General features: G+C 34.7%; 55 protein-coding genes (1 of these 55 only partly in view). 9 read left to right on the top strand and 46 right to left on the bottom strand.

The genetic code is table 11. The features are described from left to right. Positions 1-2: 2 nt before the first annotated feature. The 39 genes from rimO to DRF61_RS09985 form a co-directional block, all read right to left on the bottom strand. A complete protein-coding gene (gene rimO, locus DRF61_RS10175; RefSeq protein ID WP_111956606.1) occupies positions 3-1,304 on the bottom strand; it encodes a 30S ribosomal protein S12 methylthiotransferase RimO in 1,302 nt (433 codons plus the stop codon). Positions 1,305-1,398: 94 nt separating this feature from the next. Then, positions 1,399-1,944 (bottom strand): dTDP-4-dehydrorhamnose 3,5-epimerase, encoded by a 546-nt coding sequence (rfbC, locus tag DRF61_RS10170; RefSeq protein WP_111956604.1) that lies wholly within the window; start codon positions 1,942-1,944, stop codon positions 1,399-1,401. A gap of 9 nt (positions 1,945-1,953) precedes the next feature. After that, positions 1,954-2,916, bottom strand: a complete 963-nt coding sequence (locus DRF61_RS10165) for an MraY family glycosyltransferase (RefSeq protein ID WP_111956602.1) — start codon at positions 2,914-2,916, stop codon at positions 1,954-1,956. Continuing rightward, positions 2,916-3,812: an NAD-dependent epimerase/dehydratase family protein gene (locus DRF61_RS10160; RefSeq protein WP_111956600.1), complete on the bottom strand. Its 897-nt coding sequence runs from the start codon at positions 3,810-3,812 to the stop codon at positions 2,916-2,918. Before DRF61_RS10160 ends, DRF61_RS10165 begins: the two co-directional genes overlap by 1 nt. Further along, positions 3,809-5,020, bottom strand: coding sequence for a glycosyltransferase family 4 protein (locus DRF61_RS10155; RefSeq protein ID WP_111956598.1), 1,212 nt, complete (start codon positions 5,018-5,020; stop codon positions 3,809-3,811). The genes DRF61_RS10160 and DRF61_RS10155 overlap by 4 nt, the downstream gene beginning before the upstream one ends. Then, positions 5,020-6,156, bottom strand: a complete 1,137-nt coding sequence (wecB, locus tag DRF61_RS10150; RefSeq protein ID WP_111956596.1) for a non-hydrolyzing UDP-N-acetylglucosamine 2-epimerase — start codon at positions 6,154-6,156, stop codon at positions 5,020-5,022. The genes DRF61_RS10155 and wecB overlap by 1 nt, the downstream gene beginning before the upstream one ends. Before the next feature lie 86 nt (positions 6,157-6,242). Beyond that, complete coding sequence (locus DRF61_RS10145; protein WP_111956594.1) at positions 6,243-7,361, bottom strand: polysaccharide biosynthesis C-terminal domain-containing protein; 1,119 nt, start codon at positions 7,359-7,361, stop codon at positions 6,243-6,245. Continuing rightward, a complete protein-coding gene (locus DRF61_RS10140) occupies positions 7,358-7,774 on the bottom strand; it encodes a WxcM-like domain-containing protein (protein ID WP_111956592.1) in 417 nt (138 codons plus the stop codon). Before DRF61_RS10140 ends, DRF61_RS10145 begins: the two co-directional genes overlap by 4 nt. A 40-nt stretch (positions 7,775-7,814) precedes the next feature. Beyond that, positions 7,815-8,849 (bottom strand): polysaccharide biosynthesis protein, encoded by a 1,035-nt coding sequence (locus DRF61_RS10135; protein ID WP_111956590.1) that lies wholly within the window; start codon positions 8,847-8,849, stop codon positions 7,815-7,817. A 2-nt stretch (positions 8,850-8,851) separates the two neighbouring features. Further along, entirely contained in the window at positions 8,852-9,616 is a 765-nt protein-coding gene (locus DRF61_RS10130; RefSeq protein ID WP_111956588.1) for an AglZ/HisF2 family acetamidino modification protein, read from the bottom strand. 5 nt (positions 9,617-9,621) lie between these two features. Further along, positions 9,622-10,236, bottom strand: coding sequence for an imidazole glycerol phosphate synthase subunit HisH (gene hisH / locus DRF61_RS10125; protein WP_111956586.1), 615 nt, complete (start codon positions 10,234-10,236; stop codon positions 9,622-9,624). Then, complete coding sequence (locus DRF61_RS10120; RefSeq protein ID WP_111956584.1) at positions 10,233-11,378, bottom strand: N-acetyl sugar amidotransferase; 1,146 nt, start codon at positions 11,376-11,378, stop codon at positions 10,233-10,235. The genes hisH and DRF61_RS10120 overlap by 4 nt, the downstream gene beginning before the upstream one ends. Positions 11,379-11,401: 23 nt before the next feature. Next, positions 11,402-12,397, bottom strand: coding sequence for a glycosyltransferase family 2 protein (locus tag DRF61_RS10115; RefSeq protein WP_111956582.1), 996 nt, complete (start codon positions 12,395-12,397; stop codon positions 11,402-11,404). Between the two features lie 56 nt (positions 12,398-12,453). After that, positions 12,454-13,593: a right-handed parallel beta-helix repeat-containing protein gene (locus tag DRF61_RS10110; protein ID WP_111956580.1), complete on the bottom strand. Its 1,140-nt coding sequence runs from the start codon at positions 13,591-13,593 to the stop codon at positions 12,454-12,456. A gap of 1 nt (position 13,594) precedes the next feature. Next, positions 13,595-14,710, bottom strand: a complete 1,116-nt coding sequence (locus tag DRF61_RS10105) for a glycosyltransferase family 4 protein (protein WP_111956578.1) — start codon at positions 14,708-14,710, stop codon at positions 13,595-13,597. Next, positions 14,707-15,780 (bottom strand): glycosyltransferase family 4 protein, encoded by a 1,074-nt coding sequence (locus DRF61_RS10100; protein ID WP_157963377.1) that lies wholly within the window; start codon positions 15,778-15,780, stop codon positions 14,707-14,709. Before DRF61_RS10100 ends, DRF61_RS10105 begins: the two co-directional genes overlap by 4 nt. A 77-nt stretch (positions 15,781-15,857) precedes the next feature. After that, entirely contained in the window at positions 15,858-16,913 is a 1,056-nt protein-coding gene (locus DRF61_RS10095) for an EpsG family protein (RefSeq protein WP_111956574.1), read from the bottom strand. Next, positions 16,910-18,166, bottom strand: a complete 1,257-nt coding sequence (locus tag DRF61_RS10090) for an oligosaccharide flippase family protein (protein ID WP_111956572.1) — start codon at positions 18,164-18,166, stop codon at positions 16,910-16,912. Before DRF61_RS10090 ends, DRF61_RS10095 begins: the two co-directional genes overlap by 4 nt. Before the next feature lie 32 nt (positions 18,167-18,198). Continuing rightward, positions 18,199-19,488 (bottom strand): nucleotide sugar dehydrogenase, encoded by a 1,290-nt coding sequence (locus DRF61_RS10085; RefSeq protein WP_111956570.1) that lies wholly within the window; start codon positions 19,486-19,488, stop codon positions 18,199-18,201. Then, positions 19,488-21,329, bottom strand: coding sequence for an acyltransferase family protein (locus DRF61_RS10080; protein ID WP_111956568.1), 1,842 nt, complete (start codon positions 21,327-21,329; stop codon positions 19,488-19,490). Before DRF61_RS10080 ends, DRF61_RS10085 begins: the two co-directional genes overlap by 1 nt. A gap of 6 nt (positions 21,330-21,335) precedes the next feature. Then, the gene (locus DRF61_RS10075; protein WP_111956566.1) at positions 21,336-22,304 is read right to left on the bottom strand and encodes an SDR family oxidoreductase; all 969 of its coding nucleotides are present in this window, start codon (positions 22,302-22,304) and stop codon (positions 21,336-21,338) included. Then, complete coding sequence (locus DRF61_RS10070; protein ID WP_111956564.1) at positions 22,305-24,686, bottom strand: GumC family protein; 2,382 nt, start codon at positions 24,684-24,686, stop codon at positions 22,305-22,307. Positions 24,687-24,693: 7 nt separating this feature from the next. Beyond that, complete coding sequence (locus DRF61_RS10065; RefSeq protein WP_111956562.1) at positions 24,694-25,512, bottom strand: polysaccharide biosynthesis/export family protein; 819 nt, start codon at positions 25,510-25,512, stop codon at positions 24,694-24,696. Positions 25,513-25,548: 36 nt separating this feature from the next. After that, positions 25,549-27,477, bottom strand: a complete 1,929-nt coding sequence (locus tag DRF61_RS10060) for a polysaccharide biosynthesis protein (RefSeq protein WP_111956560.1) — start codon at positions 27,475-27,477, stop codon at positions 25,549-25,551. Positions 27,478-27,595: 118 nt separating this feature from the next. Continuing rightward, positions 27,596-28,687: an aminotransferase class I/II-fold pyridoxal phosphate-dependent enzyme gene (locus DRF61_RS10055; protein WP_111956902.1), complete on the bottom strand. Its 1,092-nt coding sequence runs from the start codon at positions 28,685-28,687 to the stop codon at positions 27,596-27,598. A gap of 44 nt (positions 28,688-28,731) precedes the next feature. After that, positions 28,732-29,196 carry a regulatory protein RecX gene (locus tag DRF61_RS10050; RefSeq protein ID WP_111956558.1) on the bottom strand — a complete coding sequence of 155 codons (465 nt, stop codon included), beginning with the start codon at positions 29,194-29,196 and terminating at the stop codon, positions 28,732-28,734. Positions 29,197-29,256: 60 nt separating this feature from the next. After that, complete coding sequence (gene glyA, locus DRF61_RS10045; protein ID WP_111956556.1) at positions 29,257-30,522, bottom strand: serine hydroxymethyltransferase; 1,266 nt, start codon at positions 30,520-30,522, stop codon at positions 29,257-29,259. Between the two features lie 131 nt (positions 30,523-30,653). Next, positions 30,654-31,688: an ACR3 family arsenite efflux transporter gene (arsB, locus tag DRF61_RS10040; RefSeq protein ID WP_111956554.1), complete on the bottom strand. Its 1,035-nt coding sequence runs from the start codon at positions 31,686-31,688 to the stop codon at positions 30,654-30,656. Positions 31,689-31,690: 2 nt separating this feature from the next. Further along, a complete protein-coding gene (locus tag DRF61_RS10035; RefSeq protein WP_111956900.1) occupies positions 31,691-32,302 on the bottom strand; it encodes an arsenate-mycothiol transferase ArsC in 612 nt (203 codons plus the stop codon). Positions 32,303-32,325: 23 nt separating this feature from the next. Further along, the gene (locus DRF61_RS10030; RefSeq protein WP_111956552.1) at positions 32,326-32,799 is read right to left on the bottom strand and encodes a DUF6428 family protein; all 474 of its coding nucleotides are present in this window, start codon (positions 32,797-32,799) and stop codon (positions 32,326-32,328) included. Between the two features lie 58 nt (positions 32,800-32,857). Continuing rightward, a complete protein-coding gene (locus tag DRF61_RS10025; RefSeq protein ID WP_034729278.1) occupies positions 32,858-33,184 on the bottom strand; it encodes an ArsR/SmtB family transcription factor in 327 nt (108 codons plus the stop codon). 110 nt (positions 33,185-33,294) lie between these two features. Then, the gene (locus tag DRF61_RS10020) at positions 33,295-34,194 is read right to left on the bottom strand and encodes an NAD(P)/FAD-dependent oxidoreductase (RefSeq protein WP_111956550.1); all 900 of its coding nucleotides are present in this window, start codon (positions 34,192-34,194) and stop codon (positions 33,295-33,297) included. A 207-nt stretch (positions 34,195-34,401) separates the two neighbouring features. Continuing rightward, the gene (gene bla / locus DRF61_RS10015; protein ID WP_111956548.1) at positions 34,402-35,154 is read right to left on the bottom strand and encodes a subclass B1 metallo-beta-lactamase; all 753 of its coding nucleotides are present in this window, start codon (positions 35,152-35,154) and stop codon (positions 34,402-34,404) included. A gap of 72 nt (positions 35,155-35,226) precedes the next feature. Then, the gene (locus DRF61_RS10010) at positions 35,227-36,750 is read right to left on the bottom strand and encodes a glycosyltransferase family 39 protein (protein WP_111956546.1); all 1,524 of its coding nucleotides are present in this window, start codon (positions 36,748-36,750) and stop codon (positions 35,227-35,229) included. A 134-nt stretch (positions 36,751-36,884) separates the two neighbouring features. After that, complete coding sequence (locus DRF61_RS10005) at positions 36,885-38,078, bottom strand: efflux RND transporter periplasmic adaptor subunit (protein WP_111956544.1); 1,194 nt, start codon at positions 38,076-38,078, stop codon at positions 36,885-36,887. Positions 38,079-38,197: 119 nt separating this feature from the next. Continuing rightward, positions 38,198-39,469, bottom strand: a complete 1,272-nt coding sequence (locus tag DRF61_RS10000; RefSeq protein WP_111956542.1) for an ABC transporter permease — start codon at positions 39,467-39,469, stop codon at positions 38,198-38,200. A gap of 78 nt (positions 39,470-39,547) precedes the next feature. After that, entirely contained in the window at positions 39,548-40,777 is a 1,230-nt protein-coding gene (locus tag DRF61_RS09995; RefSeq protein WP_111956540.1) for an ABC transporter permease, read from the bottom strand. Between the two features lie 120 nt (positions 40,778-40,897). After that, the gene (locus tag DRF61_RS09990) at positions 40,898-41,254 is read right to left on the bottom strand and encodes a four helix bundle protein (RefSeq protein ID WP_111956538.1); all 357 of its coding nucleotides are present in this window, start codon (positions 41,252-41,254) and stop codon (positions 40,898-40,900) included. A 132-nt stretch (positions 41,255-41,386) separates the two neighbouring features. Next, positions 41,387-42,076 (bottom strand): ABC transporter ATP-binding protein, encoded by a 690-nt coding sequence (locus tag DRF61_RS09985; protein ID WP_111956536.1) that lies wholly within the window; start codon positions 42,074-42,076, stop codon positions 41,387-41,389. 426 nt (positions 42,077-42,502) lie between these two features. On the opposite strand from DRF61_RS09985, the gene DRF61_RS09980 reads away from it, so the two are divergent. The 9 genes from DRF61_RS09980 (at position 42,503) to DRF61_RS09940 (ending at position 52,321) form a co-directional block, all read left to right on the top strand. After that, a complete protein-coding gene (locus DRF61_RS09980) occupies positions 42,503-43,477 on the top strand; it encodes a ribonucleotide-diphosphate reductase subunit beta (protein WP_111956534.1) in 975 nt (324 codons plus the stop codon). 11 nt (positions 43,478-43,488) lie between these two features. After that, positions 43,489-44,148 carry a DUF4145 domain-containing protein gene (locus tag DRF61_RS09975; protein WP_111956532.1) on the top strand — a complete coding sequence of 220 codons (660 nt, stop codon included), beginning with the start codon at positions 43,489-43,491 and terminating at the stop codon, positions 44,146-44,148. 6 nt (positions 44,149-44,154) lie between these two features. Further along, the gene (locus tag DRF61_RS09970; RefSeq protein WP_111956530.1) at positions 44,155-44,442 is read left to right on the top strand and encodes an antibiotic biosynthesis monooxygenase; all 288 of its coding nucleotides are present in this window, start codon (positions 44,155-44,157) and stop codon (positions 44,440-44,442) included. 58 nt (positions 44,443-44,500) lie between these two features. Continuing rightward, positions 44,501-46,159 (top strand): ribonucleoside-diphosphate reductase subunit alpha, encoded by a 1,659-nt coding sequence (locus tag DRF61_RS09965; RefSeq protein ID WP_111956528.1) that lies wholly within the window; start codon positions 44,501-44,503, stop codon positions 46,157-46,159. A 643-nt stretch (positions 46,160-46,802) separates the two neighbouring features. After that, on the top strand, positions 46,803-47,375 hold the full coding sequence (locus tag DRF61_RS09960) for a hypothetical protein (RefSeq protein WP_111956526.1): 573 nt from the start codon (positions 46,803-46,805) through the stop codon (positions 47,373-47,375). 6 nt (positions 47,376-47,381) lie between these two features. Next, positions 47,382-48,950, top strand: coding sequence for a hypothetical protein (locus DRF61_RS09955; RefSeq protein ID WP_111956524.1), 1,569 nt, complete (start codon positions 47,382-47,384; stop codon positions 48,948-48,950). A 585-nt stretch (positions 48,951-49,535) separates the two neighbouring features. Next, complete coding sequence (locus tag DRF61_RS09950; protein ID WP_111956522.1) at positions 49,536-50,942, top strand: hypothetical protein; 1,407 nt, start codon at positions 49,536-49,538, stop codon at positions 50,940-50,942. A 109-nt stretch (positions 50,943-51,051) separates the two neighbouring features. Further along, positions 51,052-51,942, top strand: a complete 891-nt coding sequence (locus tag DRF61_RS09945; RefSeq protein WP_111956520.1) for a DUF72 domain-containing protein — start codon at positions 51,052-51,054, stop codon at positions 51,940-51,942. Positions 51,943-52,090: 148 nt separating this feature from the next. Continuing rightward, positions 52,091-52,321, top strand: a complete 231-nt coding sequence (locus DRF61_RS09940; RefSeq protein WP_111956898.1) for a hypothetical protein — start codon at positions 52,091-52,093, stop codon at positions 52,319-52,321. Between the two features lie 43 nt (positions 52,322-52,364). Here DRF61_RS09940 and DRF61_RS09935 read toward each other — a convergent pair whose 3' ends face one another. The 7 genes from DRF61_RS09935 to DRF61_RS09905 all read right to left on the bottom strand — a co-directional run. Further along, positions 52,365-52,958: a hypothetical protein gene (locus DRF61_RS09935; RefSeq protein ID WP_111956518.1), complete on the bottom strand. Its 594-nt coding sequence runs from the start codon at positions 52,956-52,958 to the stop codon at positions 52,365-52,367. A gap of 38 nt (positions 52,959-52,996) precedes the next feature. Then, positions 52,997-53,641, bottom strand: coding sequence for an HD domain-containing protein (locus DRF61_RS09930; RefSeq protein WP_111956516.1), 645 nt, complete (start codon positions 53,639-53,641; stop codon positions 52,997-52,999). Next, positions 53,638-54,483: an alpha/beta hydrolase family protein gene (locus tag DRF61_RS09925; RefSeq protein WP_111956514.1), complete on the bottom strand. Its 846-nt coding sequence runs from the start codon at positions 54,481-54,483 to the stop codon at positions 53,638-53,640. Before DRF61_RS09925 ends, DRF61_RS09930 begins: the two co-directional genes overlap by 4 nt. 91 nt (positions 54,484-54,574) lie before the next feature. Further along, on the bottom strand, positions 54,575-55,465 hold the full coding sequence (locus tag DRF61_RS09920) for a ribokinase (protein ID WP_111956512.1): 891 nt from the start codon (positions 55,463-55,465) through the stop codon (positions 54,575-54,577). A gap of 65 nt (positions 55,466-55,530) precedes the next feature. Then, positions 55,531-56,166 carry a DUF4241 domain-containing protein gene (locus DRF61_RS09915; RefSeq protein WP_111956510.1) on the bottom strand — a complete coding sequence of 212 codons (636 nt, stop codon included), beginning with the start codon at positions 56,164-56,166 and terminating at the stop codon, positions 55,531-55,533. A gap of 10 nt (positions 56,167-56,176) precedes the next feature. Next, positions 56,177-56,491, bottom strand: coding sequence for a hypothetical protein (locus tag DRF61_RS09910; RefSeq protein WP_111956508.1), 315 nt, complete (start codon positions 56,489-56,491; stop codon positions 56,177-56,179). Continuing rightward, positions 56,491-57,671: the end of a valine--tRNA ligase gene (locus DRF61_RS09905; RefSeq protein WP_111956506.1), read on the bottom strand. It continues 1,435 nt past the right edge of the window; only the last 1,181 of its 2,616 coding nucleotides appear in the window; its start codon lies off the right edge, out of view; the stop codon is at positions 56,491-56,493. Before DRF61_RS09905 ends, DRF61_RS09910 begins: the two co-directional genes overlap by 1 nt.

Below are 57,671 nucleotides of genomic sequence, written 5' to 3'. Positions count from 1 at the left end.
TGTTAAATCAACTCCCCATATAAGTCAAATTCTTCTGCAGAAGTAATTTTCACTTCAGCAAATTCTCCTATAGAAATGTAAGTTTCATCGGCCGAAACCAGAACAGTATTGTCTACGTCAGGTGAATCAAATTCTGTTCTTCCTATAAAATAATTGCCTTCTTTTCGATCAAATATACATCTGAAAGTTTTTCCGATCTTCTCCTGATTCTTCTCCCAAGAAATCTGTGATTGCAGCTCCATAATCTCTTCTACTCTTGCTTCTTTCACTTCCTGTGGAATATCATCCTCTAAGACATAAGCTCCTGTATTTTCTTCATGAGAATAGGTGAAGCAACCCAACCTGTCGAATTTTTGCTCTCTTACCCAGTCTTTCAATTCCTGGAATCTTTCTTCTGTTTCTCCCGGGTAACCTACAATCAAGGTAGTTCTAACAGCCATATCCGGAACCTTTTCTCTAAACTTAGCTAATAATGCATTTGTTTTTTCATGAGTTGTTCCACGTTTCATTGATTTCAACAGATCAGAATTGATATGCTGAAGAGGGATATCAATGTAATTGCAAACTTTAGGCTCTTCGCGGATAATATCAAGAACATCTTCTGGGAAACCACTCGGAAAAGCATAATGAAGGCGGATCCACTCTATCCCCTCAACTTTTACAAGCTCTTTTAAAAGTTCTCCAAGCGCACGTTTTTTATAAAGGTCCAGACCATAATAAGTAAGGTCCTGCGCAATAAGAATAATCTCTTTTGTTCCTTTTTTTGCAAGCTTTTGAGTTTCCAAAACCAATTTTTCGATAGGTGTGGATATATGTCCGCCTCTCATTAAAGGAATCGCACAGAAAGAACAAGGTCGGTCACAACCTTCTGAGATCTTGAGGTACGCATAATGTTTGGGAGTTGTTGTCAGTCTTTCTCCTACCAATTCATGTTTATAATCTGCACCAAGGTGCTTTAGGAGAATGGGCAAATCTCTTGTCCCGAAATACTGATCTACATCAGGAATTTCTTTAATAAGATCCGGTTTGTATCTTTCGGAAAGACAGCCTGTAACAAAAACTTTTTCGACTTCACCTCTGTTTTTTGCGTCTACATAATCAAGAATTGTATTAATTGATTCTTCCTTGGCATTATCAATAAATCCACATGTATTAATTACTACAATATCTCCGCGGCCTTCGTGAACCACTTCCTTTCCATTTGCTTTCAGCTGACTCATTAATACTTCAGAATCATATACATTCTTGGAGCATCCAAGTGTAACCACATTGATTTTCTTCTTCCCTACAGATTTTGTGCGCATCGTTTTGATTTTGAGTGTGCAAAGATACAAAATATAAAAGAGTGAGGTGTAAAAAATAATAACCACTTTAGGAAAGTGGTTATCAATATATTATTTAAAAATTTTTCTCTTTAAAGCTTGGTGCATTTAGATCTTTTTCCGAAAGTAGCATATCTTTTTCATTAATCTTCCAGTCTATGTTAAGATCAGGATCATTGAATTTCACGCTTCCTTCAGATTCTTTATTATAAAAATTATCACATTTATAAGTAAAAACTGCAGTTTCACTTAACACTGAAAATCCGTGTCCGAATCCACGAGGAACGTACATTTGTATTTTATTTTCTGCCGTAAGCTCTATTCCGTACCATTTACCAAAAGTGGGAGAATCTTCTCTGAGGTCAACCGCAACATCCCACACTTTCCCTTCTAAACAGGAAACTAATTTTGCTTGGGCATGGTCTCCTTTCTGCAAGTGAAGCCCTCTAAGTACTCCATATAATGACTTTGAAATGTTATCCTGAACAAAATGTCCATTCAAACCGGTAAGCTCTTCAAATTTTTTTTCATTGAATTTTTCAAAAAAATATCCTCTATCATCTTCGAATATAGTCGGTTCTATAATATAACAGTCCTTAAGTGGAGTTTCTTTTATTTTCATGGTATACTTCTATAAATTATATTTTTTTTTCAAATTCCATTTTAACCCTAAATAAATTCCGCCTGCAGGAATAAATATAATTAAAATAATGATCCAAACAGGAAGTTGTGAATGAATTAAGAATATATTAATTAACAATTGACAAACAGCATAAACTGAACTTATTAGTAAGTGTGAAACTTTTTTCTCGTTGGCCAAAAGTTGGTATAAGTGCCGTCTGTGTGCTTCAAAAATATTCTCTTTTAATAATATTCTTTCAGTAATTGTAAGGACTACTTCCATCCCGTAAATTGAAAGTAACAATATATATTTGTATTCCCCTGTCCTCATGATAAGAAGCGTAATAAGACCTATTACCCAAAAGCCAATCCCCATGCTCCCAACATCTCCGGCAAAACACTTCGCTTTCTTTCTAAAATTAAAAAAGAGAAAGACAAAACACGCTAAAATTGAATACAATATGAAATTCTCATCTGTAAACTGGATAATATTCTTATTAATATATGCTAATGAACTCAGAGTTATAAGACTATAAATGCCTGTCATTCCATTTATTCCATCCATAAAATTATAAGCATTTAGGGTACCAATTATAATTACAAACAATATTGGCCATACCCAGAAAGGCATCAGGGCAAAAGCATCTGTAAAATATAAAAGTAAAACTACTGAAGCCAAATGAACTGAAAGTCTGATTTTATTTGATAAAGTCTTAACATCATCAATAAAACTGATTATACATATGGCTAAAAGTCCTAACCCGAAGGACCAATAATTCTGTATGGCTTCATTAAGATTGAAAAGACAGAAAATAACAAATGCTACTGGAAAAATAATTCCTCCTCCTCTTAATGTAACCTGGGTGTGTGCACTTCTGTGATTGGGTTTATCAATAATACTATATTTATTGGCAATTCTGAAATAAATCAGCATTGCAATAAATAAAACAATTATTATAACTATATATTCCATTATGTGTTTTTGAAGCTTTTTATTGTTTTAAGAAGGCCCTCTTCTGCAGAGACAGGCATATTTTTTATATTTAAAGCTTTTTTAATTTTTTCATTGGAAACTTCATAGCTTTCCGTTAGTTTTTTTAATCTTTCAGAGTTTAAAGGCAACTTTAATGTATCACCTAGTTTTGCAAGTGAAGAAATAATTCCAGAAGGTAGCCTCCACAATATGCTTTTTCTACCTGAAGCTTTTCCTATAATTTCTATCAAATCATTTGTAGAAATACTTTTATCATCCGCAAAATTATAAATTCCGGAAGAAATACTTTTATTCTTAAGCAATTCATATATTAAAAAATTTAAATTATCAATGCTCAGAAATGAACGCTTATTTTCGAAAGCGGCTAATGGCCATGGAATTCGTTTTTCAACAACTTTATATAAAAGATTCAGATTCCCTTTATTTCCGGGACCATGAATCATACAGGGACGGATCACAAATAGCCTTTTACCTTCAGGAAGGTCTTTAGATAGTAAATATTGTTCTGCTAGAAGTTTTGATTTCCCGTAAGGTGTCTTAGGATCTGATAAATGTTCTTCATCCAAAACTCCTTTAATAGTGTCAGCAGTTGCCTTTACACTACTAAAATAAATGAAATCATTAATTTCAGAATTTAAGAAATCATCAAACAATTTTTTTGTAAGTTCAGTATTTATTTTAAAGTATTCTTCTTCGAAAGAAGTATTTGCTGTATCGTGAGCTTTTCCAGCAAGATGAATGATTGCATCTGCGTCTCTTTCTAGTCCCCATTCTTTTCGTAATGAAAGGCTTTGAAGGTTATAACTATTACCTTTTAAAAATTTTGAAAGGTGTTTTCCTACAAACCCTGACGCTCCCGTAATTATAACTTTCATTTTCGTGAGATTATTTTTTCAAGATTTGAGATGCATTCTTCCAGTTTGAAATTCTTTTCATAAAATGACTTGCCGTTTAATCCCATTCTGTTCAGTTCCTCCACATTTTTTTGAGCTGCATCTTTTAGTACCTGGGCAAGTTTTCCGCCGTCTCCGGCAGGAACAACAAATCCACAATCCGCTTCTTTTATATTTTGTGATCCTTCTCCGTTAAGCATAGCCATAATAGGTTTTCCTGAACTCATATATGCTTGAACTTTAGCCGGAACTGTAAGATTAAAAATTGGATCATCTTTAAGACTAACCAGCAGTATATCTGCAGCACTGAAAAAAGAAGCCATGGCTTCAACAGGAAATCTTCCCAATGTATACACAGTTTCCTGAAGATGATGCTCTTTAATAAAATCCTGAACAAATGGCATTTTACGACCGTCCCCTATTAAAATAAATTTAATATTGGAATGCCTATCTTTAAGTTTTAATGCTGCACCCATTATACTTTCCATATCCTGAGCTTCTCCAATATTTCCTGCAAACATTACTTTGAACCCCTCCGGAAGAACTGGTATAGGATAATCAAGATTCCCAGAAGAAATAGTATCTTCTGCCCAATTAGGAAAATACTCAATTTTATGATCATAATCTCCTTTTTCTAATATTGATTTTTTAAAACCTTTGGAAGTAATCAATATCTTTTCAGATTCGTTATAGAATTTCTGAACCATTCTTTTAAAAAAGTTTAATACAAACTTATTCTTTACTCCACCTGCAATTTCTAAACTCTCAGGCCAAAGATCCATCACCCAAAAGTAAACAGGTGTTTTTTGAATTCTTTTAACCATTAAAGCCGGATAAAATTGAGTAATGGGAGAAGGTTCATGAACAATAACAGCATCGAATTTTTTAGTATATGAAAGCCTTATTGATTTTAAAGAAGCAAAAAAGGCCCAGCTAAAATAGTTAAGGAAAAGCCTGATTCCTCCTCCAACTCCTCTGGGTAATAATAATGCCCGTATAATTTCCACCCCATTTATTTTCTGTTTCCTTTTTTTGAAAACACTATATCCATCATAAATTTTTCCTTCAGGATAATTGGGTATACCTGTCAAAACAGTAACGTCGTGTCCTCTTTTCTGAAGTTCAAAAGCAAGATCGTTACTTTTAAAATTTTCCGGATAAAAATACTGAGTTACGATTAATATCTTCATTACCTTTTGCTCCAAACTACTCTGTTAACGTAATCGGTATAACTTAAGATAATTCGTACCATTTTCTCAGACACATTTGGCATCGAATAATCAGACACGGATCTGTAGTTTCTTTCTTTACCTGTTTTTTGCTGTTGAAGTTGGCTCAGTCCCTGTAAAATTCTTTCCGGAGAAAGTCCCACCATCATTACTGATGCTTCTTCCATAGCTTCGGGTCTTTCGTGAGCATCTCTGATATTAAGAGCTCTGAAATTAAGGATAGATGATTCTTCGGAAATTGTTCCAGAATCAGACAGCACAGCATAACTTCTCATCTGCAATGCATTATAGTCATGGAAGCCCAATGGTTTTAAAAACTGAATTTCAGGCCTTACTGCAATCTGCTTTTTATCTATCATATTTCTTGTTCTGGGATGGGTAGAAACAATGATAGGATATCCAAATTTTTCGGCAATATCATTAAGACTTTCCATTAAACCGTTAAAATTCTTTTCCGAATTAATATTTTCTTCTCTATGCGAGGATACTACAAAGTATTTTCCTTCTTCAAGGTTTAATCTCTTCAAAACATCAGAGTTTTCTATTTCCGGTAAATAGTGGTTCAATACTTCGAACATAGGTGATCCTGTTTTAATAATTCTATCTGCAGGAAGACCTTCTCTTAATAAATATTCACGGGCAATATCTGAATACGTCAGATTGACATCCGCCGTATGATCTACAATCTTACGGTTAGTCTCTTCCGGAACTCTCTGATCAAAACATCTGTTTCCTGCTTCCATATGAAAGATAGGGATCTGTCTTTTCTTTGCCGGAATTGCACAAAGGCAAGAGTTGGTATCTCCTAAAACCAGGAAAGCATCAGGCTGAAGTTTTTCAAGAAGCGGATCAATTTTGATCAGGATATTCCCAACGGTTTCGGTGGCTGTTTTTCCTGCTGCTTCCAGGAAATAGTCTGGTTTACGTAAGCCCAGATCTTCAAAAAAGATCTGATTCAACTCATAGTCATAATTTTGCCCTGTATGGACAATAGTATGTTCTACAGCTTCGGAAGCATCCAAAGCAGATAATACTCTTGATAGTCTAATAATCTCAGGCCGTGTACCTACGACCGTCATCACTTTTAGTTTCTTCATTTTTCATTGTGTTTAGCCATTGCTAATGCTTTAGCTGTTACTTCTGCCTTTTTTAATTTTTCAATTGAAGTTATTCTAATGAAATACTATACTTCCAAAAAGTATGTATCAGAATCTTCCGGATTGAAAGGTTCATCAATCCAGAAAATGGTATACAGCTCCTCATCTCCAATATTTTTGATATTATGAGTATACCAAATCGGCATATCTACATAAGCGGGCTCTGTTCCATCTAAGTAAAAATCCAAAACTTCATTAGTATTAATTTTTCTTAACTGAATTAATGCTTTTCCTTTTATTACTGCAAAACGTTCTATTTTTCGGGTATGATAGTGATTACCTCTGGTAATACCCGGCACTGTAGTTGAAAATGAACACTGCCCACCAATTCCTAAACGGATTACTTCCACAAAAGCTCCTCTTGGATCAGTATGTTGTACAAATTTTACTGGATAATGTTCTTTATGGTTAATATAAGAACGGTAGGTATTAAACAAATTATGTTCAAATTGATCTTTTAAAACAGGTATTTCTCCTCCATCAAAATATTTAATTTTAAAATCGTTCAGTAAAGCTAAAACTTCTGAAACCTTTTTTGTAGAAGTTGCTTCAACTATTACCTCCTCCTGGCTTTGTGCTGAACGGATTTCTGCAATTATTTTCATAACCAGCTCCTGAACATAAATCAATTTCACCTCTGCGTCATTATCAATTTTGGGATTACCTCCATTGGTTAGTTGATAGCAAAACGTTGCAATAAATGAATTATAAAATGGTTTTCCAAATGCACCAAAAACATTAGGAATGATTAATCCTGTTACTTTTCCTCCATTTTCATTGGCCCAGTTCACAATGGCCTTGCGACCCTCGAGTTTGGATCTTCCATAAAGGTTATCACGTTCTTCCTGAGTAGATGATGAAATCAAAACATGTGCTTTAGACTTCGCTCTCTTTAATGAATTTAATAATTTCTCAACTAAATCAAGATTGGTTTCATAAATAACTCCTTGATTTTCATGACGATTCATTGCAGCCAAATGCACAATAACATCACATTTTGAGACAAAAGCATCTAATTGGGTTTCGTCTTCAAAGTACTCTTTTTGGAAATCAATACGTACAAATTCTTCAAAAAATAAGCCTAAAGTATTGTATAAATGTTGGCCAACAAAACCATTTTGGCCAGTGATTCCTATTTTTTTCATAGTTTAATATTAAAGTAATTCAGGGGAAAACGGTATTCATCTTTTATTTCTCCTAATCCATAATCAGCAAGCACTAACAACTTACTGTCTTTTTCTGCTGCTTTGATAGCTGTTATACAACCGGCCTTTATATAAAGGAAATCTAATGTGTCTTCCCTAAGATCATAATATTCGGCTATTAAGTCTAATGATGGATGATCAAAATCATCAACCTGAATAACAGCAATTCTGAAACTTCCTTTGATACAAGAGAACCAACGTTGTTCTATTGCATGCCCTTGCCATCCTCTTACAAAATCAATCTGTGAGTTCTCTATCATATAGATTCTCTTAACTGCAGAGGCATCAAAATCATTATTGAACCTGATAATTCCTCTTTCGTCTTCAAATTTATTTCCTTTATTAAGCATCATAATCTCCTTTTATAATTTTTTACAGTAAAGAGATTAAATCTTAATAAGGATATTGCATCACATCCTCTCCAAAAACTTCTTTCCGTATTAAGGGTAAAGAAGAAACGAGCTTCTTGAGCCCTTCCACATCCTGTTGTTCAGTATTATGAGAATGATAATCTTCTACTTTTGAGATATCTTTTTCACCTTCTGAAAAATATTTAGCATAATTAAGATCACGGTTATCTGCTGGAATTCTATAGAATTCTCCCATATTCTCTGCTTTCATCATTTCTTCGCGTGTACACAGCGTTTCATACAGTTTTTCACCGTGCCTTGTTCCGATGATCTTAATCGGAACCTCCTTTCCTGTTAATTCAATTAACGCTTTTGCAAGATCACCAATACTCCCTGCCGGTGCCTTATTCACAAATAAGTCTCCTGAATTTCCATTTTCAAAAGCAAATAATACCAAATCTACGGCGTCCTCTAGGGACATAAAAAAACGAGACATATTTGGATCTGTGATCGTAATCGGTTCTCCTTTCTGAATTTGATTCAAAAATAATGGAATAACTGACCCCCTTGATGCCATTACATTACCATATCGTGTAAGGCATACGACAGTATCTGTAAGGTTTCTTGCTTCAGCAACCGCTACTTTTTCCATCATTGCTTTGGAAATTCCCATAGCATTAATAGGATATGCAGCTTTGTCCGTAGAAAGACAAATCACTTTTTTCACTCCGTTTGCTGCAGCAGCGCGAATAACATTTTGAGTCCCCTCTACATTGGTTTTTACAGCCTGCATGGGGAAAAATTCACAGGAAGGAACCTGCTTTAATGCCGCTGCATGAAAAATATAATCTACCCCCCGCATTGCTGGTTCTACAGAATTGTAATCACGAACATCACCAATATAGTATTTTATTTTTTCATTTTTATAAAGATTCCGCATATCATCTTGTTTCTTTTCGTCACGGGAAAAAATACGGATCTCTTTAAAATGATCAGTTGCTAAAAAACGGTTAAGCACAGCTGTTCCAAAAGAACCAGTACCACCGGTAATCAAAAGTGTTTTATTTTGAATTTGCATAATTATTTGCTTAATAAATTTTCTTTTTCTTCTTTAATAGGATAGTTAATCAGAACAGCCTTGTATTTTCCTTTAAAAACAAATAGGCTTCCTGCTGCAACCCCTATTATTTTGTGTTTATTAATAACTTTTTTAATATCATCCAGATTTCCAGCTCCCCCTAGCACAGTCATTGGAAGTGATGTTTTTTCTCTGGCTTTATCAATCAGTGGCATGTCATAGCCTTTCATCACACCATCTTGATCTATAGAATTAATTACAATTTCTCCGGCTCCTAATCTTTGTGCTTTTTCAATAAACTCGAAAGGATTAATTCCGGTTCCTTTTTTACCGTTATGAGTATAAACTTCATAGCCTCCGAATAGTTTTTTCTTAACATCCAAAACTACAATCACACTTTGAGCTCCAACTCTATCGGCAATCTTGGTAATAAGATCTGGATGTTCCAGTACCGCTGAAGACAGAGCAATTTTTTCAATTCCCAATCCAAAAATCCGTTGAGCTTGTTCTAATGTCTTAACTCCTCCCCCATAACACAGCGGCATTCTAGACTGATTAGCAATTCTCTCGATCAGACTATAGTTTGGTTCTAATCCTTTAGTAGTTGCATCAATATCAAAAATAGCTAATTCATCAACTTCTTTTTCGTTAAAAATTTTAACGGCATTGATAGGATCTCCAACATATTTCGGATTTTTAAAATTAACAGTTTTTACCAGTCCATTATCTTGTATCAGTAAACTTGGTATAATTCTCGGTCTAAGCATCTTTATTAGAGTTTAGCAAAATTGTGAAGTAATATTTCTCCGTAAGAATGACTTTTCTCCGGATGGAACTGTATACCGTATTTGTTTTCATGATGAGCAGCTGACGCAAATTCGCCACCATAATCAGTTATAGCCATAATATCTTCCCGGCTGTTGCATTCAAAATAATAGGTATGGAGAAAATAAAAGATAGCATCCTTTTCTAAACCTCTGAAAAGATCAAGGTCTTTAACTGGCTTCACATCATTCCACCCCATATGAGGAAGACGGGTAACTTGTTTGATTTTGCTTTCATCAAATTTCTTAACAGTGGCATCAATCCATTTTAACCCCTCCATATTTCCTTCATCACTATTATTAGCCATCATTTGCATCCCTACGCAAATACCTATTACCGGAACTTTTTTATCCAAGACCAATTCATCAAGCGTTTCTCTCATACCAGAATTATTAAGCTGAGACATGGCATGATCAAAATGCCCTACCCCCGGCAGGATCAGCTTTTGTGCATTTAGCAAATCTTCTTTTGTTTTTGCAATTTTTACTGGAACATTCACCCTTTTATATACATTGACAAAGGCGTTGATATTACCAACACCATAATCTATAAGTGTTATCATCTGAATAATCTTTTTTCTAATCCAAGCTTTTGCATAGCCTGTGCTCCAAGCTTGATGATGCCCATTTTATTTTTATAATTCTTGTAGGTTTTGTTTTCACCTTCAAAAATTTGTTGTAATTCCTCTTTTGTTAAATCCAGCTTATTAGCTACATATTCAAATTCTTTTTGTAAGAACTCTTCAGAGAGTTCAGGTCTTGAAACTCTATCTAATGCTTCTTCTCTAGTCATTTGTCCAGTCAGAATCAAAGAAGAGAAATGAGCCTTTCTTTTTTGATAGCCAAATTTTCTAGGTAACCAATAATCTTCGTAAAATCTTGTAAACCTTGATTCGTGATGCTTGTGTTGAAAAGGTTCCCAGCCAAATTTAGTTTCCAAAAGATTTTCTGCATCTTTTTTGATATATGGAATTAAATTAAGCGGTTTAAAAACTTCCATACCATAGACGTATTTATAATAAATCTTGTAAGAAAGAATATCAACTAATGGAAATGTTTTTAAAGGTCTCTTACCAAATTTAGAGTGAATATCTTTTACTAAAGTCGTATCAATACCTGGAAAACCTCCCCATTCTTCTGGTTCACGACAACATTCTGTGGAAAAGTTCCCACCTGTAAGCACATAATTGATCTTATGTTTTTTCGCAAATTTGTAAAGTCCTGAGAAAAATGCATAATCCTGGGGAAGGTCCTGATCTGAAATTTGAGATTTCAAAAATGCTACCTGCAGATCTTTCATCTCTTCCCAATTAATTACTTCTGTATATAAATCGAGATTAAGACCATTAATCAACTTCTCAATATTTCCTACCGCTTTATCAGTATTCCAACCTGCATCTACGTGAAATATCAGTGGACGTATGCCCATAATTTCTTTTGCAACATATGCTGCATATGAACTATCCAGGCCGCCACTAAGGCCAATAATACAGTCGAAGTCTTTATTTTTACTGGTTTTTTTGATTTTATCTGCAATTTTCATCAGCTCGTCATATCCGCTCTGATCTGTATGCCAGTTGGGTTCAATATTTTCTTTGAAATTTGTATAATAATCACTTTCACCTTTTTCATTGAAAATGATATTTGGATCGGTAGTATCCATTATTGTCTTAGTACAAATTTGATATAGTCTGTTATTCACCATTTTCAATATTCTATTTGAGTTTTTTAATATTCAACTTTTTTAATTTGTTTATTAGAATTAAATCCTTCTATTATCCATGCCATTGTAACATATCTATATATTATATCGATATAAAATTTTTTGTTGCCATCTGTTGCAAAAACAAACTTCTCAGCTGGTACACGAAAAAAAGAAGAACACAATATTTTTATCATTAATTTAGATAAGGTTTTCTTCAAACTTTCTTTTTTTGTATTCACAGGCATTAATAAATCATATAAAGAGTTTTTAATTAATTCAGGCTCTTTTTCTTTTAGTGTTTTTAGACTATATCTTCCTAACTCTTTGTACTTAATTCTCCAATAATGAGGAAGGATATTGCTATCATAATGAATTAACTTCGCTTCTGTACAAAATACTATTTTAAATCCTGCTTTTCTAAGCCTATATCCAAAAAGCTCATCCTCGGATCCATATTTTTTTAATCCTTCTTCAAAAAGCCCAATTTTAAAAGCATCATCCTTTTTACAGGAAGAACCACCTCCCGCAAAAAAATTACTTGGTAAATCTGATACATCAATTCCCCGCATATATTTTTCGGAACGATATCCTATCGCTCTGCTTTGAATAAAACGTCCAAAATTTGTTTTATCAAGATCGTTAGGTTGATAAGTTACATTACTAACAATCGCTATATTTTCGTTTTGTTTTACCTTATAAAGCTTTAAATGCGCTTCTAGAAATGTATTTGACATTAATAGGTCATTGTCCAAAAACAGTACTATATCCCCTTTCGAAACTCTAATTCCAACATTTCTGGTTGTTGCCTGCCCCAGATTTTTATCATTACGAATATATCTTACATTTTTAGATTTTAAAGTATAGTTTTTGCAAAATTCTTGGGTATTATCAGTGGAACAATCATCCACAATAATCACCTCATAATTTTCAGTCCCAATACTTTGGTTTTCAAGATGATGAAGGCATTTAAAAAGTGTATCAACTCTATTATATGTCGGAATAATAACGGATATGAACATAAATATATATAATTTTTAATCTTAATTTAGTGTTTTTTATTCTCTCTCTTAAAAAGTTATTTTATTATCTGTTCTTCCCCAGCTTTAATTTTTTTTACAAAAATATCCAAATTATTAGCATTTATCTTTTTGTTATTAATTTTTAGATTTTTAAAATTTATCTGAATGTTAGATTTTGAACTATAACCATTTCTCATCGCATATTTATTATTATACAACTTAATATTATTAATGTTAATTGTTCCTTTTAAAGGTTCTAAAAATTTATTATATCCTCTATCCACATAAAATTCAATCCCTTTATTTGAAAAATAATCTACAAAGTTATTAACATCTATTTTTATACGATCCAATCGACTTCCTTGTAAATTGTCTAATGCAAAAATAAGCCCGCTTTCCGCATTATTATAAGTAACAATATTTTCTAAAAAAATATTATTAATATAATCAGTCGGCTTATTTGGTTCAATATCAATCCCAGATTGCGGAACTGCACCATAAGTATTAGCAATTAAACTATTTTTTATTTTCACATTTTCCCCTGCCACAATTGATATACCATTTCTCCTATTATCATCAATCACTGCATAATTTATTTCAATTTTCTCAGAAGGCCTATCCAAATTTCCCACATAAATACCATCGCCCCACATTTTTTTAATAGAAGGATTGTATATTTTTACATTTTTACTATTCCGGATAAAAAAACCCATTCCCCATTCTCCTTTATTTCCCTTATGCTGATCTCTATCTCCGACTAAGCTTGCAAAATATACCTCTACATTTTCTACTCCTTCAATATAAAGCAAACCGTATAATTCTTCACTATTGGGCTCCAGCAATAACTTCGAATTTTCCTGAAACAAAACTGAAGAATTAGACTGTAATCTTAATCCTCCGAAATCGATCAGTACAGGAAAGTCAGGAAGAATAACTTTCTTATTATCATTAATTCCCACCTGTAAATATTTTGTATAATTTACATCTCCTTTTTTAGAAAAATTCTTAGGCAGATAATCTGTAAGATTTTTGGCTTTTGAAAATAATTCCAATTTAATCTTTTTTATTTCAGCTCTTCTGTCGAATGCTGAAATAAGTGAATTATCAATTTTCCTATATTGAAATTGAGGTGAGATATCGGATGAAAGTAAAATGAAAAGAAAAAAAATAATTCTATAGATTTTGTCATTTTTCATTTTATTCTTTTTGAAGGTTATTTAAATATTGGTGTACATCCATTGCATGCGAATATTTTCTTGTTTCTAGCAAATTACTTACCATTTCTGTAGCTTTGCAGGCTAATAGGCTAAATTGATCATAATTTTCAAAAGCAAAAGTTAAAGATAAAACAATATCTTTAATAGACCTTGGTTCAATTTTGATACAATTTACCCCATCTCTCATTAAAGAAGATATACCTCCTACAAATGTAGTAATGATGGGAGTTCCATATATCATTGCTTCATATAACGTTCTTGGAAATCCTTCGTGATAAGAAGGTAATATGTAGATATCCGAATTTAGAAAGTGCCAGCGAATTTCCTGCGGATCAAAGGTTGCCCCTTTAAAAGACACAATATCGTGTAAGTTTAAATGATCTGCTAATTTCTTTAGTTCATCAAAATACTCTCCATCTCCAACCAAACTTAATTCGAATCTATATTTCGATTCCTTTAACTCTGCCACGGCATGAAGTAACTCCAAAATACCTTTATCATTAGTCATACGACCCAAATAAAGAATTTTATAAGAATTTCTTTTCTCATATTGCCTGTCTACAATAATATCCATTTCGGTAAGCGTAATCATTGGTCTTATGGTGTAAGCAATTTGTTTTCCAGCAATTGTATTAATATTATCTGTAAAAAAATCTGCCACACAAAATCCAACAGCAGCCTGTTTATATATCAATGACGGAATCTTTCCTTGCATATCATCCATTCCTCTGACATAAAGTCCATATTTTTTCTGTAATATACTACAAATAAACGCTGTATATTTAAAAGCTGTAGGATAAAAAATGTAAACAAAATCAGATTTCACTATTTCAGGGATAACTCTCAAATACAGCAATATATAATTCAGAATTTTGTTAGATTTTCTATATAACCCTTTAACGTTCAGATTATTTTCATTAAGTTTATAGACATGAATATTGTTCGGTTCGTCAATGATTTGGCCATATATTGTAACTTCTGAGCCTAACCTTTGCAATTCTGCTGCGAATTCTCCAGTGTTTTTTTCAACAGCAAAATCATTTTTTACTTTCGTAATTTCTGCATTAGGGATAATTAATATCTTATTTATTTTCATTTCTTAATTGAATTTAAAAATTCCAGCATCCCTTTAATATATGTATTGGCATTAAATTTAAATTTAGCCGTGTTCAGAGCATTTTGCCCTACAATCATTGCTTTTTCAGGATGGTTTTCAATAAAAATAATTTTATCTGCCATACAGTCCAAATCTCCCACATTACATAAAAAGATATCATAGTTATTCGTAACATACTCTGATATTTCACCAGCTTTGGTAGCTACTATTGGAACTCCGGAAAGCATATATTCTCCCAATTTCGTAGGAAAACCGCCGGAAACATATTTTGTAGGTGTGGTAATTAAACATTGAGCCCCAGACAAAATTACCGGAACTTCCTCAATTGGCTTTCTACCCAAGAAAAGAACTCGATCTTCAAGTCCATTTTCCTGAACATATGTTTTAATAGCATAGCATTCAGGGAAATTTTCGCACAGTGTATTATAATCACCTATTAGGTAGAGCTTAAAAGATTTTTTTTGTGATTTGTTCAGGTATTTATGAAAAGTAATGATGCTGTCAAACAGTCCGTCCCGATTGTGTACACCAAAAGTCAAGCTAATATACTGCCCCCTCTCTTCTCCTCCAGAGACTCCATCAAATCTATCGGGATCAATCGTCATTGGCAAAAGAAAAACATTCTTTGATATTTTAGAATAAAAGTCTCTCAACGTATTTGAAATTACTATAAAACCATCAAACAAATATAAATTTAAACGTTCTAATAATTGTCTCATTTTAGACATTTGAAAATATCCATAAGGGTATTCTGTCTTGTCAATAACAAATGGTATAGAAGTTAATAGGGTAAATAGTTTTACAAAAAAATTAGTAAGAAAATTATCATGATAAGATAAAACTGCGTCCACTTTTTCAGTAAAAATAAATTTTCTGATATTATTCAAGCCAAAGAATCTAAAATACAATTTATCAAGAAAATTTCCATTATAGTACTTTTTATCTGAAAGAAAAGTATATTTTACCCCTTCAAAAACTCCCTGTTCAGGACATTCTGTTAGAGCCGGATAAACCATTAGTACATGTATATTTATTCCCTTTTTTGCCATTGCTTTACAGTAGCTATGGATTCTTAAAGATGAAACATCGTGTATTGGAAAATAATATGATGCTATCAATATAATTTTCATGGTGAGCTGTAAATAAGGTTAGATTCGAACAATGGATAATAGGTCCATTTCAGAGTACTTGACAAAAACTGGTATAAAATAATAGAATACATGCCTATTAAAATTAAGCCCAAAATGACACGTAAATTGATTTTTTTGTAGCAATAAAACAAATAGAGTATAAAAAATAATTCTATGGGAAATAATACTCTAAAAAACCTGCCAAAATCAGGAATAAAAAAGTACAAGGGAATATATATAAGTGTTATTATATTCACTTTTTGGAATAAAATTATAATCCGCTCTTTTTCCAAGGAAAGATCGAGTTGTTTATTCCTGGTATAATAACTAAATAATAACAATGCAAATACAATAACTGCATGGCTTGCAGCAGGGCCTATCGGGCTATCCCCAGTTGCGTAATAAAGTATTTTCCCGGCAATTAACTTGTTTCCAATAAACGAAATAAATATTGTCATAGAGGTTGCGAGCAATATAATTATTCCTAAAATAAGAAGAGAAAGTTTTTTAATACTCATTTTAGTTCTTAAAACGAGTAAGAATGTAAAGTAAAATACTCCGGTATTATGAAATGTAAAGGCCAGTAATAATAAAATCACCGATTTCAATATCAAATACTTAGAGTTGTTAAAAACAAGTGTTAAGAAGAGGAAGAATAATGCATTAGTCATATAATTACGCATAAAAACGTAATCCATAATGAAAATAATAAAATATAAAATGGCAAATGCCGCAGGATACGGTGATATGGTCGTAAAATATAGTATTATTCCTAAAATAAGAAAAGAATAAACAATCATAAAACCTTGAAAATCGAGGCCTAAACTATAAATAAAACTATTAAATATTGCATACCCTTTTTCAACATCAATAACATCTAATCCAAATTTTCCAATTGTATTATAAAAATATTCATATTGCTCGTAATCTCCATTCCAGCTATTCCAGCCCCATAATTGCCAAATAAACAGGAAAACACATCCCGCAATAATCTTGGATTTTGGGAAAATAATACACAATAATAAAAGGAAAACAAAAATTGCAAAAATCATAATCCTTTAATTTCTTTTCTATAATAATATAAAATTACCAATGCATACATTAAGCCTGATAAAATACGGGCAACTGCAGCCCCTGCACCTCTATATAAATAGATAAATATAATGTTTGCTATTAGTAACGTAAAACCAACAAGAAATGATGCATTCCTAAGTTCTTTTCCTTTTCCTTTTGCCAATAAAAATCTATTAAAAAAATCTCCTATCCCATAAAGAACAAATCCTATGGATAAATATTGCAACATTACCACAGATTCAAGATACTCTTTCCCAAAAAAAACAGAAACTATAAGATTAGAAGTAAATATAATAAATAACATAAGAAAAATGCTTAATCCAAATGTCATGAATATCAACTTTCGTGGTATAAATTGGCTTTGCGCAAAATTTTTAAATTGTGTTGTTGCAATAATATTGGGAATCATAGACAAAGGTGAGGCCAGCAGAGTAGCTAATGTATAATAGCCTACTTCTATATTGTTGACTCCAAAATGGCTGATTAATATTCCAGATAAGCTTCCACTACCAGAAGCTATCAGGGCTCCAAAATAAATATCAAAACCAAATTGCTTATTTCCAACCAATATTTCAGAAAGCCTTCTTTTAAACTGTTTAAATGTAGGTTTAATTTTTACAAAAACGTATAGATAAGCAATTATAAAGGTAAGGTAATTAAGTAAAACGATAGTTACAAGACTTACATTTTTAAAATAGAAGAAAATAATAACCAGTATTCCTGCTAGAAAAATTTTAGGAAGCAGGCGTGACCAAGACAAAAGGTTGATCTTATTATCACCGGGAAGATAATTTTCATTTAATGTTGTAAGCAAATAAATCCATGAAAGTGGTATAGAAATCAATAATACTTTAAAAAAACTGCTTTTATTCATATTTTCAGAAAAGAACGCATAGACTGTAACTGACACAGCCATTAGGATGAAAAGTATTATAACAAAGAAAAATCCTACAAGATAATAACCTCTTGTTTTATCTTTATCATTACTAATTGCAACTAATCTTGAAATAGTATAAAATATCCCGAAATTAAAAATTATCTGGCAAAAACTATATATGTTAAATAACAATGCGTAATCCCCATAAAGTTCTTTCCCTAAGATACGGGTTAAAAGAGAATTGGTTGCAAAGCCCAAAACAAGTCCTACTATTGTAGAAACCAGTAACCCAAAAGCTTGAGTAACATTTTCATTTTTATATCCCTCTCGAAGAAAATTAATTAATTTTACCATTATAAAAACTGACTACATTTCCCGTAAATTATTTATAATCTTGTGACATTATCTTGTTGGACAAAGCCTTTTATGTCATAGATTACCCCGCCCTCAATCAGATATTTCTTAAAATCAAAATCTACAAATTCTTTATGAGCTACAGTTAATACAATAACATTAAATTTTTCATCTGGAATTTCATTATAAATAGACAGTCCATACTCATGTGCTACCTCCAAAGGATTTGCCCAAGGATCATAGGTCATAACATCTAAGGAATAATCTTTCAGACCTTTTATTACATCTACAGCCTTTGTATTTCGAACATCTGGACAATTTTCTTTAAAAGTGATTCCTAAATTTAAAACTTTACTTCCATTAACTTTAATATTTTTCTTGATCATTGTTTTTATAATCTGTGAAGCAACATATTCACCCATAGAATCATTTAATCGACGACCAGCTAAGATAATTTCAGGATGATAACCATGTTCCTGAGCCTTTTGTGCTAAATAGTATGGGTCAACTCCAATGCAATGACCACCAACTAGTCCTGGTTTAAATGGTAAAAAATTCCACTTTGTAGATGCGGCTATTAAAACAGCATGGGTATCAATGCCTAAAATATTAAAAATTTTTGCCAACTCATTCACAAATGCAATATTAATATCTCTCTGAGAATTTTCAATAACCTTTGCAGCTTCTGCAACCTTAATGGTTGGAGCAAGGTGTGTACCAGCAGTGATAATAGACTGGTATAATTCATCCACAATTTTGCCGATTTCCGGTGTAGAACCTGAAGTCACTTTTAGTATGTTCTCCACTGTATGTTCCTTATCTCCAGGGTTAATTCTTTCTGGGGAATACCCTGCATAAAAATCTTTGTTAAAGACTAATCCTGAAACTTTTTCTAATACGGGAATACATTCTTCTTCTGTAACACCAGGATATACTGTCGATTCATAAATCACAATATCTCCTTCTGAAAGAACTTTCCCTACCGTTTCAGAAGATTTATATAAAGGAGTTAAATCCGGGCGGTTATTCTTATCTACAGGCGTAGGAACAGTAACTATATAAATATTTGCCTCTTGGATATCAGTAATACTGTTTGAGCAAAACAATCCATTTTCACCTTCTTCAAAAGGATTTCCTTTTATTAGTACAGATTGTAAAATCTCATCTTCAACTTCTAGCGTTATATCTTTCCCTTCATTTAGTTCTTTAACTCTTTGTTGATTGATATCAAAACCAACCACAGGATATTTAGTTGCAAATAAGCGAGCTAAGGGTAATCCTACATATCCTAACCCTATAACCACAATTTTAAAATCTTTCATTATTTATGTTTTTGTAAAGCTTTATTAATACCATTCATAAATTCTTCATCAAATTCTTTAGATACTACTTCGGTTCCATATAAATTTAAATGTCCTTTATCATAGTACATTAATGTGTCTCTATTGAATGGTATATCTTTTAATTTACTTCTAAAATCAATATTGATCACGTGTACATTCTTGTATCGTTCCAAAACTTTTTTGATTCTAGCAGGCAGGCGCTTATATCCAATTTTGTATTTATAGTTTGAGTCAGGATTTTTAATAAAATCTCTATTAATTCTTATTGGATTATTATCAGGAGTTGGGTAGTCTGGCAAGACTATAACTGTTTGAGAGCTATCTAGGCTTCCCAAAAATTGATTTAGTGCACTTGGCAATGTAGGCAAATCATCAAACCACACTGAACAAATGAAGATAACTTTAGCTTTCTTTATTTCTTCAGTGGTAGCTTTCATTATCTTAGAATATTGTATAAACAATTCCTTATTTAAAAAATCAGGTTCAGTAAAACCAGGAATATTAAGATACCTGTCATTTGTTACTGTTCTGAAATTAAAAAAATGTGATTTTCCCAGATTATTTAAAATATTCTTGTACGCTAAAGCATGACTGTCTCCAATTAACAAAATTGAATCTCTTTTTTCAATTAGATTCCCGAAACTTTCAACTTCTTTAAAATCGTAGGAATGTGATTTAAGGCCAAAAACCGGTCGAGAATACTTATCTGGTATTTTATAAAAATAGGTATTTATTCGTGGTAATAACACAGTCAATAATCCAAGAGTAATAACAGGAATACTGAAAAGAGTAAAAAACCTAACGTTATTTGTTTTTCTAAAATATTTTTCTATTGTATAATAGGTGAATAAGGATAGCAAGTAAGTAGAGACTGTTATTAAAGCAATTTCACTAAAATTAAATTCATTGCTACTTTTGTAATATCGATATAATGCCATTATAGGCCAATGCCATAAGTAGATAGAATATGACAATTCTCCAATATGCACTGCTATTTTATTGCTAAGAATTTTCTTGTTAATAAAACTAACTTTATTGACGAGTAAAAACGCTGTCGCTATACAAGGAAAAATAACCAAATACCCAGGATAATCGGATTTTTCGGAAAATAGAAAAGAACAAACAATGATTATAATCAAACTAACTGCTGATATGCAATTGAGTGTTGTACTTCCAACCTTCTTTAAATAATCTTGTTTAACTGCAAATAAAGCTCCAATACAAAACTCAGGAATTCTTGCTGGTAAAGAAAAGTACATTTGGCTTTTAAGATCTAACAAATAGGTTCCACACAATGAATAACCTAAAAGGCCAATTATTAGAATAATCAATAGAGTTGGCAGCCATTTTTTGTTGACAAAGAAAAGTAATAGCGGTAACAAAAAATAAAACTGCATTTCGATGGCTAACGTCCAAGTATGAAGAAAAGGATTCTCTATACTTGATGCTCCAAAATAAGTATCTAAAGTAGAAAAATATACGTTTGAAGCAAAAATTGAAGACCAGAAAGCGTTCATTCTAAGTTGCAAAATATCACTTGGCAAATAGATAATAATTGCTGCAATTAGTACAGCTATTAAAACAATGTAGTAGACTGGAACTATACGTTTAAGCCTTCCAATATAAAAATTTGTAAATGTAAAGTTTCCTTTTTCTTTTTTGCTTAAAATAATACCAGAAATTAAATAACCAGAAATGACAAAAAAAATATCTACTCCTAGAAATCCTCCAGGTAAAGAGGAAAAAGAAATATGGAAAATAAACACTAAAAAAACCGCTAGAGCTCTTAACCCCTGGATATCCGCCCTAAAATCATTCATATAATTTTATCTTAGGTTATCCCAATACCATTTAACAGCCTCTCCCAGCCCTTCTTCAAGAGTATGGCTAGGTGAATAGCTTAATAATTTTTTCGCTTTCTCTATTGATGCCAATGAGTGAGGAATATCACCTTGTCGTTGAGGTCCATATATTATTTCAATATTAGCTATTTTTTCATCATAATTGCTTAACAATTTTTTTAGACACAGTACCAAATCATTTAAGGTAGTTCGTTCTCCTACCGCAGTATTGTAAACAGTATTAATTCCCTCCTGATTTTCTGTTAACATTGCTAATTCATTCATCTGAATAACATTATCAATATAAGTAAAATCTCTGGAATAATCTCCTACCCCATTAATTTTTGGCGATTGCCCACTGATAAATTGTTTTACGAATAAAGGAATAACTGCTGCATAAACTCCATTGGGATCCTGACGGCGTCCAAAAACGTTAAAGTAACGCAAACCAATACACTCCATCCCATAAGTTTTACTAAAGATATCTGCATATAGTTCGTTAACATATTTTGTAATTGCATATGGAGACAATGGGCGTCCAATTACGTCTTCCACTTTCGGTAAAACTTGAGAATCACCATATGTTGAAGATGAAGCAGCATAAACAAATCTTTTAACATTTGCATCTCTTGCTGCTACTAACATATTTAAAAAGCCAGAAACATTAACTTCATTAGACGTTTGAGGGTCTTTTATTGATCTGGGAACTGATCCTAATGCGGCTTCATGTAGTATATAATCTACACCGTGTACCGCCATTGTACAGGTTTCAAAATTACGGATGTCACCTTCAATAAGTCTATATTTTGGATTCGCTAGAAAAGATTCAATATTAAGGCGATGGCCAGTAGAAAAATTATCCAAACAAATAACTTCATATCCTTTCTCTAAAAAGTACTCGGTAAGATTTGAGCCTATAAACCCTGCACCTCCTGTAATTAAAATCTTTTTCATTTAAAATCTATCTTTTATTTTTTGAAACCAAGTTTTCTTTTCAAAAGTATATCCGTAACCATATTTATTATTATAACCTAAGTTTTCATGGCTAATATCATTTAACACAAACCCAACATTTTTAATTTTATTTTGGTTTACATTAGTATTAGCAAATTCAATTAAAGATTTTTCAGTATAATTTGATCTTGTCACATAAATAGTAACATCCGCCATATCTGAAATCAAAAAAGTATCTGTAACTAAAAGTAATGGTGCAGTATCTAAAATAATATAATCATATTTTAATTTAAGTTGCTCCACCAAGACTTCATATCTACCATTCGATAACAACTCAGTAGGATTAGGGGGAATCATTCCTGAATAGATCACATCTAAATGCGGGTTAAAAGACGAAACATGAACTATATCCTCAAGCTGAGTTTGGTTTGAGTGTAAATATTCAGTAAGCCCTGCCAATCCTTTTCTTGAAGGATTATATCTCTGTAGTTGAGGATTTCTAATATCTGAACCAATTATAATTGCCTTTTTCTTTGGATTTGCCAATGTTAAGGCTAAATTGACAGAGGTGAAAGTTTTGCCCTCTCCTTTAACTGTTGAAGTAACAAATACAACTTTTCCTTTAACGTTACCTTTAGGAAGCATAAAATTCATATTCGTTATTAAAATTCTAAATGCTTCAGCCATAGGAGTAATATCATTCATTTGAACAATATCCGAGTCCCCTTTCTCCAAACTTGGTAATTCTGCAATTACAGGACGATGTATTAAATGTTCAAGATCATGTTTAGAAACAACTTTATTATTCAATAATCCAAATAAGTAAATAATTGCAAAAGGAATCAAGAACCCAACGATTAAAGCAGCAAATAATATAATGCCTTTCTGAGGTGATACTGGAGAATTTGAAGCATAGGCTGTATCAATGACTCTTGCCTTTGGTGCCATAATAGACAATCCAATTGCAGTTTCCTCTCTTTTCTGAAGAAGAAGAAGATATAAATTTTCTTTAATCTGCTGCTGTCTTTCAATACCCCTGAATAGTCTTTCTATGGAAGGAAGCTTAGATATTTTATCTGAAACCTTATTTTGCTCGCCCACATACTCATTTCTTGCTAACTCCAAACCTTCTTTATTTCTCTGTAAACTCTGTGCTATTGTAGCCCGCATCGAATTAATTTGTTTGGTAATATCAACCACAGCTGGATTTTCTGTAGTCCCAGATTCTAATAATCTGTTACGCTGCATTATCAGCTGATTATATATAGAGATACCACTTGTTGCATCAGTATTATTTAAACCTACATTAGCAGGCAGGACCTGAAACTGTCCTTGCTTCGAAACAAAAGCAATTAAAGAATTTGTTAATTCTAGCTGCCCATCAATTTCTAATTGCTTACTTCTTGCAGAAGCAGAACTTTCTAAATTTATTTTGGCTTCTGTTTCAAGATCTGTAAGATTATTTTTTGCTTTAAATATTTCTTTTTGACTTTCTACCTCACCAAGTTCGCTGGAAAGCTTTTTAATTCTGTCTTCAATAAAATCTAATGTTTTTGTAGATTCTAAGTTTTTGTCTGAAATAGCATCATTGTTATAGGCAACAACTAACGCATTAAGTATGTCAATAGCCTTTTCACGTTGAGGATATTTCATTGATAATCCCAAAACAGTAGCATCTTTACTAACAGTACCAACCTTAGAAATATTTTGAAAATATGAAACTTTCTTTTCTATTGGTAATATTCTAAGCTGTAATTCGTTAGTATTTATATCCTTTGTAGTTAAAGGATTAAATTCATTATTTTTAACAATAATAACTGTCACATATGGTAAATTTATCGTTTTACCAAATTTTGAAACAATTTCTTTACCCAATTCATCTGAATTAAGATGTAATTCATCACCAATTATTTTTAAATTGACAGGATCTTTAGGAAACTCAGATAATGGCTTTTCTGAAACAACCTTAACTTGAATTGGAGAAGATTGTTTATATAGCTCAATACTTCCAATTTTCTTTTCCGCAAAGATATCAACTTGTAAGTCTTGAGATTTCACAACATCTCTCATAAGTTTCTTAGACTTAAAAAGCTCAATCTCATTGTCTATACTATTGGTTTTCATCCCTCCAAATCCAGACAAATCTCGAAGAATACCTATATCACTTCCTGCAGCAGGAGAATTCTTAGAATCTTTTACAAGCACTGTTGTTTCTATATTGTAAACAGGAGTTACAAATTTCAAAGCGAAATAAGTAACAAGTACACATAAAAACGCTGAAAGAACAAACCATTTCCAATTTCTTAAATAAGGTTTAATAATTTCATTGATATTATTTGAATTTTCTCCTTCTGAAGAATACAGTTTTTTTTGGTTATCCATTAATTTTTTACTTCTTGATTAAACTTACAATAACTGCCGCTGCTGTAATAGCAATTGAAGCAGCCGTTAAATATAATCCTGTATTTGGGTTTTGTTTAGATGCTAAATCTTTTGTGTTAGTAGAGGCTACAATGATAGCATCACCTTGCTTCAAATTGTAATAAGGTGAATTAATCAAATTTGCATCCTGCAAATTTATTTTACCATGAGAAATCTGTCCATTTTCAGTTCTTATCACCAAAACATTATCTCTTTTACCATATGCCGTTAAATCACCAGCCATACCAAGTGCATTTAAAATAGTTGCTTGTCCATTAGAGATTACATAATCTCCCTGCCTAGTTACCTCTCCTAAAACAGTGATTTTAAAATTTGCCAATCTAATACTAACAGTCGGATTAATGACGTAACGAGTCATTTCTGATCTAAGCTTATCTTTGAAATCCATTAATGTTTTCCCAGTAGTATTAAGTTTTCCTATTATCGGAAAATCTATATTTCCTTCAGAATCTACAATATAGGTGGGACCACTAATAGTTGTTAAGCCTTGATTAGGTGTATTTCCTCCAGCAAGAGAGTTGGTTTGAATCAGTTCAGAAGATGAATAATTTTGATTAAATGCTTTGACAACATCCATATCTTTTGCAGTGATCAAAATTACTAATTGATCACCGACTTGTATTGTAGAATTAGAATTTTTTGAAGAAGCTTCTATAGCAACATTCTCTATATTTTGCATATAGTTCAAATCATTCTTAGCATTTTCTTTAACTTTGCAGGATACTAATAAGAATATAGAAAATACCCCTAATATTTTACTCTTCATATTTTTAAAATTGTACAAATATACATTTATATTTTTCTATTTATCTAATTGTTCATACACAGAATTATTGCTCTTAAACTCCGGAACAATTGTTTTTAAAAGCTTGACTACATTTACTTTATCTTCCATTACAGAAGCATCAGTAATCAACTTAATGAGGCTTTCTATTTCCAGGAATTCCATAGTTGGATCTTTAGAAATCATGATCTTTTCATTATGAGTAGGAAGTGTTTTAGCATTATCGCTTAAAAGCTCTTCATACAGTTTTTCACCTGGTCTAAGACCTGTATAGATAATTTTTATATCAATGTTAGGTTCAAAACCTGATAATTTAATCATTCTTCTCGCAAGATCAAGTATTTTTACCGGCTCTCCCATATCGAAAACAAAAATTTCTCCTCCCTGTCCCATTGTTCCTGCCTGGAGAACTAGTTCGCAAGCTTCAGGAATCGTCATAAAATATCTTACGATATCAGGATGAGTAATCGTCACTGGTCCCCCAGCTTCAATCTGTCGCTTAAAATGTGGAATAACAGAACCGTTTGAACCTAACACGTTTCCAAATCTTGTTGTAATAAATTTTGTTTTATTTCCTTCAACATGCTGTAAGGATTGAACGAACAACTCCGCTGCTCTTTTAGAAGCTCCCATTACATTCGTAGGATTTACAGCTTTATCTGTAGATATCATTACAAATCTGTTGACTTTATAACGGCTTGATAAAAGTGAAATATTTTTTGATCCTAAAACGTTAACACGGATAGCTTCATTAGGATTTTCCTCAACCAATGGAACATGTTTATAAGCGGCAGCATGGTATACCATTGAAAAGTTATAGATCTGAAATATAGGTTCAACTCTATGTATATTTGAAACATCAGCCAAAACAAATTTAAATCTGATATGAGGAAATTTTTCCTTCATTTCGAGCTCAATATCATATAACGGAGTTTCAGCCTGATCCAGAACAACAATCAATGCAGGATTAAACTGGGCTACCTGTCTTACGATTTCGCTTCCAATAGACCCGGCACCACCAGTTACTAATATGTTTTTATTAAAGTGTCTGCTTTTAACCTCTTCGCTTTCTATTTTTATTGGTTTCCTGTTAAGAAGATCCTCTATCTGAAGATTCCTGATTGCTCCCCCCAAATCACTGTCTCTTAATTTCTGTACAGATGGAGCTTTGAAAATATTTAAGTCTTTTTCTAAAAATAAATTAACCCATGAGTTCATTTCATCTTTAGACATCATTTCTTTTACAATAATGACTCCGTCAATAATAAGATCGTCTTTTGTAGATTCTTCAATTCTACTTTTTTCGTAGATAGGCTTTCCTAATAAAGAAGCTCTTTTGGAGTCTGTTCTCTGCGTAAGAAATCCTACTACCTGATAAGGCAGGCTTGGATTATCTAAAATAGCACGGGCTATAGCAATAGATTGCTCATCAATACCCAATACCAAAATCCTTTTTTTCAGAGCACTTCTTCTATATTCTCTGACGATATGGAAAAATTCTTTCACATACAATCTGAAAAGAAACAGTCCCATAAAAGAAATGATAAAGTAGAGTATCAGGAATGGTGTCAGTATAAACTTTCCGCCTGTAGACCAGAAATAAATAAGGTTGACTAATCCTACTACTGTCATAGTACAGAAGCAGGAAATCAGCAGTTTGAAAAGATCAATAAACGTAGAGTGCCTTATAATTCCTGCATAAGTTTTGAAAAAATACATAAAGATTGTATTTATCAAAATAATAAAGGCAAAAACAATGCTTTTATCTTCATGATAAATAAACTCTTTTTGGGTAATTTTTTCAATAGTATAAGTAGAAAGAAATAAAGACATTACCAGAATAATAATATCTATTACAAGTATTATCCATCTGGGAAGATATCTTACGTCTGAGAGATTGACAACATTATCACCTCCAAATATTTTTTTTCTAAGAGAGTTATACATTGTCTGAATATGTGTTCATGTTTAAATAGGTTAACACCTGCTTTTATTAATATTAATTCTTTAAGAATGGATACAAAAATAAAATAAAATCCTATCTATCCTTAAATTTTAAACAAATTTAATGAATTTCATTTTCTAAAACTTCAGAAATTCTAGATCTATAATCATTTGTTAAATTGGTCCCGGACGGCAGGCAAAGTCCTGTGTCAAAAAGTGTACCACATAAATTATTTCCAAAAAAATCACACTTTTTATATAGGGGCTGAAGGTGCATTGGTTTCCATAGATATCTGGTTTCTATATCATTCTGTGAAAATATCTCTCTAAGCTTTTCTTTTGAAAGCTCATTTTTTAAAATAACGGTATTAAGCCAATAGTTTGAAAAAAAGTCATTATTGGGAGCAGAAAACAGCTCAATATTTTCATTATTTTTCACCAGTTCTTGATAAAAATCATGATTTTTTCTTTTCTGTTTGATTTTTTCGTCCAGTGTTTCCATCTGTCCTCTTCCGATCCCTGCTGCAATATTATCCATTCTGTAATTATATCCTAATTCAGAATGGCTGTAAAATTCTGCATTATCCTTGGCTTGTGTTGCAAGAATAAGTGCTCTGTTTTTGAATTGTACATTTCTTGAGATCAAAATTCCGCCGCCACCGGTTGTAATAATTTTATTTCCGTTAAAACTTATAACAGAAAGGTCTCCAAAAGTTCCGCAGGGCTGTCCTTTATATTTACTTCCCAGTGCTTCTGCACTGTCTTCAACAATAGGAATTTCATATTTTCTTGAGATCTGGAGTATTTCTGCTGCCATAAAGGGCATTCCGTATAAGGATACTGCAATAATAGCTTTAGGCTTTTTTCCCTGCTGTATGCAATGCTTTACGGCATCTTCCAGGGCATTTGGACACATATTCCAAGTCTCGCTTTCACTATCTACGAATACAGGAATGGCTTTAAGATAAAGAATAGGATTGGCAGAGGCTACAAAGGTAAAAGACTGGCAGATCACAAAATCTCCTTCTTCTACATTTAATAATCTCAATGCCAGATGGATAGCTGCAGTACCGGAAGACAAAGCTGTGACATGCGAATTGTTGCCTAAGTAATTTTCCAGGCTCTTTTCAAATTCATCTATGTTAGAGCCGTATTGGGAAATCCAGTTGGTATCAAATGCGTTGTGTATATATTCAAGCTCACTTCCTCCCATATGAGGAGGTGAAAGCCAAATTTTTTCTTTTTTCAATTATCTATTTATGTTTCGTCAAAAGTATCACTTATTTTTTCATATTCAAAGCCTCTGCTCATTAAATATTTTATTGTTTTAGATTTTTTCTGATATTCCTGCATTCCTTTTTGCCTGGAATAATAATCTTCGAAGATTTTCCTGATCATTTTTTCATAATCATCTTCATCTATTTCATCAAAACAGCTGTTAATTAGCTTTTCCGAGATCTGTTTTTGCTTAAGATGCATTCTTATCTTATTTCTACCCCAGTGCTTGATATAAAACTTTCCCCTAATATAGCTGCGTGTAAACCTTTCTTCGTTAAGATAATTCTCTTTCAGAAGGTAGAGGATAATTTCATCTTTTGCCTCATCAATCAGCAGAAATTCTTTCATTTTTTGCTCAACTTCTGCATGACAGCGGTCCTGATAAACGCAGTAATTTACCAGTTTCAGCTTTATTTCATCAAAGGTGAAAGATTTCTTCTCCATAATAGATATGAAAAAGAATGGACAGATGCCCATTCTTTATTATAATGTTTTTTAATCAAATTAATAGTTGAACAGGGCTTTGCCTTCCATCAGTTCATTTACTTTCTTTCTTACCGAAGCAATAACTTCTTCATTTTTAATATTGTCAACCACATCAGAAATTAGTCCCGCAATCGTATCCATATCGTTTTCTTTAAGGCCTCTTGTCGTGATCGCTGCCGTTCCCAATCTGATACCGGAAGTGGTGAATGGCGACTTGTCATCAAAAGGAACCATATTTTTGTTACATGTAATATCTGCAAGCACTAAAGCTTTTTCTGTTTCTTTTCCGTTTACATTCTTATTTCTAAGGTCTACCAACATTAAGTGATTATCTGTACCACCGCTTACAATATTGAAGCCTCTGTCAGTCATAGCTTTTGACAGTGCCTGTGCATTAGATTTAACCTGCTTGGCATAAGTCTCGAACTGACCATCCAATGCCTCTCCGAAAGCAACTGCTTTACCAGCAATAACATGCTCAAGCGGCCCACCCTGAATTCCAGGGAAAACGGCTCCATCCAATACCTGGCTCATCATTTTTGTTTCTCCTTTCGGCGTTTTGTGGCCATATGTATTTTCAAAGTCTTTGCCCATCATAATCATTCCTCCTCTTGGACCTCTTAAAGTCTTGTGGGTAGTAGTCGTTACTACATGACAGTGTTCAAACGGAGAGTTCAACAGCCCTTTGGCCACTAAACCAGCCGGGTGAGCAATATCTGCCCAAAGTGTAGCCCCGATCTCATCCGCAACCTCTCTGAATTTAGCATAATCAAGATCTCTTGAATAGGCCGAGAAACCTGCAATAAGCATTTTCGGTCTTTCTCTCAAAGCAACCTCTCTCATCTGATCGTAATCGATAAGTCCTGTTTCTTTCTGAACACCATAAGAAACCACCTGATACTGAATTCCTGAGAAATTAACCCCTGAACCATGAGTAAGGTGTCCTCCCATTGAAAGATCCATACCCATGATTTTGTCTCCTGCTTTCAAAACGGCAAGGTAAACGGCAGCATTCGCCTGAGATCCTGAATGCGGCTGTACATTAACATAGTCAACACCGAAAAGCTCTTTTGCTCTGTCGATGGCTAATGTTTCAACCTCATCTACTACTTCACAGCCTCCGTAATATCTTTTTCCGGGATATCCTTCAGCATATTTGTTGGTCAGTACACTTCCCATTGCTTTCATTACGTTCTCAGAAACAAAGTTTTCTGATGCAATAAGCTCTAATCCATGGGATTGTCTTTGTCTCTCTTTTTCAATCAGGTCGAAAATAATGTCCATTTTACTTTTAGTTTTTGAAATTTTTCACCCCAAATGTACGGAATTTCCTGTAAGATTTCTTTATCCTAAAATCCGATTTTGGAATAAAATTTCAGGCATTATGCAGTAATTTACCATCAATGGTGACTTTTTTACTCCAATTTATACCTGCTTTTTAAATACAAACTTGCTTTAACCAATAATATCAATATAGGAACTTCCACTAAAGGACCGATAACTCCTACAAAAGCCTGTGAGGAATGAATTCCAAAAACAGCAATACTTACTGCAATAGCCAATTCAAAATTATTTCCTGTCGCCGTAAAAGCAATGGAGACATTTTTATCATAAGGAACTTTGAGCCATTTGTTTATTGAAAAACTAATAAAAAACATCAATACAAAATAAATGATCAGTGGAATTGCAATTTTTACCACGTCCATGGGCAGTTCCAATATTTTATCCCCTTTTAGGCTAAACATTAAGACAATCGTAAATAATAAGGCGTATAAAGTAACAGGTGATATGACTGGAATGAATTTTTGGCTGTACCATTCTTTTCCTTTGAGTTTCGTAAGAAAATAACGGCTTAGAAAACCGGCTAAAAAAGGAATTCCCAGATAAATTAAAACGCTTTCCATTACGTCGCTGATAGGTACAGAAACATTAAAATTACCCAATCCTAATTTTTGAGGAAGAATATTAATAAACAGCCATACCATAAAGCTATAGGATATAATTTGAAAAATACTATTTAAGGCGATCAGCAAAGCTGCATATTCCCGGTTTCCTTTTGCCAGATCATTCCAGACAATAACCATGGCAATGCATCTTGCCAGGCCTATAAGAATCAGCCCTATCATAAAATCCGGCTCATTCTTAAGAAAAATAACAGCTAAAACAAACATTAAGACTGGACCTACGACCCAGTTTAATAATAACGAAACGGATATTACTTTTTTATCCCGGAACACTTGTGGCAATAAGCTATAATCTACCTTCGCAAGAGGTGGATACATCATCAGAATTAAGCCGACAGCTAAAGGTATGTTAGTCGTACCTGAAGAAAATGAATTTGTTATTACAGAGATGCCAGGAAAAAAATATCCCAAACCGACTCCGATGATCATAGCCAGAAAAATCCAAAGGGTTAAATACCGGTCAAGAAATTTTAATTTGGTCTTCATTTTTAATGATTTATTTGGGAAAAAACGTAAAACATTTCGGCCCCGATTTGTAGACTTCTTTCACTGTATATTCTGGTTTGTTCAGGTGTGCTATCTGAGATTTTCGGATCTTCAAAGGTAACAGGAATACGTTTCTCTGCACCTGAAATGAAAGGGCATCCTTCATCTGCCTGGGAGCAGGTCATAACTGCAGCAAAACCTGTATTTGGATTAAAATGATCATCGTATTTTTTAGAAAATCCAAGGACAGGTAAAGCATTTTCAGAATACTTAACAGCATATACAGGGTTTTCGCTTTCACTTAATTTCCAAATATGAAAGCCAGCTTCCATCAATGTTTCAGCAACTTTAGGAAATAAAGCAGTTGCCTCTGTACCTCCGGAATAGCAGTTTACATTAGAGATTTTAAAATAGGCGGATGCAGTTTGTGCCCAGATTTGTGCCAGATGGCTTCTCCGGGAATTATGGGTACAGATAAAATTAATAGATATTGATTCTTGATTTCTTTTTTTCTGCTCTATAAAATCTATTAATGGCTGCAGAACAGCTTTTCTTTCTTCGCCGATCTCTATAGAAAGAAGTTCTTCTATATATTTTGTCAATTTAAGATACATTTCAGTCATTATAAAGGTTAATATTAGCAACAGCCCGAACCTGGTGTACAGCTAGAATCCTGATTAGCCTTCAGTCCGCTTAAGCTTATTTTTTGCTTTTCCTGAGGAATTCCACAGGCGTCTGTAGCTAAACAAGCCGTCAGTTTATTTTTTAAGATAAAGTTGTTACCGTTAAATTCCAGATCATATTTTCCAATAGTCTGATCCTGATATTCTACTTCAATTTCAAAATCTCCGATTCCCAGCTTCTCTTCTGACAAATTAATAATATGTAATAATTTTCCGGGTTTAAGACGGTGTTCGTAATCTTCCGCATTCCAGAGCTGAAAATTTATGCGTTCTTCTCTTCTGATAGTTCCTCCGCAATCGATGAAGTTTTTGGTAACCATTCCTATCTCAGTAACGTGGAAGTGTTCCGGTACAAATCTTCCGTCCTCCAGTTGGAATTCTACATTTTCCAAGCCTGGTAAAATGCTTTTAATGTCTGATAATTTCATAATTCAATATTTTAATTGTTATAATGCAATATTACGATGATTCAATTCAAAAAAAAATTTAGCAGCAATTCTGCTTTTTAACGGTGGAAATAATATTTGAAAAGAAAGCATTTAAAATTTCGAACGCTTTTTCATCGATACAGTAACATACAGAATTGCCTTCAATGTTTCCTTTGATCAGGCCTGCATTCTTTAATTCTTTCAGATGCTGGGAAACGGTAGGCTGTGCAAGAGGCAATTCATTAACAATATCTCCGCAGATGCATTCATTAACTTTCAGAAGATATTCAATGATGGCAATTCTTGCCGGATGTCCCAAAGCTTTTGCAATGACAGCGATCTTATTCTGCTCATCTGTAAAGAAATCTGTTTTTGTAGCCCCCATATTTTTTATTATATCGCAATATTACGATAATATATTTTAGCAACAAAATTTTAAGTAAAAAATCCCCACAGAAAATTTCTGCGGGGACGGCACCAATTTATAATATATAATTAAAAACTTTCTTCTGCAAGCTCTTTATTGACAATAGCTCCTGTGAAATTTCCCTGGGCAACAGCATTGGCTACAGACCTCATCATGGTGACATTGTCACCACAAGCAAAAACACCGGAAATATTGGTTTTATGCATAGAGTCAATTTTGATAAACCCATGTTCGGTAAGCTCACAGCCAAGATATCCTGAAGCATTGATGTTCTGCTCAAAAGGTATTTTGGCATACAGTGCTTTCAAGGAGATTTCTTTTCCGCTTTTAAAGATGACTTTCCGGATGTTTCCGTTTTCATGCTCTATTTTTTCAATTTCATCTTCAACAAGAATGATATTATTCTGGGCCAGTTTGTTTTTCTGATCTTTTGAAAGAGCCGATTGGCCATTACTGAATATGAAGAGATTCTTTGTCAGGTTATACACCAGTTTTGAAAATTCAAAGGCCATATCACCATCTGAAAAAATTCCGGTTACTTCATCTCTCACTTCATAGCCATGGCAGTACGGGCAGTGGAGAACTGAAATTCCCCAGCATTCTGCAAATCCGGGAATATCAGGCATGAGGTCAATCACTCCTGATGCCAAAATCAGTTTTTTAGCGTAAAATTTTTCGCCCCCAGAAGTTTCCGTTTCAAATCCTTCATCTGTTTTTCTCAGTTTTATGACAGAATCTTCATGAAACTTCACTGTATCATATGCTTCGACCTGCTTGCGGGCAAGATCAGCAATTTCTTTTGGCACTTTTCCGTCATGGGTAATAAAGTTATGTGAATGGGGCGTCTGTCTGTTACATGGTTTCCCACTGTCTATGATCAGGGTATTTCTTAATGATCTTCCTAAAGACATTCCTGCTGATAATCCGGCATAGCTTCCGCCTATAATAATAACCTCGAAATTTTTCATTTTACTAAATAATATTGAATGTTAGTCTGTTTTTCAGCTGTTCGCTTCTCACCACAAAGTTAAAATAAAATCTCATTAATGCAATATTGTTGCATTAATATTTTATTACAATAATAAAAAGATTAAAAAAAGAAACAGCTGATTTTAAACTTATTAAAATTTAAAATCAGCTGTCAGTCATATTTATTGTCGAATATGATCTGTGAATCAATTATTTTTGAAGAGTTTTATGGTGTAATCCAGGAGTTCTATCCCACCTGTTTCTCCATGTCCCGGAATTATAAGTTTGACATCAGGGTATTGGGCTTTTACTTTTTCAACGGTTTGGGACCAGGCCTGAACATTGGCATCTCCGAGATATCCTTTTGTAGCATCCATTTCTTTGATCAGACAGCCTCCGAACATTGCTTTCTCATCAGGAATATAGGCTACTACATTGTCTTTTGTATGTCCTTCTCCAAAGTATTTCACCAAAATTTTGTGTTTTCCGGCATTCAGTGTGATGGTATCATTAAATCCATGCTCCGGAACATTTGCTCCATTTTGCTTTGCCAGTTCAATAGTTTTATTGTTGGCATAAGACGGAATATTATTTTTGCCAAACTCTTTCAGTCCGCCTACACAGTCATCATGGAAATGGGTTGCCACAACAGCATTCACTTTGGAATGAAGGTTATTCTTAATCCATGAAATCAATTCCTCTGTACTTTTATCATTGGCAGGGCTATCCAGGATTACGGTTTCATTTCCGTCTTTCACAATCATCCCATTACATTCTACTTTTCCAAAGGAATCTGTATTCAGATAGGAAATGTGCTGATAAATACCGTTGGACAGTTGAATGATGGAGAGGTTATCTGTTTTATAGACTACTTGGGCCTTCTGAGTTTCTTTCTGAGAACTGCAGCTTAAAAATAACAAAGCTGAGGATAAAAATAAAATTTTGGATAGTGATTTCATAGGGCATTACAATTACAGCGAAATTAGAAAATATTTCACCCTATGATATGATCCATTATAGTTAATTAAGTGTTAATATCTGTGCTTCACCTCATTAATTTCCTCCCTGATATTTGTACGGATGTCAATTTTTGCTCCTTTAAAACTAAAGATTGTAGTTCCTTTTTCACGGGCAAATTTATTGACAATGGAATCTGCGGCTTTGGAGTTTTCGAAATAAGAACCTGTCTCTTTTAATTCATCTTCTTCTTTGGAAAATTCTTTTACCCGGATCAGGTTATCGTATTTTTTACTGAGATCAAACCAATTGATGTAATCCGCATTAAAGGAGACTGCCTGTACTCCTTTTTTGGAATAGTAATTAACAGCTCCTGCCTGTCCATAATTATCACAAAGAACCAAAGTCCTGCCACTTTCTGAAAGCTGAGAATATTCCTTATCAACCTTTTGGGCAAGCTCTTTCCATCCCTGCATATCTGCAAAATCCTGGGGCAGCGGATGGTCTTTACCGTCTTCCCAGCGGAGCAATCCCATTTTTTTATATTTTTCAGGATGGTTGATTATGTATTCCGGACTTTTATTGGGGAAAGCAAGATTATACAGAGGCAGAAACAGAAGTACAGGAACAAGGATAAAAACAGGCTTAAGAAACTTTTTCCAACTTTTATCAAAGACGTGCGCCAGAAAAACAGCCCCGAATGCTATGAAAACCGGATAAATCCCAACAGCGTAATAATCTTTAGCTTTGAAAAATAAAAACAGGGCAATAGTTATGACATATGCCCAAAAGAAAGATCTGAATTTCTCAAACGGTTTGTAAAATAACAACGCATAAAAGCCTGCAATAATGACCAATAACGAGCCTATAAAGAAAAGGATCTGGGATTTAAAAAAATCGAACCGGTCAACATGAACCAGTTGTCTTTCCGAAAGTTCTTTCATATGTGAAACAACTGGAAAATCGAATTTGTATTGCCAGATCAGGTTAGGAAGCATAATTAATACAGCTACGAAGGCCGCACCATAAAGATGAGGCTGAGCAAATATTTTTCTTTGTCTGGTCAGTAGAACGGCAGGAATAATTCCCAATACGGAAAAGACAATATTATATTTATTCAAAAAGCCTATTCCAAAGATTACTGCAGCAAGGTAGAGCCATTTTACTTTTTCGGAATTAAAATACAGGATCAGAACATAATAGATAAGGGTCCATAGCAATACCTCCAGGGAAGTTGGCTGAAAAAGCAAATTGATGCGAAGAAGTACTGAAAGCAAAATCCCTGTTGAAGCCAATATTTTGGCATACAAACTACCCTGAAGCTCATCAATAATTTTCCATACAACAACAATGGTCATTGCTCCGAAGAATGCCGGGAAAAATTTCACCCAAAATATGGACCCTCCGAGTGTTTTAACGAGCCAGGCCAGCCATGAATTCACCGGAGGAACGGAAAGATATCCCCAAGCCAGATGATTGCCCTGATCCAGATGGAGGTATTCATCTCTGTGTAACTCATATTCGGAGCTGATCAGAGAATATTGGAGGATGAATTTTACAATGATAAAGAAAAAGAGAATCAGGTAGCTTTTCTTCATAGTTATGAGATTGTATGGTTACTGTTTCTTGTAAGACAATTTATTAAAAATATCCATTACATCCATTTAAACAATAAAAATCCTGAGAAAAAATTTCCCAGGATCTTACAGTTTAAATATATAGTGATTGTTTACTATTTTTTCTTTTCTTTAAGCTCTTCCTTGTCCTTATCGGAAGGGTTCCATACTTTCACTTCAGAGTCTTTGGTGATTCCTGAAAGGATCTGAACATTGATCCCGTCGCTGGCCCCTAATTTCACATATACTTTCTTGAACTTTCCATCCGGCTGTTTCACTTCTACAAAAGGGGTATCTTTTCCGTTTTTCTTTTCGTACTGAATAAGTGATTCATCCAAAAGCAATGCATTTTTTTCAGATTTCAGGACAATTTCACCGTTAGCAGAAAAACCGGCTCTGATGTATTCGTTGTTAGGGTTGTTTACGTCACCTTCTACCGGGAATTTTATCGTTCCCAGATTATCTTTTCCCTTAGGAGCAATCATGGTCAGTTTTCCCGGGAATGTTTTGTTCTGAAGGGCACCGATCACGATTTTCATATCCATTCCCTGCTTCAGTTTTCCTGCCTGAGCTTCATCTATTTCTCCCTGAAAGATCAGAGAATTAAGGTCTGCAATGGAGCAGATGGTTGTCCCTGCGTTGAATGAGTTAGCCTCGATTACCTGGCTTCCTACTTTTACAGGAACTTCAAGAACAGTACCTGCTGCTTTTGAACGGATCTGCGTTGTTGCAAGACCCTGAAGTTCCGGAGTAGCCCCCGTTTTTACGATCTGTAATCTTTTTTGAGCTGTAGCCAGCTGCTGGTTGGCATTTCTAAGGGCCTGCTGCTGTGAAAACAGTTGCTGCTGAGAGTTCAAGTACTCCTGCTTGGAAATAACGCCTTGCTTGTACAGTTTTTCCTGCATAGAATATTGCTTCTGCATATTATCCACATTCATTTTAGCGTTGCTGATCTGCAGCTGAGAATTCACCACTTCCTGCTGAGCATTGTTTACATCAGCAATATTAGGAATGATTCTTACTGTAGCAATCAGCTGTCCTGCCGTTACCTTATCTCCTTCATCCACCAGAATTTTATCAATGATTCCTGCAATATTCGGCTTGATCTCGATCTCTTCTTTTGGAATGATCTTCCCTGTCGCCATCACCTTGTCTTCCATGTCCTGGTATTTTGGTTTTCTGGTCAGGAAAGCTTCACTTTCTTTAGAATTTGATTTTACGAGATACCCGATCCCGAAGATCAATGCCACTGCAAATAAAAGCCCGAGTACAATATAAATGGCTTTTTTCCAAGTGAATTTCTTTTTCATATATCTAGTTTATTTTTTACGATTAAAAGGAGAAAAATTAATTGAGAGGATTTAAATATTTAAACATTAAAGCCAATCATTATTTTTTCAAATTATTTTATTTTCAAATTAACATATTACTATTCTGATCTCAGGGCTTCAATCGGCCGGATCTTTACTGCACGCTGTGCAGGAATCATCCCGATAATCAAGCCAAGAATCACCATTACTGCCATGGCTCCGAATACGTTTCCATAATTTACGGTTGGGTTATAGAACGGAAACTCATCCTGGTTCTGGGTCACCATATTTAAAATAATCAGAACAAATATCCCGCACATGAATCCGAGAATCCCCGAAGAGAGTGTAATAACAACACTTTCCAGAAGAATCTGGTTTCTTACTTCAGCTGGTTTTGCCCCTAAAGCTCTTCTTATCCCGATTTCCTTTGTTCTTTCTTTTACCGTGATCAGAAGGATATTCGAGATGGCAATAACTCCTGCAAGGATCGTCAGTGTTCCTACGATGATTGTTAAAAGCTGCATTCCTGTAAGGAAACCTGTCAGTTTTTTAAATTCTTTACCCAAGTTGAAACTTCCGAAGGCATTGGTATCTTCGGGAGATACTTTATTTTTAGTCTTCAGTACTAGTTTTACGTCTTCTTCTACTCCATTAACGTTAGCATTGGGCTTGCTCACGATGGCAAACATATCAATCTGTTCTCCGGCGTTATACATTTTTGTATAGGTTGAAAGAGGAATAAAAGCAGTCCGGTCATTTTCAAAACCACCTCCTTTTTTCACTCTGAAAACACCAATCACATTAAAGAACAGTCCTTTTATGTTGACTTGCTTCCCAACAGGATTTTCTTTTTTCTTGGCATCAAAGAAATTCTTATAAATCTCTTCCCCAATCACCACTACATTCTTATTTCCCATAACATCAGCATCGTTAAGATAGCGTCCGAAAATAAGTTTTTTCTCAGAAATTTTATTTCCTACCGCATAATCTCCCGTAAGGGAATAGGTGCCGTTTTTACCGTTTCTTGACATGGATTCACCGGGTGTTCCGGTAAAGCTTCCCCTAGCATTTTGCGGAGAGATATAATCTATAGCAGACACTTTTCTTTTCAGCATATCCATATCGGATAACTGCAGATGAACTTCCCTTCCTTTCGGAAATCCCTCATATGGAATAGAGGTTTTCTGAGCCCAAAGAAAAATAGAGTTAGTCGCAAATCCGGAGAACAGCTTATCGAAACCATTTTCCATCCCTTTTGCCGCTCCAAGAAGACTCACATACAAAAACATTCCCCAACCTACCCCAATCATGGTAAGGAACGTGCGGAGCTTATTATTCCTCAGTGAATAATAAATTTCCTGCCAAGTATCTTTTTTAAATAAAATGTTCACTTCTTTGAGTTATAAGTTTAAAATATATATGAATGATGATTGATAATTGATCAATGATGATGTCTGTTTACCGCATCACTACTCAGTTCTTAACGCCTCTATTGGTTTAATCCTCGAAGCTCTGTATGCCGGAACAAATCCTGCAATAAGCCCTGAACACACCAAAGCTATAAATGCCATGAAGATGGTTCCCCACCCTACACTCGGGCTTTTGATGAAATATTCTTCAAGACTGTCTCCTATTAAACTAAGCGCCAATACACCTACTGCCACTCCAACAATTCCTGAAACTACCGTTATCACCACACTTTCCTGTACAATAAGAGCTACAATACTTTTCGGTTTGGCTCCAATAGCCTTACGTACACCAATCTCTTTGGTTCTTTCTTTTACGATATACACCATGATATTACTGATCCCGATAATTCCTGCCAGCAATGTTCCCAGTCCGATAAAGCCTACAATAAGGGTAAGCACGGCCATAAACTGGAAGGTTTCATTCATATTCTGGGCATTATTCCAGACACGGACTCCGTTTTCATCGTCAGGAGCAACATTCTTCCTGGCTTTTAAGCGGTCTTTAAGCTCATCCCCATATTTTATGGCTTCCTGGGGTGTTAGTTTTTCGTTATAGGCAATATATGCGGTAGATACGGTATCCGAACCTTTTTTCATCTGTTGAAGGGTTGTAATAGGAACGGTAATATGTCTTTCGTCCCAGTCTCCTCCGTCATCGGAAAATACCCCTACTACTTTGAACATGGTTCCGTTGATATTCAGGTCTTTTCCCACCGGACTTCCGTTCTTGATGAGGTCACGCTGAACCATCCTTCCGATTACCGCTACATTCTGTTTTCTTGCAAGGTCCATAGGCGAAAGATAGCGCCCGTCCAGCATCTTCCTGTTCTCAATAACCTTTTCTCCCGGTTCTGCACCGTTAATCTGGTAAGTGCCACTTTCCTTTCCGTATTTCACCATTAAACTTGTGGTATATCTTGGGCTGGCATCACCTACTTTTTCTTTATCTGTATTGATCAGGAAATCATAATCTTCATTATCCATGGTAACCGTTCTGTCAGACTGAAGTCCTTTATAGGCCAGTGTGGTTTTACCGGTATAGATCGTGATAAGATTCTGTGCATCTCTTGCAAAACCTTCGGTAAAGGCATTCTGAAGCCCTTTCCCTATTCCGAAAAGAACAACAAAAATAAAAAGCCCCAAAGCCACTGTAAACCCCGAAAGCACCGTCCGCAATACATTACTGCGAATAGAACTGAATATTTCCTGCCAACGATCTAGGTCAAACATAGTTTTTATTTTTTACTTTGTAAAAAGTCAATTAACTGCGTTGTGAATTTTCTCCGAAGTCAATTAACCCTGTTGTCAATTGTTTTTAAATAAATTATTCTAATTGACAATTCACTTTCTCTATTTCTTTTTCAACATTCCGCTTAGTAAGATAAATGTTGTTTTTATTAAATTTTCAATTTTTACTAATTCTTCTTTTTTGATATAATTACAGTCTATAACTATATCAAAACAGGAATCCAATTCTATCACGGAACCTCTGGCTATTTCAAAATATCTTTTCCTTTCAGTTTCCGATCTTCTGGAACATCCTTCCGTAATATTTAAAACTACCGAAGTTGAAGCTCTGCGTATCTGGTCTGTAAGATTAAAACGCTCACTATCCGGAATCTCAGATAATACTTTATAACATTCAATTCTTAACTGTCTGGCCGATTGATAAACATCAAGTTTATAATGGTTCAGATTTAAAAACATAATTATTTTTTTTCATTTGTATTTGTGTGTTCCTTATTATTACTTAATTTTTATTAAAACTGATAACCCCAACATTCACAATTGACTTGCGAAGCAAAATTCACCATTCACCATTCACCATTCACCATTCACTTACAAAACAATCTGCTTGATAAACTCATCACTTTCTATGATGCCATCCTTCAGTATTACGTTTCTTTTCGTCTGTGCGGCTACGTCCGGTTCATGGGTGACAACGATGATGGTTCTTCCTTCATTATTGATATCCTGAAGAAGTTTCATAATATCGTGCGTCGTTTTTGAATCTAACGCTCCGGTTGGCTCATCGGCCAGAACTACTTTAGGATCTGTGATCAGCGCTCTTGCAATGGCTACTCTCTGCTTCTGTCCTCCGGAAAGCTCGTTGGGAAGATGTCCTGCCCATTGCCCGAGACCTACTTTTTCCAGATATTCCAATGCTTTCTGGTTACGCTCTTTTCTCGGAACGTTTTGGTAATATAAAGGAAGTGCTACATTTTCCAGAGCTGTTTTATAGCTGATCAGGTTGAAGGACTGAAAAATAAAACCCAGAAACTTGCTCCTGTACTCTGCAGCTTTCACTTCAGACAGATGCTCAATCGGAACATTATCCAGCTCATATGTTCCCGAATCTTTTTCATCCAGAATACCGATGATATTAAGAAGTGTAGATTTCCCGGAACCGGAACTTCCCATAATAGAAACAAACTCGCCCTCGGAAATATTAAGATTAATCCCCTTAAGAACGTGCAGTTTGCTTTTCCCCGTATCGTATGATTTATGTAAATCCTGAATTACTAACATGAAGTGATGCTTGTTTTATACCCAATAAGTAGGTGTTATTTTCAATTTGTTACAAGAACAATAATTTATTCGAATATTTTATTGTTTAACTTTTTAAACCTTTATTTACAGTACATTAAGGAAAAGTGTTTAACTGTAACTTTAATTTTTCATTTATTTTTTACTCATACCCCCGTCTAAGCCATTATCCGTGCTGGTTTCATGTAAATGTGGAAAACTTTTACAGTTAAAACTCAGCCAATTACTATTTACCCCTTTCAAAATCAGTTCTTTTTTTCGAACTTTGTCATTAGTTCTTTACAAGAAACCTCCACTCATGAATGTGAATATGTTTCTCACGTAAATACCAAACATACAAGAAGTTAAGCATTACTTCAACATTATCCACAGTGATGCAGATTATTTAATTTTTAAAGCTATTTTAATATGGGAATTTTCGATAAAAGAGTAAGTTACAAGCCATTTGAATACCCTGAGGTTCTTCAGTTTGTAGAGGCGATCAACAAATCGTTCTGGGTGCATTCGGAAGTGGATTTTACTGCAGATGTTCAGGATTTTCATTCGCAGTTAGAGCCGCACGAAAAACACGCTGTAAAAAATGCACTTTTAGCCATTGCACAGATCGAGGTGTCTGTAAAGACATTCTGGGGAAACCTATACAATCACTTACCAAAACCTGAATTCAACGGCCTTGGAGCTACTTTTGCAGAATGCGAATTCCGTCATTCTGAAGCCTATTCCCGATTGGTAGAGGTATTAGGATATAACGAAGAATTTTCCAATGTTATAGAAATTCCTGCTGTGAAAAAGAGAATTGACTTCCTGTCAAATGTTCTGAAACACGCCAATTCTACAACACCGAAAGAGTATGTATCTTCCCTTTTATTATTCAGCATCCTGATCGAAAACGTATCCCTATTCTCACAATTTGCGATCATCCTTTCTTTTACAAGATTCAAAGGGTATATGAAGAATGTTTCCAATATCATCGCATGGACATCCGTTGACGAGCAGATTCACGCCAATGCAGGAATCTATCTGATCAACAAGATCCGTGAAGAACAGCCGGACCTGTTAACAGATTCAGATATCGAAGACATCTACACATTGGTAGATCAGTCCATTGAGCTGGAAGGCGAAATCCTTGACTGGATCTTTGAACTGGGAGAACTAAGCGTTTTCTCAAAAGAAGACCTTCTGAACTTTATGAAATACCGTGTAGACGACAGCTTAAAGAAAATCAATATGGAAACCCGTTACAATGTTTCCCCTGAACAATACCGTCCAATGAAATGGTTTGAAGAGGAAGTTTTTGCCAATTCTATGGATGATTTCTTCGCAAAAAGACCAGTGGATTATACAAAACACGATAAGAGCATTACGGCGAACGATTTGTTTTAAAAAAAGATATAATGAAAGTCACTATACATAGACTCGAACCTACCGTAAAAGATAGGAATATATCTCTAAAATGCCCACATTGTGGACATTATGGCACTTTTCAAAGTTTAGTTCATGGACCCCATGACATTTTAACTGTCGACAATTTTTCTGACAAGTATTACTTGGGAATAAGAAGATGCCCGCGCAATGAATGTAATGGACACTTATTCTTTATAATGAATAACTTTAGTGATCTTATTTTTACATCGCCATCCGATACAATTCCTTTTGACCAAGAAAACATTCCTAGCAATATTGCAGAAGCCTTTCGAGAAGCAATTATATGTCATTCAAATAACTGTTTCATTGCTTCAGCAATAATGATCAGAAAAACTCTCGAAGAGATATGTGAAGAAAGAGAGGCAGAGGGCAAGAACTTATTTGTTCGTTTAAAAGATTTAGGAACAAAAATATTGATTCCAAAGGAGTTAATTGATGCAATGGATGAACTTAGGTTATTAGGAAACGATGCCACACATATTGAAGCTCAAACATTTAATGAGATTGGAAAAAATGAAATCGAAATTTCAATAGAGTTTACAAAAGAAATCCTAAAAGCTGTGTATCAATATGAAAGTCTTTTAAGCAAATTAAGAAATCTAAAAGCAACACGACCATCAACAAATTAAATATATATGATCAATGTAATCGTAACCTACACCGTAAAACCCGAATACGTTTCGGAAAACAAAACCCATATTCAAAAGTTTCTGGATGATTTTAAAAATCTGGATCAGGAGACATTTGAGTATAAGGTTTATGTAAAAGAAGACGGTGTTACCTTTTTACATTATTCAAATTATATCAATGAAGAAGTTCAGCAAGAGGTTTTGAACACGCCTTCTTTTAAAGAATTTCAAAGATTAAGAGATGAAAGCGGACTGAACGGTACGCACAAAGTGGAAATATTACAATCAATATAAAAAACAACAAAATTCCGGAGCATAAACACTGCCCTGGAATTCGAAAATATAAACATCTATGGAAGAACAAAATTCAAATATATGGTGGCTCAATGAAGAGTCCGAGCAAATGCTGAACAGAGGATATCTGTTAAAAGGAGAAACTGTAGACGGAGCCATCGACAGAATCACTACTGCTGCTGCAAAAAAATTATACAAGCCGGAATTACAACCTGCTTTCAAAGAAATGATCACCAAAGGATGGATCAGCTTCTCCTCTCCCGTATGGGCAAATATGGGAACACAGAGAGGTCTTCCTATCTCATGCTTCAACGTACACATTCCGGACAGCATTGAAGGCATTACCCACAAAATGGGTGAAGTGATTATGCAGACAAAAATCGGGGGTGGAACTTCAGGATATTTCGGAGAACTGAGAAACAGAGGAACTGCTGTAACTGATAACGGAAAATCTTCAGGAGCGGTTTCGTTCATGAAATTATTCGATACCGCGATGGATGTAGTTTCTCAGGGAGGCGTAAGAAGAGGTGCTTTTGCTGCTTATCTGGATATTGACCACGGAGATATTGAAGAATTCTTATCCATCAAAGATATCGGTAGCCCGATCCAGAACCTGTTTACAGGGATCTGCGTTCCTGATTACTGGATGCAGGATATGATCGATGGGGATATGGATAAGCGTAAAATCTGGGCAAGAGTTCTTGAAAGCCGCCAGCAAAAAGGTCTTCCGTATATTTTCTTCACCGATAATGTTAACAGAAACAAACCTCAGGTTTACAAGGACTTAGGAATGCCTGTTAATGCAAGTAATCTTTGTTCCGAAATTATGCTTCCTTCCACCAGAGAAGAGTCGTTCATCTGCTGTTTATCTTCTATGAACCTGGAATTGTATGACGAGTGGAAAGATACTGATGCTGTAAAATTAGCTGTTTATTTCCTGGATGCTGTTTTGACTGAATTCATCGAAAAAACAGAAGGAAACTACTACCTGCAGGGAGCCAGAAACTTTGCACTGCGTCACAGAGCGCTTGGATTGGGAGTTTTAGGATACCATTCTTATTTACAGAAAAATATGATCCCGTTTGAAAGTTTTGAGGCAACTCAATTCAATGCGAGAGCTTTCAAACACATCAAAGAGCAGGCAGAAACTGCTTCAAGAGAATTAGCCAACATCTATGGAGAGCCGGAATTACTGAAAGGTTACGGATTGAGAAATACCACCACAATGGCTATTGCTCCTACCACTTCAAGTTCTGCGATCTTAGGACAGACTTCTCCTGGAATTGAGCCATTTGCTTCTAACTATTATAAAGCAGGTCTTGCCAAAGGAAACTTTATGCGTAAGAACAAATATTTGGCAAAATTACTTGAAGAAAAAGGTCTTGATAATGAAGAAACCTGGAGAACGATCATGCTGAACCATGGTTCCGTACAGCATCTTAAAGAGCTGACAGACGAAGAGAAAGCAGTATTCAAAACGTTCAAAGAGATTTCTCCTATGGAAATTATCTCTCAGGCTGCTCAAAGACAGCAATATATTGATCAGGCTCAATCTCTGAACTTACAGATTCCATCTACAATGCCTGTAAAAGATGTCAATTATCTTTATATCGAGGCTTGGAAAAAAGGTGTAAAAACTCTTTATTACCAAAGAAGCTCCTCTGTCTCTAAAGAAATGATGGTCAATTTTGTGACCTGCTCCGCTTGTGAGGCATAGCAATTTGTAATGAACTAACTAAATATTAAAAGCACACTTTTCAGTGTGCTTTTTGTTTATATCAAGATTTTAACAAATTTTAACGCTCAAGTTAGAAAAACAAAACTTCTCATTAATCCTTCATTAATGCTTAAAATACTCACTCTACATTCACCAAATAGTGAATCAAGTGTCTGCGGCAATAATTTCTAAGTATTATTTTTAATAATTTTATATTACATTTGTTGAAAATTTATTAAAAAACACAGATTCCAAATTAAAGTATTTAATATTAAATCAGCAAGAAAAATAGATCATTTGAGCTTTATTAAAATATATAAAGCAGATATATTTTGAATAAATATGATATAATTTAATATTAAACATTTGTAATCAAAAACAGAAATTAATTATAATAATTCATTTCCAGATTATACAAAAGAAATAGGTATTCATAAAAAAACACAAATAAAATACAGGAATACCAAAATGTATAAATAGAAAAAAAAACACAAAAACAGCCTTGTATAAATGCTAAATGATGAATTTAACAAATTTTATTTATAATATAAAATAACAAAAAAATTTAATTAAACAATTAATTTACTATTGGCAGGAAGTTTGCTAATAGTACACAAAAACAACACAAAAAAATTATTTCGAAATGCACAAGATTATTACTTTAATTTTGGTAATGGCTTTTTGTACCATTACTGCTCAGGTGGGTATTAACACTTCTACACCTGATCCAAGCTCAGCTTTAGACATTACAAGCACTTCTAAAGGACTTCTTTTACCAAGAATCAGCAATCTAGCAACAGTTACCAATCCAGCAACAGGACTCGTTATTTTTGATACTAACAAAAAATGTATCAGTCAAAATGTAGGAACGCCTGCCGCTCCGGACTGGGTATGCCTTTCTCCGTATGTTGCTAAGTTCTTTTACATGCCGAGCGTAGTTTTTGACACGACTACTCCTGCAACAGGACAGACAAAGGATCTGTATACTTTATATAAAAACCAGTTTTCCAATATCCCGGCAAATGCAAGAAGCACATCAGCTCCGGCTGCGATTCCGTTTTTTCCAAACGCAACAGATTTACACTATTATGTAACGGGTTATGATACTTCTGTTTTCAAAATAAACAGCATCAGCAACACAGGTGTATTAAATTATGATGTTTTATCAAATGCTACCTCAGCATCTTTCATCAACATCGTATTTGTTGTAAAATAAGCAGCTATGAAAAAGAATTTAAAAGGGCTGTCTTGGATGAGCCTGATTTTCGTTCTGTTTACCAACTTCGCGTATGCACAGACAGATAGTACTGAGGTAGCAAGTATTTACGGGTTTTATTCCTATTCAAGTTCATTAATGAATGCTTCTGCGGCACCAGAACTTTCGATACAAGGAAGCGCTTCCCATACTTCTACAGGAATACAGCTTACTCCTGCAAGCTCAGGACAGTTTGGAGGATTGTTTATCAACGGAAGAACTTTTACTTCGGTAAACGGGCTTCATGTTGAATTTGAATATGACATGAAAAATGGAACACCCTTGGGTGGAGCCTATGGAGACGGATTGTCTTTTTTCCTTTATGACGGGGCAGTAACAAGCCCTACCATTGGAGCACCTGGTGCCGGTATCGGATATTCCTATAACAGGACACAAAACACCTATGCAAGCCAAAGAAAAGCTGGTTTATCTGGGGCTTATCTGGGTATTGCCCTGGATGAGTTCGGAAATTTTAAATCGAAGCGTTTTCAGGGTGAATCCAGAGTAAATGGTATTGCGGGGGTAGCATGGAGCCAGGCAACAAGCCATGTCACTTTAAGAGGGGCAAGAGGAGCCGCCATTAATGCCAATGGTTTAGGATTGGGATATACCGGATATCCCGTATTGGTTACCCGTTCTACCTTAAGCAACTCAGGTGCGGTAGGTAGAATCCTGCAAACTGACAGAAGCTATCTTGCGACTTCCAATTCACTTCCCTCTTTATTTGACCTCAGAAACAACGCCGGAGAGTTCAGGAAAGTATACCTAGATCTAATTCCCCATTTTACAACTCCGACCACAACAGATGGGTTTGATATAAAAGTGGATATCCAGACTACACAGAACGGAACTCCTGTGAATGTCATCAATTATTACCACTACAAAACTTCAGTACCTTATACCGAGAATGCCAATCCTCAGATCACTGATTTTAATACTTCGGATGTTGAAGGAGCCGCTACTCCTCAAACTTTGGATGCAACGGTTCCAGCTGTTTTGAAGCTTGGTTTTGCAGCAGCTACAGGAGGAGCTTATCAACAGCATATTATCAGAAATGTAAAGCTTACTCTTCCTTATGCCGCTGTTGCTAATGATGATATAGCTTCTACATGTAAGTTACAACCGGTTAATATTCCTGTCTTCACTAATGATATAGCTTATAAAGGCCCTATCAGCGTTACGACCCCACCAACCGGTAGCAATTCTAATATTGATTATTCGACATTCAGTTTTACAAAAAACAATGATACAGATCTTACGCTGTACCGTAAAAAAGTGACTCCACAAGGAACATGGACTTATAATAAAACGACAGGTATTGTTACCTTCAATCCTTCAAGCGGATTTACAGGAACAGCAACGATGACCTATACGATAAAGGGAAGAACTGTAAAAGACTCAAACGGTAAGATTATTGAGCCTTATGGTGATACTGCTTACCGGTCTACTCCCGCTACTATTACTGTCAATTTAAAAACCACAGGTTGTATCTATTCTGTTATTTCGAACAGAATGGTAACACAGGGAGTAAAATAAGACGACAAACAAGACAGTTCAATAATAAATAAAGCTGGAACAAACAGAAATGTCCCAGCTTTTTGTTTTATTATATCATTCAGACCAGTAGAAGATCATTAAAAATAGATCTTACACCCCCAATAGATCATTTACTATATAAAAAAATGAAATCATTTTTTTTAAAAATATTTATTAACTTTATATAAACAAAAACACACACATTTATGAAATTAAATTTTACATTATATCCCTTCTCTATTGTTTGTATTTCATAAGATACAAATAAGATTGACAGACTCGTTCGTAAGTTTTTGATATTAGTTGCTATAAAAGGAAGCACATAAAACATTATTGATTATACTGTTTAAATGAATTTCACTGCGAAATACTGAATTGTAAAACTTTCTACACCAATTATTAAAGATTTATACAACCTGGGTACAAGTTAGTTCATGGTATTTAACTGACTCCCGTGAAGTCTGAATAATATTATAAATCCATTTCCAATTTGATTTAAATAAAAAGTATTAATGAATTTAAAATTCATTAATATCTTTTCGGCCTTATTAAAATAATAATTTTCAATTAAATACAAATAAACAAATGAAAAAAAATGTGTTATTCGGGATAGTTATTTTCCCGTTATTTTATTCCGCACAAGTAGGTATAAATACATCTACTCCAGCTGCAACATTAGATGTAACTGCTAAAAATGCAACAGGAACCACTACCAACGTAGATGGTTTGCTAATACCCCGTGTAGACAGACAAAGAGCGCAAAGCATGGCTTCTGTTCCTACTTCGACTCTCATTTATGTGAATAGCATTGCAACGGGAACTCAAACAGGAACCGCTGCCAACATAAATGCAGTTGGATATTATTCATTTGACGGATCTGTCTGGGTAAAAATAAATACAGGAAATGATGTTAATATTTATAACTCAGACGGAACACTTGCCGGAAACAGAACGGTTGAAATGGGAACCAATTTTTTAAGATTCCAGAATACTGCATCCGGACCGTTTTTCAGACTTCTTCATACGGCTACTGATGGTCAGGCCACTGTTCAGGGAACCAACCGTTCCAGTATGACATGGTCTTCTAATGCCGCCTCTTTCCTTGATATTTTTCAGGATGTAGGGTCAGCAGCGCAAGTTGCCATTAGAGGAACTTCTACGGGACTGTTCTTAGGTTCATCTACGGGAAGTACAGCTCCTGTCAACCTTATGACCAATGGAACCACAGCCCTTACAGTTATTAATGGAGGTAATGTAGGAATAGGAACTACAGCACCCAATGCCAATGCATTATTAGAATTAAGCTCATCATCAAAAGGGCTTTTATTTCCAAGAGTAACTCTTACCTCTACAGCCCTTGCCTCTCCGCTTTCCGCACATGTGGCAGGTATGAAAGTATATAATACGGCAACCAATACATCATCTGCAGGTAATGAGGTTTATCCTGGCGAATATATAAATGACGGTGCAAAATGGGGACGTTCATTAAGCACAAATGATGTTAGTATACTGGTCGGAGCAGATGGTACAGACGGTGTGGCTACATCAGCGACGATAACAGTGCCTAATGCTGTAACTAATGTTGATACTAATTTAAGTACGTTTAATTTTACATTGACCAGACCTTCTTTAGTTACTTTCAGCGCAAATGTTTCAGCAAGTTTAACAACCACGACAGGAAATGCAATAACAGATGGGGTACCAAGACTATATCGTGTTTTTTGGCAGTTTACAGCACTACCTGCCGGTTCTACATTAACTACAGGAGCTGCCTATGGTCCGAGTTCCGGTATTTATACAGGAGCCAGTGCCGCAGGTGGTACAACAGGAAATATGAATACGACTCCCAATATGTCTCTTAAGCTAATTGCAGGTACATACACCGTAGTTCTAACCGGACGATTATCAAATGTTACCAGCTCCTCCTATAATGGACAATTTGGAGTAGCCACTAATGACAATGTGAGTATTGTTGCTATACCTATAAAATAATATTTTTATTCTAATAAAATATCATTTACATTAATTTGATAAAACCGCAGAAAATTTCTGCGGTTTTGTTTTATATTTGTTATACTCGTTTAATCCTAAAAATATAGATATGAAATTCGGCCAGGTAGAAGACCCTTCAAAAATAGATTTTACACTTCCTAAAGATCATTCCGGAACTAAGGAAATTCTAAGTCAGAATAAAAAAGGATTGGAAAATATTTCTATTGGATGTGCAAAATGGAACAAAACCGATCTTAAAGGATTTTATCCTAAAGGAACCAAGGACGAATTGACCTATTACGCCAAACAGTTTAATTCTATTGAACTGAATGCTACTTTTTACGGAATGCCTACCCCAGAACAGGTAGCGGTCTGGAAAGAAAAGACACCTGAAAATTTTAAATTTTTTCCAAAAATCACCAATACTGTTTCGCATTTCAGAAGACTGATTGACGTTACTGAACCGGTAACCAATTTTGCATCGGCCATCATGAATTTTGATCAGAAACTAGGCATGGCTTTTTTACAGCTTCATGATAATTTTAAACCTAAAGATTATGACAGGCTGGAAAAATTTGTAAAAGACTGGCCTCAGGAAGTTCCTCTTGCTATTGAACTCCGCAATACGGAATGGTTCTCTGATGAAGAGATCTTCAATACAACCTGCGAGCTTTTTGAAGCCAACAACATTACCAATATTATTGTGGATACTGCCGGGAGAAGAGATATGCTCCATATGCGCCTCACTACTCCCAACGCTTTTATCCGATATGTTGGCGCCAATGCCGAAAGCGACTATGAAAGGCTGGATGACTGGATGAATCGTCTGACAAAATGGAAAAAAGAAGGTCTGCAGAATGTATACTTCTTTGTTCATCAGAATATTGAAAAAGCGTCTCCCCTACTTTCCGCCTATTTCATTAAAAAGATGAATGAGGAATGGAAAACCGATCTACATATCCCACAAATGGCCACCGATAATAACGGAACTCTGTTTTAACCAAATTAACCAAATAAGTTTTTAATTGTTGTATTTTTCAGCCAGACCTGCAAAAAGATGCTTAAAAAGCTATTTTTGTTGAAAAAAAACAGTAAATTAGGATATACTGATGTTCATTATAAAGCACAGTATCCTAAAAACAAATGTCATGGAAAAAGAAATTTGCACAATCAGTATTGCCAGTACGTGGCTCGGTGATGAATATACGTTTTACGAGGATCATAAAATAAAAAGAGTCTACGATAACCATAGTCTGAGTTCCAACCGGACCGAGTGGCTGGAACCCCACCAGATCAGTAAGCACAATAAAGATAAGCTGATTAAAAACTGTCCTGAAGAATTTAAGGAACAAGTCATGCAGATTCTTGATTATCCATAATATATAAGCAATGAGTAATAAGGTTAAAAAAACTGCTTATTACTTATTGCTTATTTTTTCTTAACAAAAGTACAAGATTCAGGAAGAGGAGCAGGAGATCTAAGGATACCCAGATTCCCAGCTTTGCATTTTCATAGTTATAGGTCTCCACCTGTTTTTTTGCTGCTTCTGAAAGTTTTACACTTTGATTGATATAGTTTTGGACTTCAACAATCTGATCAATATTTTTGTTTGGAACAGCATGTTGGGAGAAATAGACCATATTCTTTTTGCCTAAATATCCTATGATCCAGTATTCGTCAGATTGGTCCATTTTAAGATATTCTATCCTATAATATTCCGGACGTATTTTCCCGATATGTTTAGGTTCCAGATTCTGGATTTTGGCAGTATCCACTTTGATCAGATAAAAATCCAGTGTCTGTGGAAGCTTATTGACCACCTGTAGTCCTACAGAATTATCTACAAAGCTTACCGCACTTTTTTTAATGAACCAATACGTAAACGTTGAGATTGAAAAAACCAGTGTAAGGATACGGAACAGCTTTGCCCATTTTGCCAGCCTTCCCGATTTTACTTTAAATAAAACCAAAGAAAGGACACAAGCCCAAAAGATAACAAAAATGATAAATACCATACTGCAAAGATACTGATTTAAGATTTTTCAGAGGAATGTTAATCTACATTCCATTCTTTGTAGAACTGATCCAGGAATCCCAGCATATAATCATGCCTTTGCTGAGCGATCTCCTTCCCTTTCTCAGTATTCATCAGGTCTTTTAAAAGCAGAAGCTTTTCATAGAAATGATTAATCGTTGTTCCGTTAGACTTTTTATATTCATCTTTAGACATATTCAGACTTGGCTGCACTTCCGGGTCATACATCGGATTGTTTTTAAAGCCTCCAAAGTTGAACGTCCTTCCAATTCCAATAGCACCTATCGCATCTATACGGTCTGCATCCTGTACAATCTTAAGCTCAATTGGCAATTCAGCCGGAACTTCGCCCCTGTTTTTAAACGAGATATTTTTAATGATAAATAAAACTTTTTCTATCACTTCTTCAGAAACCTGTTGTTCTTCTAAAAATTCTCTTGCTATTTTTGGAGCAATGGTTTCGTCTCCGTTATGAAACTTTGGATCAGCAATATCATGCAGCAATGCGGAAAGCTCCACAACTTCCTGGTTACAGTCTTCTGATGCCGCTATTTTTTTCGACAGCTTCCATACTCTTTCAATGTGATACCAGTCGTGCCCGGCTTCGGCGCCTTCTAATTTTTCTTTTACAAATTCTACGGTGTTTTCGATCGTACTTTTCATTTATCTGCCAATTCGTTTAAAATAATATTCCAGAGTTTTTTGTTATAACTTCTAAAAAAATTGACGTGCCCGATTTCATTTTTATCAGATTCTGAGGCTTTTATCAGCCTGTAAATAGGTCTAAGGTTAGGATATGTATTGTTCAAAAGGCTCAATACTCCTTTTTCAGTCAGCCATACATCGTCTTCTGCCCGGATCACAAAAACTTTTTGCGTCAATGTTTTAGAATAGTCATCAATTTTCTCCAACAGTCTGTTGGTTGATTTCCTGTTTAAAATTAAGGTTCTCCAGTCATATGCACAATTTTTTGGCAGACTTTCTCCAAGTCCAAACCAGTTTGCCGGAAAATAGCCTAATAATCTGGTGGTTAGTGGCTGAACAATTCCAAAGCCAAGATAAGCTTCTATTTTTGTGCGAATCTTCAGGTTTCCTACGAATGCATTCTGAGTTCCCACAAAAATGAATTCATCAAACATCATGGAATCTTCATTCATACCAAGAATCAATGCCCCGACCGAGTGTCCAAGACAATACTTCTTATATTCCGGAAATTCTGTTTTAATATATTGAGTGATCGTTTTATAGTCTTCAGAACCCCAGATTCTCATGGAGGCTTTAAAACCTTTCATGTTTTCCGGTTTTGACAATCCTATTCCTCTGTAATCATAAGCTATGACCGTAAATCCATGTTCTGAGAAGAAATGGGCAAATGAAAAGTACACCTGCTGCTTTACACCTGTTGCAGAGTTGATCAGAAGCAGCTTTCCGTTACTTTTTCCAGGCCTGAAAAGATGAGCTGCCAGAGATATATGGTCTTTTGTAATGAGTTCCAGTTTTTCCATATTATAAAAAAGAAAAAATCCACTATAAAAGTGGAGATTTTACTTATATTTTTATGTTAAGTTTACAGCTTTCGATATGCGGCAAATAGCTTTAGGAAAGGAAATCCGACATTCTGGGAAGTCCGGTCTGGGAACCTTTCCCTCCGGAAACCCTCGAAGAAACTTCATTACCGAATTTCACACAATCTTCGATAGAATTTCCGTGGCATAGTGCTACAGCAAATCCTGAAGTAAAGGCATCTCCCATTCCCATTTTGTAAACCGTCTCGTCTTTATCATTCCTATAGTACTTCATTTCCGTTCCGTCAAAATAAACCGTTGAATTGGTATCATCCCTTACGAAAACCTTATTGAAATATTTTTTAAGGATCTCTTCTCGCTTATCTTCACCGAAAACAGTATGCAGTTCACTACTTTTCGTCACAATAAAATCTACATTTTCTATAATGCCTTCACTGATTCTCATCGCCGGCGAAGCATAAAGGCCTACTTTTTTTCCGTATTTTTTAGCTTTTCGGATTGCATATTCTACTACCTCCATCGCCACTTCAAGCTGAACGAGAACAAGATCCACACTGTTAAAATAACGGTCCGCATCTTCCACATGCTGAATGCTGAGGTGTTTATTAGCCGCAGGAACTACTACGATGGCTGCATTTCCATGGCTGGTAGTTACATATGCTGTTCCCGTAGATTCCATATCGGTTTCATGGACAAAGCCTACATTTACACCTTCACCTACAAGATTTCTCATGATCTGCTGGCCAAGAGGATCCATCCCCACACATCCTATAAAATAGACACTGGCTCCCAGCCTTGCAGTTCCCACCGCCTGATTGGCCCCTTTTCCTCCAAAATAACTATCTGATTTGACAGCTAGAACCGTCTCATTGGATTGAGGAATTTTTTCGGTTTCTAAAACGAGATCAATTGATGAGCTGCCTACTACAATAATTTTGGGTTGTTCTGATGAGAATTTCATTGGTGTTTTTATCTGAGTTTAATATAATGTTTTCAGAGAACTAGGTTCAAAAATAACTAATTTAATTAACTTATTTCAATAAATTCGGTAATTATCTTCACAGGTTTGTGATCCTGGTCGTATGCAATATAGCTGGCATAAAACCCTTCACCATATCCTGTTTCAAAGGCAAAGATTGTTCCGGGATGCTCCTCAGCAGGTTTCAGAAATGCATACTGGTCTATAGCTCCTTTCTCATCAAAGAAATAATCATGGAAAAATTCTTCATAGATTCCCATGAAATCTGCCCCTTTATTATGATACAACTTTTTTTCAAGCTCGTTAAGGCTATGCTGGGTATCTACATCCATCAGGCATCCCATTCCACTTTCTACAGGATATCCGAAAACTTCCTCTTCAGCAAGATCTTTGATATCCTGGCCTTCAGTAACAGCCATTTTCCAGTCTGTAATTTCTGTATTGCTGAAAATAACTTCTGCATACGCAACACAGTTGCTTTCTCTTTCTTTATGTAGTAAAACAGAGAAATTACCTTTTGGAAATTCTGTTGTGAAAGGCAACATGTCATTCGTGATCAAAGGATCACAGGCAACGAGCTTTCCACTGGAAAGATAGAGTTTCCCAACTTCAAAGCTTTCCAGTAAAGGACTTTCCACGAAGTTTCTTGAGAATAGTTTTTTTATGTTGTCTATGTGTGTCATTTATTCTTTATTAATCTGCACCAGTCAATGTGATGTGTACATTTTCACTCCCTACATTGAGACAAAATAAAATATTATTCATTTCATCTTCCGGGCTTTCAATTATTAAAAGCTGATAAATTTTAGGGTCATTAGCCATTTCAATATCTTCTGTAGAAGAAATTTTTGCAGAAACTGCCAGGCTTGAATTTAAAACAATATTGACATAACTGTTTTCTATCAAATTTCCGTCCAACAGTTCTCCAATCAGGTAAAACTCTTTTTTTCTTCTGATGGTAAAACTGCTAATGACCCTAAAAGTCCCAACTTTATCTTTAAAGTTCATTACAAACTTTTCAGTTTCTCTTCCAGAATTGCAATTTTATCCTGAGCATCTTTTTGTTTCTGGCGCTCTACTTCTACAACTTCAGGTTTAGCGTTAGCTACAAACTTTTCATTGGAAAGTTTCTTGTCTACAGAGATTAGAAATCCTTTCAAATAAGCCAATTCTTCTTCTGTTTTCTTTTTCTCTTCACCCAAATCTAAATTTTCGCTCAGAGGAATAGAAATTTCTGTTGCACTAACAAGGAATGTAAAGCTAGGCTTATCTGTCTTTGCTCCGAAATGAATTTCAGTAACATTAGCCAGCTTTCTGATCACCGCTTCATTTTCAAAGTTTGAGGCACTTGTATAAACCTCAACAGCTTCTTTAGGCGAAATTCCTTTGGTCTGACGGTAATTTCTGATTCCGGAAATGATTTCTTCAGCAGTTTCAAAGTTTTTGATTATCTCTTCATTAAATGCTGCAGCTTTCTTCTGCTGAGCAACAATTAAAGCTTCTTCAATACTTCTCTCCGAGATAAGCTGCCAGATTTCTTCAGACTGGAACGGCATAAACGGATGAACAAGTTTCATCAACTCTTCAAAGAAAGCTATTGTTGTCTTATACACTTCTTCAGAAACTCCTTCCCCATAGTTTGGTTTCACTGCTTCGAGGTACCATCCGCAGAAATCATCCCAAATTAGTTTATAAATCAGGTGCAGAGCATCAGAAATTCTGAATTTCTCAAACTGCTGCTCAATCTCCCCGATTGTTTTATTTAATTTATGTTCAAACCATTCGATTGCATTTTTATCTGAATCGTTCAATGGTTTATTTTCTCTGCTCCATCCTTGGGTTAAACGGAATGCGCTCCAGATTTTCGTCATAAAGTTTCTTCCCTGAAGCATCAGATCTTCGTCAAAGAGAAGGTCATTTCCTGCTGCAGAACTCAATAAGATTCCTACACGAACTCCATCTGCACCATATTTATCCATCAATTCAAGCGGATCCGGAGAGTTTCCTAAAGATTTTGACATCTTTCTTCTCTGCTTATCTCTTACAATTCCTGTAAAATAAACATTTTTGAACGGAACTTCTTTTCTGTATTCCAGTCCGGCCATGATCATTCTGGCTACCCAGAAGAAAATAATATCGGGACCTGTAACCAGGTCAGAGGTTGGATAATAATAGTTGATATCTTTAT

Source organism: Chryseobacterium lathyri, from assembly GCF_003290185.1.
Lineage (GTDB): Bacteria > Bacteroidota > Bacteroidia > Flavobacteriales > Weeksellaceae > Chryseobacterium > Chryseobacterium lathyri.
The sequence above is the reverse complement of the archived record's forward strand: the minus strand, read 5'-3'. Positions and strand labels throughout refer to the sequence as shown.

Excerpts from the sequence above, each read along its gene's own strand:
- DRF61_RS10095 (WP_111956574.1), bottom strand. The coding sequence starts at position 16,913 with ATGATTTTTGCAATTTTTGTTTTCCTTTTATTATTGTGTATTATTTTC.
- DRF61_RS10130 (WP_111956588.1), bottom strand. The coding sequence starts at position 9,616 with ATGCTTAGACCGAGAATTATACCAAGTTTACTGATACAAGATAATGGA.
- DRF61_RS09935 (WP_111956518.1), bottom strand. The coding sequence starts at position 52,958 with ATGGTATTTATCATTTTTGTTATCTTTTGGGCTTGTGTCCTTTCTTTG.
- DRF61_RS10075 (WP_111956566.1), bottom strand. The coding sequence starts at position 22,304 with ATGAAAAAGATTTTAATTACAGGAGGTGCAGGGTTTATAGGCTCAAAT.
- DRF61_RS10145 (WP_111956594.1), bottom strand. The coding sequence starts at position 7,361 with ATGAAAAAAATAGGAATCACTGGCCAAAATGGTTTTGTTGGCCAACAT.
- DRF61_RS10100 (WP_157963377.1), bottom strand. The coding sequence starts at position 15,780 with ATGGCAAAAAAGGGAATAAATATACATGTACTAATGGTTTATCCGGCT.
- DRF61_RS09915 (WP_111956510.1), bottom strand. The coding sequence starts at position 56,166 with ATGACACACATAGACAACATAAAAAAACTATTCTCAAGAAACTTCGTG.
- DRF61_RS09990 (WP_111956538.1), bottom strand. The coding sequence starts at position 41,254 with ATGTTTTTAAATCTGAACCATTATAAACTTGATGTTTATCAATCGGCC.
- DRF61_RS10165 (WP_111956602.1), bottom strand. The coding sequence starts at position 2,916 with ATGGAATATATAGTTATAATAATTGTTTTATTTATTGCAATGCTGATT.
- DRF61_RS09940 (WP_111956898.1), top strand. The coding sequence starts at position 52,091 with ATGGAAAAAGAAATTTGCACAATCAGTATTGCCAGTACGTGGCTCGGT.
- DRF61_RS09930 (WP_111956516.1), bottom strand. The coding sequence starts at position 53,641 with ATGAAAAGTACGATCGAAAACACCGTAGAATTTGTAAAAGAAAAATTA.
- DRF61_RS09925 (WP_111956514.1), bottom strand. The coding sequence starts at position 54,483 with ATGGAAAAACTGGAACTCATTACAAAAGACCATATATCTCTGGCAGCT.
- DRF61_RS09950 (WP_111956522.1), top strand. The coding sequence starts at position 49,536 with ATGAAAAAAAATGTGTTATTCGGGATAGTTATTTTCCCGTTATTTTAT.
- DRF61_RS10160 (WP_111956600.1), bottom strand. The coding sequence starts at position 3,812 with ATGAAAGTTATAATTACGGGAGCGTCAGGGTTTGTAGGAAAACACCTT.
- DRF61_RS10005 (WP_111956544.1), bottom strand. The coding sequence starts at position 38,078 with ATGAAAAAGAAATTCACTTGGAAAAAAGCCATTTATATTGTACTCGGG.
- rimO (WP_111956606.1), bottom strand. The coding sequence starts at position 1,304 with ATGCGCACAAAATCTGTAGGGAAGAAGAAAATCAATGTGGTTACACTT.
- DRF61_RS09955 (WP_111956524.1), top strand. The coding sequence starts at position 47,382 with ATGAAAAAGAATTTAAAAGGGCTGTCTTGGATGAGCCTGATTTTCGTT.
- DRF61_RS09920 (WP_111956512.1), bottom strand. The coding sequence starts at position 55,465 with ATGAAATTCTCATCAGAACAACCCAAAATTATTGTAGTAGGCAGCTCA.
- hisH (WP_111956586.1), bottom strand. The coding sequence starts at position 10,236 with ATGATAACACTTATAGATTATGGTGTTGGTAATATCAACGCCTTTGTC.
- DRF61_RS09945 (WP_111956520.1), top strand. The coding sequence starts at position 51,052 with ATGAAATTCGGCCAGGTAGAAGACCCTTCAAAAATAGATTTTACACTT.
- DRF61_RS09980 (WP_111956534.1), top strand. The coding sequence starts at position 42,503 with ATGGGAATTTTCGATAAAAGAGTAAGTTACAAGCCATTTGAATACCCT.
- DRF61_RS09970 (WP_111956530.1), top strand. The coding sequence starts at position 44,155 with ATGATCAATGTAATCGTAACCTACACCGTAAAACCCGAATACGTTTCG.
- DRF61_RS10020 (WP_111956550.1), bottom strand. The coding sequence starts at position 34,194 with ATGAAAAATTTCGAGGTTATTATTATAGGCGGAAGCTATGCCGGATTA.
- DRF61_RS10115 (WP_111956582.1), bottom strand. The coding sequence starts at position 12,397 with ATGTTCATATCCGTTATTATTCCGACATATAATAGAGTTGATACACTT.
- DRF61_RS10140 (WP_111956592.1), bottom strand. The coding sequence starts at position 7,774 with ATGATGCTTAATAAAGGAAATAAATTTGAAGACGAAAGAGGAATTATC.
- DRF61_RS10030 (WP_111956552.1), bottom strand. The coding sequence starts at position 32,799 with ATGAAATTATCAGACATTAAAAGCATTTTACCAGGCTTGGAAAATGTA.
- DRF61_RS09965 (WP_111956528.1), top strand. The coding sequence starts at position 44,501 with ATGGAAGAACAAAATTCAAATATATGGTGGCTCAATGAAGAGTCCGAG.
- wecB (WP_111956596.1), bottom strand. The coding sequence starts at position 6,156 with ATGAAGAAACTAAAAGTGATGACGGTCGTAGGTACACGGCCTGAGATT.
- DRF61_RS10090 (WP_111956572.1), bottom strand. The coding sequence starts at position 18,166 with ATGGTAAAATTAATTAATTTTCTTCGAGAGGGATATAAAAATGAAAAT.
- DRF61_RS09985 (WP_111956536.1), bottom strand. The coding sequence starts at position 42,076 with ATGTTAGTAATTCAGGATTTACATAAATCATACGATACGGGGAAAAGC.
- DRF61_RS10120 (WP_111956584.1), bottom strand. The coding sequence starts at position 11,378 with ATGGTGAATAACAGACTATATCAAATTTGTACTAAGACAATAATGGAT.
- bla (WP_111956548.1), bottom strand. The coding sequence starts at position 35,154 with ATGAAATCACTATCCAAAATTTTATTTTTATCCTCAGCTTTGTTATTT.
- glyA (WP_111956556.1), bottom strand. The coding sequence starts at position 30,522 with ATGGACATTATTTTCGACCTGATTGAAAAAGAGAGACAAAGACAATCC.
- rfbC (WP_111956604.1), bottom strand. The coding sequence starts at position 1,944 with ATGAAAATAAAAGAAACTCCACTTAAGGACTGTTATATTATAGAACCG.
- DRF61_RS10010 (WP_111956546.1), bottom strand. The coding sequence starts at position 36,750 with ATGAAGAAAAGCTACCTGATTCTCTTTTTCTTTATCATTGTAAAATTC.
- DRF61_RS10110 (WP_111956580.1), bottom strand. The coding sequence starts at position 13,593 with ATGAAAAATGACAAAATCTATAGAATTATTTTTTTTCTTTTCATTTTA.
- DRF61_RS10135 (WP_111956590.1), bottom strand. The coding sequence starts at position 8,849 with ATGCAAATTCAAAATAAAACACTTTTGATTACCGGTGGTACTGGTTCT.
- DRF61_RS09975 (WP_111956532.1), top strand. The coding sequence starts at position 43,489 with ATGAAAGTCACTATACATAGACTCGAACCTACCGTAAAAGATAGGAAT.
- DRF61_RS10065 (WP_111956562.1), bottom strand. The coding sequence starts at position 25,512 with ATGAAGAGTAAAATATTAGGGGTATTTTCTATATTCTTATTAGTATCC.
- DRF61_RS10025 (WP_034729278.1), bottom strand. The coding sequence starts at position 33,184 with ATGGGGGCTACAAAAACAGATTTCTTTACAGATGAGCAGAATAAGATC.
- DRF61_RS10105 (WP_111956578.1), bottom strand. The coding sequence starts at position 14,710 with ATGAAAATAAATAAGATATTAATTATCCCTAATGCAGAAATTACGAAA.
- DRF61_RS10035 (WP_111956900.1), bottom strand. The coding sequence starts at position 32,302 with ATGTATCTTAAATTGACAAAATATATAGAAGAACTTCTTTCTATAGAG.
- DRF61_RS10070 (WP_111956564.1), bottom strand. The coding sequence starts at position 24,686 with ATGGATAACCAAAAAAAACTGTATTCTTCAGAAGGAGAAAATTCAAAT.
- DRF61_RS10155 (WP_111956598.1), bottom strand. The coding sequence starts at position 5,020 with ATGAAGATATTAATCGTAACTCAGTATTTTTATCCGGAAAATTTTAAA.
- DRF61_RS10050 (WP_111956558.1), bottom strand. The coding sequence starts at position 29,196 with ATGGAGAAGAAATCTTTCACCTTTGATGAAATAAAGCTGAAACTGGTA.
- DRF61_RS09960 (WP_111956526.1), top strand. The coding sequence starts at position 46,803 with ATGCACAAGATTATTACTTTAATTTTGGTAATGGCTTTTTGTACCATT.
- DRF61_RS10055 (WP_111956902.1), bottom strand. The coding sequence starts at position 28,687 with ATGGGAGGAAGTGAGCTTGAATATATACACAACGCATTTGATACCAAC.
- DRF61_RS09995 (WP_111956540.1), bottom strand. The coding sequence starts at position 40,777 with ATGTTTGACCTAGATCGTTGGCAGGAAATATTCAGTTCTATTCGCAGT.
- DRF61_RS09910 (WP_111956508.1), bottom strand. The coding sequence starts at position 56,491 with ATGAACTTTAAAGATAAAGTTGGGACTTTTAGGGTCATTAGCAGTTTT.
- DRF61_RS10060 (WP_111956560.1), bottom strand. The coding sequence starts at position 27,477 with ATGTATAACTCTCTTAGAAAAAAAATATTTGGAGGTGATAATGTTGTC.
- DRF61_RS10085 (WP_111956570.1), bottom strand. The coding sequence starts at position 19,488 with ATGAAAGATTTTAAAATTGTGGTTATAGGGTTAGGATATGTAGGATTA.
- DRF61_RS10080 (WP_111956568.1), bottom strand. The coding sequence starts at position 21,329 with ATGAATGATTTTAGGGCGGATATCCAGGGGTTAAGAGCTCTAGCGGTT.
- arsB (WP_111956554.1), bottom strand. The coding sequence starts at position 31,688 with ATGAAGACCAAATTAAAATTTCTTGACCGGTATTTAACCCTTTGGATT.